Source organism: Paenibacillus senegalimassiliensis (genome assembly GCF_001486585.1).
GTDB classification, from domain to species: Bacteria; Bacillota; Bacilli; order Paenibacillales; family Paenibacillaceae; genus Fontibacillus; species Fontibacillus senegalimassiliensis.
Map to the genome: position 1 here is coordinate 344,869 of NZ_LN909043.1, position 57,671 is coordinate 402,539.

Genomic DNA, 57,671 nt, shown 5'->3' on the forward strand with positions numbered 1-57,671 from the left:
TCCTTTCTCCCGGACTGAACTGGATGCCATGCTGGCGTTGGCTGAGAAGGGCATTCAGGAAATGATCGGGCAGCAGCGTGAAGTCCTGGGGGCAATTGCGCTGCAAATCGGCGGCGGACAGCCTGGATCGGCGGTATAGCATGATTGAAGGACAAATCGTCATTGTTGCCACCGGTAACGCAGGCAAGGTGCGTGAATTTGCCCATGCCTTGTCGGCGCTGAACAAGCAGGTACATAGCATGGCTGACTACCCGGACATTCCCGAGGTCGTGGAGGACGGGGCGACCTTTGCCGATAATGCCCGCAAGAAAGCGAAGACGGTAGGCGATGCACTGGGTAAGCCGGTTCTCGCTGATGACTCCGGTCTGTGCGTCGATCAACTGGACGGAGCTCCAGGCGTGTATTCTGCGCGTTATGCCGGGGAAGGCGCCAGCGATGCCGACAACAACGAGAAGCTACTGGCGGAACTGGAGAAGCACCGGCTGGGCGAGGATACGGAACAGCCGCTGCTAAGTCCGGCTCGCTTTGTCTGCCATCTGGCGCTGTATGATCCGGCCAGCGGCCAGTTTATTGAGGCGACTGGTGAGGCGGAAGGCTGGATTACCTCAGAACCGGCGGGCGGTGGCGGGTTCGGTTATGACCCGCTCTTCTATCTACCGGCCTATGAGAAGACGTTCGCCGAGCTGACGCTGGAGGAGAAGCAGGCGGTCAGTCATCGGGGCTCTGCCTTGCGCAAGCTGATCGACAAGCTGACTGTGTAGTCATCTTACGGGTACAAGAATTAAAAAATAAAGGCTGCTATCCCGAGAGCATCTCAGGATAACAGCCTTTTCTCGTGATATGAAATAAGAAGGACTTGTCTAAAGCCAAGGCAAAATTTCAGTCCAGACGGCATCGAGAATGCCTTGCATATCTTCCTCTTGGCTTTGAATAGCTATGACAGCCTCCCGTTCCGGAAGCACAATGCAGAACTGTCCATACATACCGTCAGCCCGGTAAGCATTGTTTGTGCATATCCAAAATTGCTTGCCATATCCTAGTGCCCAGTCGCCTGATCCAGGCGTATCAATCTGCGCTCTTGTTACGTCGTTAATCCAGTCTTCGGGAATGCAAGAGTTTCCTTGCCAACGACCTTTCTGGAGCAACAGTTGTCCAAAGCGACTTAGTTCCTCACAACTGATCCACAATCCCGTACAGCCAAGTGTGGTGCCAAACGGTGACGCATCCCATCTTACTTCCGTAATGCCCAGCGGCTCAAATAACCTGGGGGTTAAATAGCTCAGGACGGTCTCCCCGACCGCTGCTTGTACCATAGATGAAATCATAAACGTATCGCCACTGCTATAAGTGAAGGTTTGTCCAGGCATCCGATCCAGAGGAAGGGACATGTAATATTGAACCCAGTCCTTATCTTGTAGCCTATCGCGGTCTTCAGCCCAAAGAGGCGGGGAGTCGTGGCCGGAGGCCATTTGCAACAAATGATTGAGGGTTAACTCTTCTGGAGGATAGGGCGAATTTATTGCACTCTTTCCGTAATGAGGAAAAAAGTCATTTAGTTGCGAATCCAGACTCAGTTTGCCGTCGGCTATGGCAAGTCCAGCAGCCATGCAGGTAAAAGATTTGCTAATTGAATGTTGTAGCCTACGTGTGTCGTGATCTAAGTCCCATTGTGCCAGGGGTTGTCCTCCTTGCAGTACGCGGACAGATAAGACATTCAGCTTCCGACTGATTATGCTGTTGACGAAGCCAGCGATTTGAAACGTCATAAAGGTTATCCTCTCTTTTGTTGTTCTTTCATGAACATATTACACCTCCTGATCTTCTGTCAATTTGAAATTGGCGATGAAATGAAAAGGACTGAATGGGGCGGGGATGGCTCCATTCAGCCTTCTGTTCAATTGGACCTAACGAATTGAAACGTTATATTGGGTAAGCCATAAATTAACCTGCGACAGGTAGGCGAATAGCTGCGGTCCTGACATGAGCTGGCCGAACCAGGGCAAGTTGGACGAGGATTCCTTGGAGGCAGCGATCTCACGAATTTTATCTGCGTTAATCAGCGGCAGGATGGGAGAGGTCGGGTCGTCCAGAATAGCCAGCATTTGATCGCGGACGGCGGCAAGATAGTTGGGGTTATGAGTTTTAGGGTAGGGGCTTTTCTTGCGGTAGAGCACATCCTCTGGTAAGACACCTTCAAGCGCCTTGCGCAAAATACCTTTCTCCCGGTTGCCGGTCATCTTGATGGACCACGGAATATTCCACACATATTGCACGAGTCGATGATCGCAGTAAGGGACCCGGACCTCCAAGCCTGCAGCCATGCTCATCCGGTCCTTGCGATCCAGCAGTGTTGGCATGAAGCGCGTGATGTTGAGGTAAGACATGACCCGCATGCGCGCCTCCTCCGGGGTCTCCCCTTCCAGCGTTGGCGTCTCCCCTACCGCTTCCTGATAACGATCCTGGATATATTGCTCCGGCTTGATCCATGCCCGAATCTCCGGCGACAGCAGGTCGGCTCGCAGGTCGGTTGCTATGGACCACGGGAAGGTGCCGGAGTTCAACAACTCCTCACGATGGAACCATGGATAGCCGCCGAATACCTCATCCGCCGCTTCTCCCGAAATGGCCACCGTTGCATTCTTCTTGATCTCCCTGCAGAAGAGCAGCAGGGAAGCATCTACGTCGGCCATGCCGGGCAGATCGCGAGCAATAGTAGAATCCGGCAGTGCGGATACCAGTTCAGGTGTGTCAAAGCTAATGGCGTGATGGGAGGTGTTTAACTCCTCCACCATGCGCTTGATCCAGGGCCCATCGGCGCCAGGTTGATAGCTGTGTGCATGGAAGTGTTTGTCGTTATCTACGTAATCGACAGAATAGGTGTGGACCTGGCCTTGCCCCGTACGCTTATAGTAATCAACCGCGAGCGCCGTCAAGGCACTGGAATCCAGACCCCCGGATAACAAGGTACACACCGGCACGTCCGAAATCAATTGCCGGTCCATGGTATCCTGCAGCAACCGGCGAATGTTGGCGGCTGTCTCGTCGGTATTATCCGCATGAGGCTCTGCCTCCAGCTTCCAGAAGGCATATTTGCGCAAACCGTTGCGGCTGTAAATCATGACGTGGCCGGGGCGGAGCTCCTTCAGGTCCTTGTATACGCCGTGCCCAGGGGTTCGGGCGGGACCCATCACGAAGATTTCGGCAAGTCCCTCTGGTCCGACGGCAGGCTCTACTTTGGGATGGCACAAAATTGATTTGGGCTCGGAGCCGAAGATAAACGTTCCATCCACTTCACTGTAGAATAACGGTTTGACCCCTAGCCGATCCCGAGCGAAAAATACATGCTGCCGAATACTGTCCCAGATGGCAAAGGCGAAAATGCCGTTCAATCGGTATACACAATCAGGTCCCCACTCAATATACGATTGCAGCAGCACCTCAGTATCACATTGGGTCCGGAAGACCCGTCCTCTGCGTTGCAATTCTGCCTTCAATTCGGGAGCATTGTAAATCTCTCCGTTATATACAATTGTAAAAACTGCTTCTTCCTCATAGGCGATCATCGGCTGAGCTCCGTTAGCCGGGTCCATCACGCTGAGACGTTGATGGCCAAAAGCGCAGGGCCCGGAAATCCAGGTTTCCTGGGCATCCGGCCCCCGCTTTTCCAATTGACAGGTCATGTTCAACAATAGATCGGACTGTCCAGTCAAATCCCGGTTCCATTCAATAAATCCAGTTATTCCGCACATTTCTCTAATCTCCTCTCTCCACTGCTTGCATTCACCTTGGCCGACCGGGTGAAAAGTATTAACAAATTATGCCGAACATCGGCATAAAATGTCTGTCCACTATGGAAAACTAGAGGCTAAAGGCTTAGTGGACAAGGAGGAGAGGCAGATGGAAAGAAGACTCTATTATGTATCGGTGCAAGGGCGCTGGCTGCAAGAGAACCCTGCGGCATCCGCTTACGAGTGGGTCGTGAGCGCAACCTGGGAGGAGGCGGAACGGCTCAGACGTTGGCTGAAGCAGATCGGGGAAAAGGAAGAGAATGGCTTCCTTGGATTCACCTATCCATGGCCGGATTCCCCGGAGGCTGAAGTGAACCGTGGCTACCACAGTCACTTGAGTCAGGTATATAAGGAAATCTATACGCTGGGCACCGAAGGAACTCGTGCTCAAATGGAACACTCGGGGCTGATTCAGGCTCTCCATGACGGGAACGATTTTAATACAAGGGGCGAAGAGGATGTACTACATTAAGGACGCAGAATATTTGCGAACTGACGAGCATGAAGGCAAGCCTTGCGCGGTGCTGCGGGTGTATCCCGGTGCGGTGGGCGATCCCGAACTATATGTCTATGTAAGTCGTTCCACCGAGGGGCCTGGATATGAAATCATTCGCATGGTTCGAAGTGAAGCGGCACTTGAGATCGACTGGTTCGATAACAATCTCCACCAGGCCTTCTCTGAACTTGAAGAAGAGCAATTTGGAGACCGGGGGTGGCCAGAGCCGGCCGTTCAGCGTCAGCAATTTCTGGAGAACCTGCTTAGCAAAGAAGAACTTATCTCCAAGCTGGAGGAGCTCCCTTCTGAATAACAGTGGCATTTTTGCTAAAAAGTGCTTTGTAAAAGTATAAGGGATGCGCTATAATGATTAACGCATCCTTTTTTTTGCGCGGAAATACGCATACATAATTGATTGTCATGTCCCAGTAGCTCAGCTGGATAGAGCAACGGCCTTCTAAGCCGTCGGTCAGGGGTTCGAATCCCTTCTGGGACGTAAAGTATAAAGGCTCCTTTTTGAGGAGCCTTTTGTCGTTCCATCGGGATAAGAACCCCTAAGGTTCGTCGAAGTGAGCCAGTCTGAGCCCGGCGGACTGGCGATCGGAGTCTCGCGCGGGAGCGCGAGTACCCCTTCTGGGACGTAAAGTATAAAGGCTCCTTTTTGAGGAGCCTTTTGTCGTTCCATCGGGATGAGAACCCCTAAGGGTTCGTCGAAGTGAGCCAGTCTGCGCCTGGCAGAATGGTGAACGGAGTCTCGCGCGGGAGCGCGAGTACCCCTTCTGGGACGTAAAGTATAAAGGCTCCTTTTTGAGGAGCCTTTTGTCGTTCCATCGGGATAAGAACCCCTAAGGGTTCGTCGAAGTGAGCCAGTCTGCGCCAGGCAGAGTGGTGAACGGAGTCTCGCGCGGGAGCGCGAGTACCGCTAAAGCAATTTGCTCTTTTAAAAAGGATATGTTAAATTGATAGAAATAATCAAACATTTAAACATTTAATCTGAAAGAGTGGTTCATTAACGTGTCAAAACAAGATGTACTTTTAGAAAAGAAACAAGCTCTTCTTCATGAGATTCGCCAGTCTACCGATATTTTCAAAGCACTTGCTGATCCCGTAAGGCAGGATATTCTAATGATGTTTATGATAGCTAAACGAATGAACGTCGCCCAAGTTGTAGAGCAATCTCATTTGTCCAGGCCAGCCATATCTCACCATTTAAAAATACTTAAGCAAGCGGGGATCTTGGACTCTTCAAAAGAGAAGACCGAGGTCTATTACAGCTTAACTCTTGAGAACTCGGTAATAGACCAGCTTAAAGCTATTATTCATGCTGTTGAGAGCATATCAAGTGACCCAGCTAAAGCCTTTGAAGACCAGTTATAACTTTCTTGCATCAAGTGGAGAAAGTTTTCTTTTACACATAATAATCAAATAATTAATCATTTAATCTATTAAAAATCTTAGGAGGTTGTATATGAATTTTGCAAATAAAACAGCATTGGTAACAGGTGCTTCGTCGGGGATAGGGAAAGTGTTTGCTACCGAGCTCGCAAAGAAAGGATGTCATTTAATATTGGTCGCCCGTTCCCAGGATAAGCTAGAACAAATAGCAGAAGAATTGCACTCCGCCTACTCTGTTCAGATAGTCCCCCTCTCCATCGATTTATCTGCAGTTCACGCTGCCGAGAAGTTAGCCAGAGAAGTTGAAGTGCGTGGTCTGACAGTAGATATACTTGTAAACAACGCGGGATTTGGAACTATGGGGGAATTCCATTCCATCACTTCGGCTCGTATTCAGCAAGAGATTCATCTCAATGTATCTTCCTTAACTGAATTAACGCATTTATTCATTAGTCCCATGGCTAAGAGAAAAGAAGGAATAATTATTAACGTGGCTTCCATGACCGCATTTCAACCAGCGCCCTATATGGCTGTATACGGTGCCACTAAAGCTTATGTCCTCTCATTTACAGAAGCGTTATGGGCTGAATATAATGACACGGGCGTTCAAATCATTGCACTGTGCCCGGGAGAAACGCAGAGTTCATTTCATGCTGTATCCGGTACGGATAGCTTGACAAGTAAACGTATGGAGCCAATTGATGTTGTGAATGCTGCCTTTGAAGGACTAGGAAAAAAACGTAGCCACATCATCGTTGGAAGAAAAAATTATATGATGGCTCAACTACCACGCTTATTGCCCCGGAGCACCGTCGTGCAATTTGCTAAGGGTGTGTTTCAGTCAGCTTTAAGCAATAAGTAACTAGCAATAAAAAGGACTGGCGATGGATGCCAGTCCCTTGTTTTTATCGCGATTACAACTGGCTGCCTCCGGTGGCATCAATGTATTGCCCTGTAACCCAGCGCGCTTCCTCAGATGCTACAAACACAACTACATCAGCAACCTCTTCCGTCGTGCCAATTCTTCCAAAAGCAGAAACGGAAGCAGCTTGAGCATAAGCTTCTGGAATTACCAGCCAATCCTTGTTCATTTCCGTATCTGTAGTTCCAGGCCGTACCGCATTAACGGTAATATTTCTTGAAGCAAAATGTGGAGCCAAGGCTAAACTAAGGGTTTCAATGGCTCCCTTTGATGCTGAATAAAGAGTATGCATTGGTCCGGCTACGCGGGTAAAACCAGTAGAAATATTAATGATTCGTCCATTATCTCTAATATGTGGACTAGCTAATTGAGTAAGAAAGTATGGAGCTTTTACATTAACATTAATGACATCTTCAAATGTTTCCAGTGAGGTTTCCTCAAAAGGACTGGATGGGGCAATACCTGCATTATTGATTAAGATGTCCAATTGCACAGCTCCAACCTCTGAACGTACAGCTTCTTCAAACGAAGCCCATAGCTTATTTACAGCAGAAATTCCATCCGTTAATTCTGCTTGCAGAGCGACCGCTTTGGAACCCAAAGCTTGAATTTCATCCACAACTTTCAGAGCTGCATCTCGGTTATTAGCGTAATGAACTCCAATAAATGCTGCTCCTCCAGCGGCTAATTTCTTAGCTATTTCAGCCCCAATACCTCGACTCGCTCCTGTAACCAAAGCAACCTTGCCACTAAATCTTCCTTGATCTGCCGACATATTATCCCTACTCTCTCTATTTTCTATTTGATTCGTACTTCACAATAGTCTATTATGATTGATATTGATAGTACGATATTTTTGTATCGTAAGGATAAAATAGTATATGTAATGGATTTAGAATACAAGAAGAGGTGAAGTTGACGTGATCGAGTTAAATAGCTCTGATCTTACTTGTCCAATTACCACAGCTCAGAAAGTATTGTCTGGTAAATGGGCTCTTAAGATCATTTTTCTTCTAAAGGACGGTCCCATACGTTTTAATGAGCTGTTGCGAAATTTTGATGGCTTAACGCACGCCTCGCTGACTAAACAATTAAAACAGTTGGAAAGCTTCAGACTTGTTCACCGTGAGGCTTATAATCAAGTTCCGCCGAAAGTGGAATACTCTCTGACTGAACTGGGGAAAGGGCTTTACCCAACGATTAATGGACTAACGGATTGGGGAAGGGAGTACATTGAGGATTGTAAAATGAATGGAGCTTATTTGAGGGAGTAGCCTACATATAGTAGCTCTCGAGAATGGTGAAAGGGGCCTCACGCGGGAGCGCGAGTACCCCTGGGCAAACTATCATTTTTTCTTGAAAATTATTTCGTCGTGAGTGACTGTGACAGGTCTTTCATCCTCTACAGGGAAGGTTTGAGAGCCTGCAACTCCTATTGTCCCCTCAGGAACGGTTGCGGTTGTAGCGCCTTTCTTCTTGCTTGCTACATCGTACAGATAATAAGCTTCATCCTCGACCTTCGGTGTGGAGCCGCCTAAGGCTCCCGCAACGACGCTGTAGGCCTTGATTACGGCCACATTATCGTCTATCCAGCCGACTACTTCTATCGCAGAGTTCTTCTTGCCTTGCTCAGCCTGGATAAATCCTAATGGGTGCCCGTCCTGGTCATAGAAGTTTACTTGCTGTGGGGCAATTTGTAAAAAGTCGATATCGATGCCTAGCACACGATAGTTTTCCACCTCCGCCTCTTCCATCCAGGCAATTGTACCGGCAGGATTCCATTTCATTTTCTCGGATGGAACGTAATGGTCCACCGGGAGGGCTATGGTATTGAGCAAGACGCCTTGTTTATTATAGACACTAAGCTTCCCGCTTTCGTCGTCGAATACAAAGCGTTTGAAGGTTGGAGACAGGAACAGGGAGGGCATCCCGGTGGTCGAATGAGGGATAACCCGGTATTTCCAAGAATGGACCTGGTCGTCTCCATCTTGCAGGTCAAAGAACCATACATTTCCTAAATAACTTTGCATGAACAATTGCTGCTTATCGGCGTTCCAGTTGAAGTTATAAATGTAGTCATACTCATCCCCAAGCGGCCAGAAGTCGGACCGCAACCGCTCTACATGGCCTGTCCGCACATCATAGGCGGATAAGTGATATTGTCCCCCTTCCTCCGTTAGGTCCGGTTCCAAAAAGAGCAGGCGATGACTATCTAGTGGAAGCAGAAGCCGATAACTGTCCATAAAAGCATTGTTCCAACGGTTATCAGAGCCGTTAAGTGTTTCGCTCCAGAGGGTTTGCACGGTTTCTGTGGTTGGATCATGAGCAATCAGTGCGTTCATGGCATTGTGGTCACCATAGAACAGATGCACGTTGAGGTAGGTGGTGCCTTGCAATTCAATTGCAGGACCCGAGATGATACTGTATTGATCCTTGGCCAGCCCTAGAGGCACGGCCACCAAATCTCCATGGTCGTTCCGTTCGGTGAGGAAGGTCAAGCCATTGGTAAAGGGCTCGTTCAGGGTATTAGCAGACTGTTCGACGGAAGTCTCTTGCTCAGGATGCTCAGAAATGGCGCCGGATGGTGGCTTCGAGCTGTCTTTCCAAGAGCAACCTGCGATCACCACTACAGCAAGAGTAGCGGCGGCAAGAAGCAAAGGCTTGGTTGGCTTGTTGATTACATCCATATCCATTCGTCCCTCCTTCTTTTCTTCTTACCATAACAACGAAAGACAGAAGATAAAGTTGCTAGTTATTGACTCCGCTGACGGTAAGTTGAGGGAAATTCGCAGTACAGACTGCTAAGAATGAGAACATGGTATGTTTAATTCTTAAGTTTTAAGTGTAAAAATAATAAATGAGCCAAAACAGATTGAAATCATTTAAACAAACGTTTAAACTAAGTATAGATAATACAAAAGGAGCCATGCGCGAACATGACTCCATAGCAATAGCCGCTTTTAAGGGCGATAGACTTAATAGGGATGATTTAGAATTAGACCGAAACCTTTCCCATAGGGCGGTCTATTTCTTTTGGCTAAGGATCGCTAAAACAATTGTAACTACTAGCGTCAGTAGCGCGATAATTAGCGAACTGAAACCGATCATAATTGTTAAAGCGTCTTTAACTTCCATGGCATCACCTCCCTTCCGGGAAACTAGCCGACCGCCCTTTAAAGCCTATTCTACTGCTTGGAATATTATGGAATATTATGCCGTTGGGAAGTAGCAAACTGCTGCTTCTTTTTGCTTTGTATAAATATAAAACTATTTATAGTGATTTCGTATTCTTGCATTTTTTGTCCTGAAGACAGTCCTGTACTGCAAATTTAATTAACACGACAAAAAACACACCTCCTAATAGCTTGTTGGCAATTAGTTAGTGTGTTTGATTTAATAATAGGGTTTCAACGTAAACACAAAACAAAAAAGGCTGAAAAGTCTTGGAAAGCGGGTGAAGGGAATCGAACCCTCGCCTCAAGCTTGGGAAGCTGGCATTCTACCATTGAACTACACCCGCAAAAGCTAAGCAAGAAACATTATAACTCCAAGCGAACGGAAGTTCAAGCGGTTTGGGGAAAATACCGGAGTGTGTACTTGTTTTTTCGGAAAACGCTTGCAGCATATTTGGGGTTGTGATATATAAAAAATAGGAAATCTAAACGATTAGATTTAAATTATGTTCACCAGGCTTCTAGCGAAGCTATGGAAGGAGGTGGGGACAAGCATGAGCATGAGTCATCCAAGCATCAAAGATATTGCAGCGAAAGCGAATGTATCTACCGCTACCGTCTCCTATGTACTGAACGGGACACGCAATGTCCGTCCGAAGACGCGTGAACGGGTGCTGGCCGCCATAGCGGAGATGAACTACAAGCCCAATAATATTGCCAAGAGCCTCAAGCGGCGGCGTACGGATACCATTGGAGTAATTGCCGAGGATGTCACGGTATTTAACACGCCGGAGATTATCGACGGGATCAACGACTATGGAGATCGCCATGATCTCTACATTTTGCTGACTAACCTGCGGCTGGACAAGCGGATCGGCCGGGATTTCAGCCAGGTGGACAGCTATCGGGCTTACGCGGAAAATGCGGTGTCAGAGCTGCTTAGCAAGCAGGTGGATGGAATGATCTATATCGGTGTCCATCCGCGTGATTTGACCGGATTGATTGATCCCGAAGGAAAACCGATTATCTACACCTATGCCTATACACAAGAGGATATTTCGATTCAATACGATGACGAGCAAGCCTCCTATGAAGCCATGTCTCACTTTGTTCAGAAGGGTCATCAGAGAATCGCTGTTATCAGCGGGCTAATGGACTCTACTCCCTCGCGTTTGCGGTTGAATGGATACTATCGAGCCGTGACCGAGTTTGAGCTTCCGTTCGACCCGATCTTGATCAAAATGGGAGATTGGGAGAAGGAATCCGGCTACCGGCTTGCTAAGGAACTTTTGACTATGGAGACGCCACCTACCGCCATTTTGGCGATGAATGACGTGATGGCAGTGGGTGTGCTGGAAGCCGCCAAGGAACTCGGTGTCGATATCCCCGGGAATGTCTCGCTGATTGGGTTCGATAACCGCGAGTTCAGCGGCTATCTGACTCCCAAGATCACAACGATGGATTTACCGCTCCATGAAATGGGCTACCTGGCGATGCAAACGCTGCATGAGCGCATGCAGGGGAAGAGCACGGCCCGTCCGCCAATGCCGGTATGCCGGTTAACAGAACGGGAGTCTGTAGCGCCTCCACGTCAGCAGAAAGAGATGGGCTAAAGCCGGAAGTCTCTTTTTAAACAAAAATCTAAACGTTTAGATTTAGAAAGTGATGACTCCTTTCCGGGGATAATCAAGGGAAATCATGGTTCACCCGGCAAGTTCACATATAGCAATAACCATACATTGAAGGAGGGGTTCGTATTGAAACAGAGCAAGAAATGGGTGGTTTTTACTTTAATCTCTGTATTGTGCATCGGGTTATTGAGCGCTTGTGGCGGCAAAAATGAAAGCGGTGTCAATGTTGGCGAAGACGGAAGCGCCGCTTCCGGTAAGCAGGAGGAAGTAACCCTGCGGTTTATGACCTGGGACTCGGGACAGACGCTTCAACCCTATCAGAACGCGATTAATGCTTTTATGGAGAAATATCCTGAGATTAAAGTGAAGGTAGAATCCGTACCGGACAATTACGACCAGAAGCTGCTTACCTCTCTTGCCTCCGAGACGGCTCCCGACGTATTTATGGCCTGGAATTATCCGCTGTATGTCCCAGGTGGCGCTTTGGAGGATATGCAAACCTGGGTAGACAAGGATAGCTATGACTTGAACATGTATTATCCCATTATTATGGATTATATGAAATATGACGGGAAGCTGTGGGGGTTGCCCACGACGTATTCCACGCGTGCTATCTATTACAACAAGAAGCTATTTGATGATGCCGGGGTTCCGTATCCACAGGATGGGTGGACTTGGGATCAATTTGTTGAGACGGTGCAGAAGCTCACCAAGCCAGGGCAATACGGATTTATTATGACCCCGGATGATGTAATGACGATGCAACCGTACTTCTGGAGTAATGGCGGAGATATGGTTAGCGACGATGGAACAACGATCCAAGGGGTACTGAATAGCGCTGAAAATATTAAAACCATGACGTTCCTCAAGCAATTATACGATGCCTCTTCCAAGATTAATTCGGCTGGCAAATTCAGCACCAACAATGGACTGGAGTCGTTCCAGACCGGACAAATTGCCATGTTCGATAACGGCATGTGGCCGCTCGGCGATATGCTTAAGGACGGTAAGCTTGATATTGGCACCGTGACGCATCCTCTTCCTGAGGGGGGCAGTTTAAAGGGCATTATCCATACGTCGGGTTACTCTATGCCAAAATCCGGGAAGAACAAGGAAGCCGCTTGGGAACTGATCAAATTTATGTCTGGAGAGGAAGGCATCAAGATCATTACAGCGGACAAGTTCGCGTTCTCCCCGGTGATTGCCGTGGACGAGGAGAATGGATATGCTACCGATCCTTATCTCGAAGCCTTTGCGAAGGAATTGGCAGGAACGGATAAGCTGGTCGCCAGCATGCGGCATGAAAGATGGAGCGAAGCCGAGGATTTAATTCGGGCGGCCGTACAAGCGATTTTCTACGGAAATGCGGATATTCCAAAGACGCTCGGCGAGGTGTCAGAGCAGGCGCAGGCTGTCTTGAAGTAAAGTAACACGATTGAGGTGATGCGAGAGATGTTAGCAGAGGCAAAATTGACCAGGACCAAGCCGGATTTAGCCGGGGTGCGTCGTTCACGAAGACGAAAGCAACGGCGCGAGAACTTGGCCGGATTGTTCTTTATTTCCCCCTGGCTAATTGGATTTATGTTGCTTATGTTGTTTCCACTGGTCTTCTCCCTGGTGATCAGCTTTACGGAGTGGAATATGACGGGAAGTCCTCAATTTATCGGCATTGAAAATTATGTTCATATGTTTACGAGTGATCCGTTTTATTTCAAGGCGATGGGGGTCACATTCAAATATGTATTCCTGATGGTGCCACTTCAAGTGGTGTTCGCTATCGTGATTGCTGTATTGCTGAACCGAGCCACTTATGGAATCAAGTTTTTTAGAGCCATCTTCTATTTGCCATCCTTAATTCAGGGTGTGACGTTGGCCTTAATTTTCAGTTGGATGCTGAATGATGATTTTGGGCCGGTCAATTATATGCTCGAACTGGTTGGCTTGCCACGCGTACATTGGCTGACTGACCCGAACGTGGCTTTATATGCGCTGGTGTTCATTGCTCTTTGGGGCGTTGGTTCGCCGATGGTGTTGTACCTGTCGGCATTGCGTTCCGTGTCTTCAGAATATTATGAAGCTGCGGATATCGATGGGGCGGGGCCGGGGCGCAAATTTTTCAATATTACGCTGCCACTGATCACGCCAACCATTTTATTCAACATATTGACCAGTCTGATTTCATCCTTCCAGACCATCGTACTGGCCTTCGTGCTGACGGGCGGTGGACCGGCCAACTCGACTTATTTCTATTCTTTGCATGTCTACCGTAACGCGTTTACTCATTTTAAGATGGGTTATGCATCGGCCATGGCTTGGGTCATGTTCATTCTGGTAGTCTTGCTGACCGGGCTGGTTCTGAAGTCATCCAAATACTGGGTTTACTACGAAGCGGACGGAGGTGGGCGATGATGCAGACGTCTATAGGCAAGAAACGAATACACACCATAATATTTCAAATGCTGATTTGGCTGACAGCAGCGGCCTTCCTGTTCCCGATTGCCTGGATGTTGTCCACGGCGCTTAAGCTGCCGGAGGATATTTTTACGGCAAAGCCGCAGCTTCTGCCAGAATCATTCCAGTGGAGCAACTTTATCAACGCGTGGAATGCCCAGCCATTTGGCCGGTTCTTGCTCAATACACTGATTGTAGTAGGGGTGTCTACGCCGCTGGCCATGCTGTCGGCCACGATGGTTGCCTTCGGGTTCGCGCGAATCAACTTTTGGGGCAGGAACTCGTTATTTTTGCTAGTCATCGGAACGATGGTCATTCCCTGGGATGTGACGGCGATTCCCCTTTATATCGAATATAACAAGCTGGGGCTGATTAATACGCTGTGGCCGATGATTTTGCCCGGAGCTTTTGGTTCCGCCTTCTTCATCTTCCTGGCCAGACAATTTATTATGGGCATCCCCAAGGATTTGGATGAAGCAGCGGAGATTGATGGATGCAACCGCTGGCAAATTTATCAACGTATTATTTTACCTTTGTGCCGACCGATTGTAGTAGTGATTGGCGTATTTCATTTTGTGTGGTGCTGGAACGAGTTCTTGACTCCGCTGATCTTTATTAACGACCAGAGCATGTACACCTTGCCCCTCGGGATTAACTTGTTCAAGAACGCCTTTAATATCGAATACGAAAAGCTGATGGCCATCTCCTGCCTGTCGGTGCTGTTCCCGGCCACACTGTTCTATTTTACACAAAACTTGATTCTGGGGGGCATTTCCCTGAGTGGGGTCAAAAAGTAAATCAGCCGACTGAGGGAGGGTGGAGGAGTCTGATGAACATACTGGAAAATGCAACATTCGCAGTAGAATTTACTTCTCGCGGCGCGGTGAAGAGTCTTCGGTTCAAGGATGACCCCAGCGCTATGAACTGGGTCGTGGACCCGGAATATTTGCTCGAAGCCGGGTATTCGGACACGATTGACAAGTTATTCGGGGAATGGAGTGCTGTGGCCCAGGGGAAGACCATCAACAGCAGTGATTATATTCCAACCAGGATTCAGGCCAGCGAGAATGGCCTGACGGTTGGCTTCCATACGGAAATGCTGGAGGTGGACTTGGTCTATACCTTGGAGGAAGAGCGACTGCGCTGGAATATTACTTGCCGCAACACACTGGACGTGCCGATCAGCCTGGACGGTCTGCATGTATGGTTCCCATTAGCCTATATCATGTTCCGAGACGAGAATGTACTGCGCAATATGCAGCAGTCCTGTGCGCTATTTGCTCATACAGGTGGAGACTTTGCCAAGTTTGCTGCTATCCGGCGCAGCCATGAAGCCCCGCATTTGGGCGTTTACGGGCAAGAGGGCACTACGGCCGCCTTTGGCTCCTTCTGCCGCTATGAGAACCGCTTCCTGGAGCAGGTGTCGCCTTCTTTGGATGGGGTTGTGTTTCATCGTTTGGGGTTGGTGGAGAACGGAGCCTCCATGCCGGAATTGGTGGCTACAGACTGGATTTACAAGGAGAATTACCGTTCGGTGATGCTGGAGGCAGGGCAACAGCTCTGCTGGGAATATGTATTTACAGCCTGTCAGGGGAGAGAGGACTTCTACCGCAGGGCGCTGGAGCTTGGCCATCCTCGCTGGTCTTATACGCCGGTGTTGACGGAAGGCGGGCAATTCGAGGCGGAATTGGAGCTGGCGATGGGACAAAAGGTCAAATCCCTTCGTCTGGTCACGGCTGATCGGCAATCTGCTGGAGAACGCCGTCTGGTTGCGGAAGATATAACAGGACTAGTAACTATGAATGAGCCGCAGGCCGAAGGAACCTATCAAATACGATATCACCCGCATGACCCGGGGGAACGCAGGCTGGAATTAATCATGGAAGATGGACGTAGAGATATCTTGGTCTGGAACGTCCTGGAGCCGATTGATCAAATGTTGGAGAAGCGGGCGGAGTGGTTATGCCAACATAGTTATGATGAGGTGGGGCAGGGGGGAAGGCCTCATGCCTTCTTGCCCCTATCCAATCAAGGGGAGTCTCTGGGCAAGCTAAACTTCCTGCTGATGAAGAACAAACTGGCCGCTCCGGTGGCCGAACAGGTGCACAAGGCAGAGGCTTCAGCGGTGCTTGATTTGAAAAATCACTGGTTTGAAGACGGTGATTTCACCAGACCTCGCGCCTTATACGGATCGTTTTACCGCATTTTTGACCTGGACTATATCGCCCATGTCTTTTACTTGCTCTCGCAAATGGATGATACGCTCTTGAAGCTGAACTCACCACAGACGTATTTGCAGTGGGCCGCCGAGGTGATGAGCATCCGGCTTGATCCGGCTTGTCATGCGGGACAACGGGAGCAGGACGAAACGGGGCTGAGTGGCGTGTTTATCATGTACATCGATGATTTGCTGACAGGCTTGAAGGCGGCAGGGCTGGAACGATGGTACGACAAGCTAAAGGGCCTCTGGGAGAGATTTGGCGAGCGATTGAGCCAGGATACACGTCAGTTCGCCGGGGCCGTAACCGAGCATTTCTATGATAATGCTGGATTTGGCCCAACCTGTGAAACGCTGCTGCATCTTGGCTTGAGCGAAGAAGCCGAGAAGTACGGACAATTAATTTTGGCCAACATCGGCTTCAGCAACGATTATCGGGGACAGAATCCGGATCGATGGTGGGAAGCGTTGTCCTACATGATCCATTCGTTATGGGGTGGATTAGTAGCGGCTTCCTCGCGGGTGGCTTACGAGCATCTGGGGAATCCGGAATATCTTGAAGCCTCCTACCGGGCCACGATGGCGGTATTCAACTGCTATGATTGGAACGTTAGCTCCACGCCCAGACAGTTGCAGCCGGGAGAGGCGGCTTCCACCTTTAGCGTAGTGGCACCTAATTTGAATATGCCGATGTTGTCTCGGAACCGCTTCGGTCAGTCGGTATTCCAGAATGCGGACGATCCCCTCTTTGCCGCCCTGTTCTCCAGTGTAACCGGAGATGATTGGGACATGGGGGAAGAGCTTGTGGCTTACCTACTCGGATTTGGCACGACGGCCTATGTGTACCGAGCAGCCTCCGGCAAGCTGAGATGCGTTAACGGATATTTGAGCGAGGAGCAGGGCGGGATTCGTATCAAGAGCTATGCCGCCTATCCACAAAAAATAGTTATGTTGGAAGAGGGACTTTCTTTGCAAGCCAAGCCAGGAAAACAGCTTCGGGAAGCCTGGTTGCTGGAGGGGGAACTTCGGCTTACGCAGTCTATCGCAAAATGAAATCATACAAAAAAGCCGCAGAGTGTCAGCTCTGCGGCTTCGTGCGGATAAGAGTAGCTTGTTCTATACCAGATCGCAGGCGTCCGCTGGCATCCAGTGAGCATCTTGGCCTTCCCATTTGACATTGCAGCCAATAGGATTTGTTAAGGAAATAGAAACCGGCTTGCCAGAGACCAGCTCGGACAAAGCACGCTCAAGATCATTGGTTGTCATCTTGCTAACCTCACGCGGGTTATCTACCCCGCGGCCGGTATATACCAGCTTACGGTCGGTATCAAATACATAGAAATGGGGTGTCCGTAGAGCGCCGTAGGCTTTCGCGGCCTCTTGTGTACGATCCCGTAAATAGACCCAAGGAAAACGTTGTTCCTCCATCCGTTTGACCATGTGCTCAAAGGAATCATCCGGATGCGTAATTTCGCTATTGGCATTAATGCCGACAAAAGTAACACCATGCTCTTTAAACTTCTCGGCAGTCTGACGTGTGACTTCGTCAGAACCAACGACGTAAGGACAATGATTGCAGGTGAAGAACACGACAAGCACCGGAGATCCGGAGAAACTCTGTAAGGAATAAGTCTGGCCATCCGTAGCCGGCAACAGAAAGTCCGGCGCCTTGGATCCGATTTCCAACGTGAAACTCAAACTGATCACCTTCCCTATGAAATTTTGAAGCGCTTACTAGCATTGTACTCTATGAACCTTATTATCTCAATTATCTCAATTTTTAATTTCTAGTTTAAAGGGAGATTGGAAATTTTTTTATATAAGGAGAGAAATAGAAAAAATTGTATTGTCTCTAACGTAAAAATAATGTAAAGTAACTTAACAAATAAACCAATTCATCCTTCGCGTTAGTATACCTCACACGAAAATTGACCTCAGTTCGATTATCTGTCACATATAGTAGAACTAATGTGATGCATGATATAGCCTCGAACAGCGAGATGATTTTACTCATCACTTTATCCAAATACAGCAAAGAAGCAACAACACACATATGTCCATAGTGGAGAGACATTTAATTTATCCGAATCAAGCGAATTTATAGCGATAATTTGCTGATAAAATATCGTTTTTTCTCTTTCTTTAGTATATTGCAGCAAAGAAGAGTTGATGCACAATTGTCCACAACTAGTGGATGGTTTTGTCTATTTATTTTTGTGAGGAAAAGAGGTTGTGACATGATTCAACCCATTTTGCAGATTGAGGATTTGCACACACACTTTTTTACTGATCGAGGTGAAATCCCTGCGGTTGATGGCGTTAATTTGTATGTTAATCCCGGAGAAGTCTTGGGTGTTGTAGGCGAATCCGGTTGTGGGAAGAGCGTAACCTCCCTGTCCATACTCAAACTTATTCCGCAGCCGCCCGGTAGAATTACCGGAGGCTCGATCTTGTTCAAGGGGCAGGACATCGTTGCGATGAAGGAACGTGAAATGCGCTCTATCCGTGGGAACTCCATTTCCATGATTTTTCAGGAACCCATGACTTCGTTGAACCCGTTGTTCACCGTAGGGCAGCAAATCGGAGAATCGGTTCGACTACATCGTCAGTTCAGCAAGAAGGAAGCGCGGGAGCATACCATCGATATGTTGAGAAGGGTTGGCATCGCGCGGCCAGAAGCTATCATCGACGAATACCCGCATCAATTGTCTGGCGGTATGCGGCAGCGGGTCATGATTGCGATGGCGATTTCCTGTAGCCCTGAATTGTTGATTGCCGACGAACCCACCACCGCGCTGGATGTAACTATTCAGGCACAGATTCTTGATTTGATTCGACGTCTGAACGAAGAGAACGGCACGGCTGTGATGATGATTACCCATGATCTTGGCGTAGTTGCGGAGATGTGTCACCGGGTAGCGGTGATGTATGCAGGGAAGGTAGTGGAGGAAGGCAGCGTGCATGATATTTTCAAAAATCCACTACATCCCTATACGCAAGGCTTGATCAAATCCGTGCCTCGTATGGATGAAGACCGCAGGCGTCTGTTCTCCATTCCCGGTAACGTGCCAATTTTGAACACGGAGCTAACGGGCTGTCGCTTTGCCGAACGATGTGAGAATGTCATGCCCGTATGTCTGGAGAAGCTTCCTGAACTTCAGGAATGCGAATCGGCGCATAGCTGCCGGTGCTGGCTTCATGAAACGCCACAGGAGGAAGTCGTATGAGTGAACCGTTATTGCAAGTCGAACATCTGAAGAAATATTACCCGATCGGTGGAGGATGGTTTGGCAAGTCTCCGCAGTTGGTCAAAGCGGTAGATGATATCTCCTTCACTGTACGCAAAGGGGAAACCTTTGGACTGGTTGGAGAAAGTGGATGCGGCAAATCGACGACAGGCCGCTCCATCCTGCGTCTGATTGAACCCAGCGAGGGAAAGGTGATCTTCGACGGGAAAGAGATTACGGCACTTTCCCCGGAAGAACTGAGACGTACACGTAAGGACATGCAGATCGTGTTCCAGGACCCGTTCTCTTCTCTGGACCCACGTCATACTGTTCAGCGGATTCTGGAAGAGCCACTGATTGTACACGGTATGGGGAATGCGAAAGAACGCCAGGCGATGATCCAGCGGCTCATTGATGTGGTAGGGCTAACACAAAGCCATTTGCAACGTTATCCCCACCAGTTCTCGGGAGGACAACGACAACGGATTGGAATAGCCAGGGCCCTGTCGTTGCAGCCAAAGCTGATTGTGGCCGATGAGCCTGTCTCAGCGCTGGATGTGTCCATTCAGTCTCAAGTCATTAACCTGCTCCAGGATTTACAGGAGGAGTTCGGATTAACCTATATCTTTATTGCGCATGACCTTAGCGTTGTGAAGCACATCTGTGACCGGGTTGCTGTCATGTATCTGGGCCGGATTGTGGAAATTGCTGACAAGCACAAATTATATACTAAGCCGCAGCATCCCTACACTCAAGCCCTGTTATCGGCCGTGCCAGAGCCTGATCCAGACCGTAAGCCGGAGCGGATCATCCTGCAAGGGGAGGTTCCGAGCCCGGCTAATGCGCCCATCGGCTGCGCGTTCCACACGCGATGCCCCCAAGCGATGGAGGTCTGCCACACGCACCGTCCCGAGTTAGCGGAGACGGACCAAGGACATCTGACAGCCTGTCATTTATTCACAGAGATGCGTGCCACGGGCCAGACTCATCTAGCTTGATAACAACAGGGGCATGAACCATGGTTTATAGCTGGGCCTTAGGTCTGGCTTCTTATAAACACCTAAAAATAATCGTGATTCAGAAGGGAGCCACAATATGAGAGTAAAGAGATGGAGTAGTGTCGTTTTAGTTATGATGCTTAGTGCGGCCGTTGCCCTTACGGGTTGCGGGAGCAGTAACAACGGTGCCGCTGGCACCAACGCGGGGACGAATGGGGGAGAGAACACACCGTCAGCATCCGTTCAAGATACGTTAATCATTGGACGCGGCGGAGATTCTGCTTCACTGGATGCTGCAATCGTCACCGATGGGGAGTCGCTCAAGATTGCGCACCAAGTGTATGACTCCTTGGTGGAATATAAAGAAGGAACCACGGAGGTTCAAGGATCCCTTGCCGAAGATTGGGCGGTCTCCGAGGACGGCTTGACGTATACGTTCAACCTGCGCCAAGGCGTGAAGTTCCATGACGGAACTGATTTTAATGCTGATGCTGTGGTGTTCAACTTCACACGTTGGTCCGATCCAGCCAGTGAATACAAGTTTGAAGGCGATTCGTTTGATTACTATGATTCTATGTTTGGTCCGGATGGCAAACGCGTCATCAAAGAGGTTAAGGCTTCGGATGCGAGCACCGTAGAAATCACACTCAATCAGCCTCAGGCTCCATTCCTGCAAAACTTGGCTATGACTTCCTTTGGTATTGCCAGCCCGACGGCAATTCAAGAGAAGAAGGAGAACTTCAAGAATGAGCCGGTAGGAACCGGGCCGTTCGTATTCAAGGAGTGGAAGCGCAACGATTCCATCACCCTTGAGAAGAATGTGGACTATTGGAAGGAAGGACTTCCTAAGCTGAATAAAGTGATTGTCCGCTCTATTCCTGACAACTCCGCCCGCTTCAATGCTTTGCAAAGTGGCGAGATTGATTTGATGGAAGACTTAAGCCCGGACGATCTGGCCACGCTGGAGGCTAATTCAGAGTTGCAAAAGATTGAACGTCCTTCTAACAACGTAGGTTATGTGGGTTTCAACCTGAAGAAAGAACCGTTTAATGATGTGAAGGTCAGACAAGCGCTGAGCCATGCTGTAAATAAACAAGCCATTATTGATGCTTTCTTTGCAGGTCAAGCAGAGCCGGCCAAGAATCCTATGCCTCCGTCTCTGTGGGGTTATAACGACAGCATCACCGATTACGAATATGATTTGGAGAAAGCCAAGTCGTTGTTAGCTGATGCGGGTTACGCTGATGGCTTGCCAGGTGAGTACACTTTCTATGCCATGCCGGTACCCCGTCCTTACATGCCCGATGGCAAGAAGGTCGCTGAGGTAATCCAGGCTGATTTTGAAAAGATTGGCGTGAAAGTGAATATTGAATCTCCGGAATGGGCGACTTATCTGGATGATGCACAAGCCGGGGAGAAGGACGATTTGTTCATGCTTGGCTGGACTGGTGACAATGGTGACCCGGACAACTTCTTGTATGCGCTGCTGGACAAGGACGCGTCCAATAACTACAGCTATTATGCCAATGATGAGCTGCATGAGTTGCTCGTTGCGGCACAAACCGAAACTGAGCAATCCAAGCGGGAAGAGCTTTACAAGCAAGCCCAGGAGATCATTAAGGTGGATGCACCTTGGATTCCACTCGTGCATACAACACCGCTGCTGGCTGCTAAGGCCAACCTGAAAGGGTATGTTCCGGCACCAACGGGAACCGAGTATTACAGCAACATCCATTTTGAATAACAGGCGGTATCTTTACGCCTCTGGCAGGTGAGCCTCAACTTGAAAGCTTATATTTTAAAACGATTATTCATCATGATCCCTGTCTTGATCGGCATGACCATTATCGTATTTTCTATTATTCATGCGATTCCTGGAGACCCGGCCGAGACCATTTTGGGCCAGAAGGCCACGGAGCAGTCCAAGGAGGCGCTCCGTGAGCAACTGGGTCTGAATAACCCTTGGTATCAGCAATACTTCACGTATATGGGGGATTTGCTAAAGGGAGACTTGGGACAATCAATCCGTACGAGGGTTCCGATTGCCCAGGAAATTACGCCTTATTTAGCAGCAACGGCGGAACTGACGATTGCGGCAATGGCATTTGCTATCTTTTTTGGAGTGAATGCAGGCATCATTAGCGCCTGGAAACAAAACTCCTGGTTTGATTACATTTCTATGTTGATTGCCCTGATTGGCGTATCCATGCCAATATTCTGGCTGGGGCTGATGGAACAGTGGATTTTCTCGCTGAAGCTCCACTGGCTTCCCTCCATTGGCCGTATGAATCAGCGAGATCCGGTGGAGGCGGTTACCAATCTGTATCTTATCGACAGTATGATCGCGGGCCGCTGGGATCAGTTATGGACGGTAGTTCGCCATTTAATCTTGCCTAGTGTAGCACTGGGTACCATTCCTATGGCGGTCATCGCCCGAATGACCCGCTCCAGCATGCTTGAGGTGATGAGTTCTGACTTCGTTCGTACTGCTAGGGCGAAGGGCTTGTCCCAATTCATCGTCGTCTATAAGCACGCACTTAAAAATGCGTTCATTCCCGTACTCACGGTGATTGGATTGCAAACAGGGGCTCTGCTCGGTGGCGCAGTGCTAACGGAAACGATATTCGCCTGGCCTGGTGTCGGTAGATATATCTACGAAGCGATTAGCTCTCGAGACTATCCTGTCATTCAATCAGGGATTCTGATTATTGCCTTCTTGTTCGTATTTATTAATTTGATTGTGGATTTGCTGTATGCAGCAGTCGATCCGCGCATTCGCTATCGGTAAAGGAGGGAAACCATGGCACAGGCTACGACGAGCACGAATAACGCACCCGTGATTCAGGCTGAGAAGGTTTCCGGACCTTGGCGCGATGCGTGGAGAGCTTTCCGCAGGAACAAAATTGCAATGGCCGGATTGATCATGATTGTATTCTTTGTCTTGATCGCCTTGCTCGCTCCGGTCATTGCTCCTTATGACTATAAGGCCCAGGAACTGGCTGATCGGCTGAAACCACCGTCTTCTGAGCACTGGTTCGGTACGGATGATTTGGGCCGGGATTTATTCACCCGAGTGCTATATGGGGCGCGCATTTCATTATGGGTAGGTACATTCTCGGTTGTGGGCTCCATTATTTTGGGGACGCTACTTGGCATTTTGGCTGGTTTCTACGGTAAATGGGTAGATATGATCATCTCCCGTATGTTTGATATTTTGTTGGCCTTCCCGAGCATTTTGCTGGCGATTGCTATTGTCGCCATTCTAGGTCCCTCCTTGCAAAATGCCTTGCTAGCCATTGCTATTGTCAACATTCCGACCTATGGGCGGCTAGTGAGGGCCAAGGTGCTTGGCCTGAAGAATGAGGAGTACATTACGGCGGCACGTTCCATCGGTATGAAGGATAGCGGTATCCTACTCCGTCATATATTACCGAATAGCTTGACGCCAATTATTGTGCAAGGGACGCTGGGAATTGCCACGGCGATCATTGAAGCGGCTGCTTTGGGATTTCTGGGGCTGGGCGCGCAGCCGCCTGCTCCTGAATGGGGCAAGATGTTGTCCGACTCACGGCAATTTATTGCTACGGCTCCGTGGACCGTTGTTTTCCCTGGGGTATCAATTATGCTGACGGTGTTGGCTTTCAATCTGATGGGAGATGGCTTGCGCGATGCGTTGGACCCTCGAATGAAGAACTAGCAAAGTTGTTGCACAAGACTGTCTGGGGTGGGTTCCCCCGGCAGTCTTTTTTCGTGTGATTGAAAGGATATGAACTAGTCTGTCAGTGATGTTAGTTAATATGACACATGCCAAAATTTCAGTTATAATCAAATACATAATAGAGCCATCGAACAGGATGGATGGGAGGCGGAGGTATGGCTAGAAAAGCAAGAAAGGTAAGCATCGTTGGTTCTGGTTTGGTAGGGACAGCCTGCGCTTATTCCATGATTAATCAATCAATCAGTGATGAGATTATGATGATTGACCGAACCTATGAGCGAGCGGTAGCAAATGCGCTAGACCTTTCGCATTGCATGGATTTTACCTCAACCCGTACCAAGGTTTCGGCGGGGCGAATGGAGGATTGCAGTGACGTCGATGTGGTTGTGCTTACGGCCGGGGCTAATCCCAAGCCAGGACAAACCAGACTGGACGTATTGGAGGATGCAGAGAAGATCACGCGAGATATCGTACAGCGTATCGTAGGGGGAGGCTTTCAGGGGGTATTCGTGATTGCAGCCAATCCAGTGGATATTGTGACGCATATCGTACGTGATGTGTCAGGTTTTCCGCGTAATCGGGTCATCGGAACAGGGACCTCCATTGACTCTGCCCGATTAAAGACGTTGCTGTCCGAGGTATTTGAGATTGACCCGCGTAGTGTGAATGGTTACGCGATGGGGGAGCATGGTGATTCTCAATTTGTCGCCTGGTCACACGTTACAATTGGCGGAAAGCCATTATTGCATATCCTTGAGCAGCACAAGGAGCGGTTCGCTCATGTGAATCTGGATGATATCGCTCGCAAGACAAGGGATGCAGGCTGGGAAATCTTTACCCGGAAGGGCAATACTCAATTCGGTATCGGGAATGCCTTGGCGTATATTGTACGTTCCATCCTCAATGATGATCATAAAATTATTGCCGTATCGGCGGTTCTCGAAGGGGAATATGGTCAGTCTGGTGTATGCATTGGCGTGCCAGCGATTATTGGAGAGGGTGGTATTGAGGAAGTGCTTGAGCTGCAATTATCTCCGGAGGAGCAGCTACTATTTGAGCGTTCCTGCGGGGTAATTCAATCTGCTATGGCGAGTCTGACGCATTGAAAAATTCAAAAGTGAAAGTTTGGCTCAATCCAAGAATCAGTGCTTGACCAAAGACTTCTATAGAACGGAGGGGCGTAGGGATTCTGGAGAAACGAAGTGGTCGCCTTTGCGAGTGAATTTCTACCTTATAGGAATTTATTGAATCAGGAAATCCAGGAACAATAGCGATCGGAAGAACCCTACGAACCCGTAGGGCCTCATTGCTCACATGTCAAGCACTGATTTCGGTGTTGAGTCGAAAAATTTTACTTTTAATGAAGGAGGCGATTGTCAGTGAATTGGACGGAGATTTGCAAGAGTAAAGACCATGAAGCCATTCGTCAGGCTCTTGCCGAAGGTGGAGATGTGAACTGGCGTGACCCCAGAGGGCGTACTCCGTTAATGCTACTAATTACAAATCGGGCACCTGTCCAGTCTGTGGAGCTGTTAGTGGCTGGCGGTGCGGATTTGGAGATAGAAGATAAAATGAACGAAACTGCATTAATTAAGGCAGTCAAGTTCAACCAACCCGAGGTCATTGACAGGTTGCTGGAAGCAGGAGGTCACCTGGATTCACCGCACGGTATTTTAGGAACGGCCTGGCATGCAGCTCGCAAGCGCAGCAACCAACTTGCCGACAAGCTGCTGCAGACAACGGGCGCGCTCAGGTTGACCTTAACTGATAAGGAGCAAGACGCTATTGACGCTATTATATATGAAGAATCTCTTGATAAGGTCTGCGGTCTGATCGAAGCTCTGGAATCTCCGGTTTTGCTTCAGGCCGTGGTGAGTCAATACAATTGGGATGATGGTCCACAAGCTATGCTGACGGCTTTTTCTAATCCTAATATTGCAGCGATAACCTTAATAGATATGTACCAGTTGTTGGATGGGGATTACTGGGTGGGGATAGCTGCTGAAGAACTGAAATCTCCGGAGGATGTCGCTTGCCGAGAGTTGGCGTTGAAAATCCGCGAGCGGTTAGCGTCTCAGTAAAGCAGCAGGCGCTCACTATAGTTTTAGGAAAAAGGAGAGGGACCTGTCAGCCCAAGGCTGGGGTCCCTTCTGTTCTCCTTAGCTTTACCAGCCGACGCGGATGATCAGACCCTTCGGATCACCAACCTCCAGGTAAGAAGCCTGGCCGTTAACGTCATCATAAGCGAAGCCGTAGGCCAAACCATTAATGCTGTGATCGTGCCAGAACTTGGCATAATAGTTGGCCGGTGCAGCTTGATAGTAGTTGGATACATTATTCCAGTCGCTAGACGTATAGACGTGGCGATTGATGGCTGCGCAGGTTGCCGCATCCGTCAAGGCTCCGTCGCATAGGAAAATATCCTTGGCGCTGTAAGGGGCGTATCCGGCAAAATAGTTGGCATTTGCGCCACCTGGAGCGAATGAACCGTATACGGGGGCCACGATGCGATAAGGAGCGAGAAGCGTGCCGAGAGGCTTGAATTCCGCCGGAACCTCGGCCTGGTATTTAGCGAAGATACCGCTTCGCGTTTCGGATTCGAGCTCGCCTACGGTTTGATCGAAGGAACCGGATTTGTTAATTAGACGATGTTGAATCGGGAAGCCAAATCCATCAACCCGAGTTGTGTTACCATGATAGCCAGTATTGTCGATGGTGAACTCAACAAAATCAAAAATAACGTCAAGATGGGGGTCTGTTGGATTGTTCAGATCCGGTCCGGCAAACCCATCATTAAAAGTTTTGATGAACATGGGCGTGCCTACGCTCAGAAACATCCGGCCCGAAGTGATCTTGGGTAAGGTAATCCAGGAAGTATCACTGACCTTGTGATAGATATTTGCGTAGTTAACACCGTTCTTGGTTAAATGTCCCGGTGCATCATTTAAAGCTGTGGAGATCGGAATCAAATTACCGTTCTGGTCTAGATAGCTCCACTGTTCATTTACCGGATTGATACCGAGCACGCCCCAATAAATTTGATTGTCATTGTATGCTCCTTGTGTTCCATTCATGACTTTTACAGAGACGGCCCCGTCTGGTGGCGTAGGAATTGATGAAGGGTTAACGTCATAGATGGAGTTGGAAGAAGTGGGAGGCGGGGTGGAGCCGGCTGTGTAGGTAAAGATGTTGGTGTCATATGCCGGTGCACCATTATTATAAGTAAATGAATAGGCCAGCACGCTACCAGAGGCAATTCCCGGGACGGTCTGCTCATACCGGGATTGCTGGTTATTGTAAGTCATCCGTAAATTCTGTTGTACCCCATTGTTCACGGAGTAATGGATATCAACCCAACTTGTGTTAACTGTAGACTTGAACCATACGGTAGCCGTGCTTCCCGACAAGTCGACGCCCTGTGCATAATCCGCAGCTTTGGCTTTCGTTCCGAAGATTACCGTAGAAACTAGTAGTAAAGATAAAATCAGCAGGTAAGACATAGTTTTTCGCAACATCAAAAAATCCTCCTTTATAAATGGAATAAAAGCGCTGTCCTAATAGTGGACATACAAATATTATCATTATTTTACAAAATATAGTAGTGAAAAATTTCGGAACAGGTTTGGAAATTCGAAATGTAATCCTTGGAGAAAAAAATTGCTTCATCTAATAGTGGTAATAGACAGATTGGGATTGATTCCTCTTCTATGAACTTGGTTCTTGACGACTACTCTCGAAGTAGGTCGAATGTCTTTTTAGCTATTAGTAATCGGTTGGACAGAGGGGAAATACCAAAAAGACCAAAGAGCATCTAGGTACGGGGTACCTGAACTCCTTGGTCTTTGCAAAATAATATAGAAGAGACTCCGTTTGCCAGTCTGCTGAGCGCAGACTGATTCACTAGGACGAACCCCTTAAGGGGTTCTCATCCCCATGAGACGCAAAAAGAACCGGTTCAAACTGAACCGATTCTTTTTATACGTCCCAGAAGGGATTCGAACCCCTGACCGACGGCTTAGAAGGCCGTTGCTCTATCCAGCTGAGCTACTGGGACATCTCAATATAGAAAATGCAAGCAAAAAATATATTATCATATCAGTAGGAAAGAAGCAATATAAAAAGTTTAATGTTCTGGCGGATATTGCTTTTTTGCCTTCGTCCAAGACTGTGCTATAATCTCAATTAACTGAAATACGGAGATAGGAGGTGCCCTTATCAGCGGTTTACGACCCGAGGAGAAGGATAACGTCGTTTTGTTCCCAAAGACGTTGGATTATTACCAAATTGAATTGACTCGCATGTTGGAGACGGAGCGATATGGAGAAGCGGTGGAACTGCTGCAATTCCTGTTGCAATGCCAGGGTGAAGACCCGCGGCACTATGAGGAATGGCAAGCCCTGCTGGATTGGCTCATCGGCGCGTTTCCTACCTTGAAGAACGGTGCCTCCGGAGCCGTGGCTGACGAAGAGGATGAAGAGACCGAGGAATCACTGGCTCGCCGGCATGTGGAGGCGAAGCTGGCTGAGGATGCTACATATATGGATAAATTGCTGCAAGCTGCCATGGGCCGGCCCTTCTCGGAGCAAACTTTGCTTGCTCTTGATCAATTGGCCTATGTGAATCAGGGAGAAGTTGACGAAGCGCTGACCCACTGGTTGAGTGAGACGGAACTTCATCCTATGCTGCAATATCGAGTGCTGCAAACACTGCGTCGCCGGGGTTATACAGGAACGGTGTCATTTTTTCGCGGCGGTGAGTGGGTTGAGGTGGAGGCCGAGGCGGTACCGCTCAAGCCCGAGGACTTTCCTGCAGCAGTACAAGCTGTGCTGGAGCGCGTGGGACAGCAGACGCAAGTACATGATCCCACTTTGTTCTATTTTGCTCAGGAATTATGGCTGCAATTAGTGATGGCACTATACGGTACGGCGGATTACCGCTCATTGCTGGGCGATGAGGACGCGGTGCTTGATGTTTGGGCTGCTGCCCTGCATCAAATGGTCGCTAATAGCTTGCCTGGTGGGAAGACGGAGGAAGAAATCCGTTCGCTCTATGGCATTACTGATGAATTGCGGCTCCGTTACGAGCAGGTCTGCCGGACGTTTGGTAAGTTTATGTCATCGAGCCAAATCAGGAATTAATAACCCGCATTTAAGCCTGCTCTTGTAAAAAAACTTATTGTTGTTTATAATATAGTGGTTATTCTGAACGTGCTCATAGAGACAGCTATACTGATTCCTGATAGCTGCTTTATTCGCGATTCGGGCTCAGTATTTTAAAGTATATGTGAAATTTGGAGGGGAAGGCATAAAATGAAAGCAACTTGGGAAAAAATAGAGAAGAACCTCGGCGTTCTCGAGGTCGAAGTGGATGCGGAACGTGTATCCGCAGCACTGGATAAAGCTTTTCAAAAAGTAGTTAAAAAAGCAAGCGTACCTGGATTCCGTAAAGGGAAAGTGCCTCGGGCCATCTTTGAAGCTCGTTACGGCGTGGAAAGCTTGTATCAAGATGCAATCGACATTTTGTTGCCTGAAGCTTACAGCGAAGCGATTGATCAAACGGATATCTTCCCTGTGGATCGTCCAGAAGTGGACGTTGAGCAATTTGCTAAAGGACAAGCATTCAAATTCAAAGCTACAATCACTGTAAAGCCTGAAGTGAAGCTTGGCGAATACAAGGGCGTAGAAGTACCCGCTGTTAACGTTGAAGTGAGCGAAGAAGAGCTTGCTGAGGAACTGGAACGCCTGCAACAACGCCATGCTGAACTCGTTGTCATCGATGAGGAAGCTGCTCAAAATGGCGATACAGTTGTTATCGACTTTGACGGTTCTATCGACGGCGTGCCTTTCGAAGGCGGCAAAGCGGAGCGTCACTCTTTGGAACTGGGAAGCAATGCCTTTATTCCTGGCTTCGAAGAACAATTGGTTGGACTGGCTACCGGCGACTTCAAGGACGTAACGGTAACCTTCCCAGAGACCTACCATGCGGAAGAACTGGCTGGCAAAGAAGCAGTGTTCCAAGTGAAATTGCATGAAATCAAACGCAAACAGCTTCCTGAGCTGGATGATGAATTTGCCAAAGATGTTAGCGAATTCGATACCTTGGACGAGTTCAAGGAAGATTTGAAGAGCCAACTGAGCAAACGCAAAGAGCAAGAAGGTAAAGCAACTCGTGAATCCGCTCTGGTAGACAAGATTGGTGAAAGCGTAGAAGTCGAAATTCCTGAAGCCATGATCAAAGGCGAAGTGGACAATATGGTCCGCGATTTCGACAACCGTCTTCGTTCCCAAGGGATGAACATGGACATGTTCCTGGGCTTCTCCGGTCAAACGGTGGATGACCTTAGAACACAAATGCAAGGTGACGCTGAGAAGCGCGTTCGTAATAACCTGGCATTGGAGCAAATTGCCAAAGCCGAGAAGATTGAAGTTACTCAAGATGAAGTTAACAAAGAACTTAACGATATGGCGGAAGCTTACAAGCGTTCCCCAGAAGAAATTCGTAACATCCTTGCAGCCAATGGTTCGCTTAGCGGGTTGAACGAAGAAATTTTGATCCGCAAGACGATCGATTTCTTGCTGGAGAACAGCAAGGAAGTTCCTGCTGAGAAAGAAGAAGCACCTAAGGCAAAGGCAGACAAGGAAGCAAAAGCAGAAAAAGAAGCAAAACCGGCAGCCAAGAAAACGACGAAGAAAACGGCCAAGGCGGCAGATGCTGACAAAAAAGAAGCGGAAGCAGCCGAAGATAAAGAATAATGAGTCATTATCCTTTCAACGGGAGCTTCGCCTGAATACATCATTACAGTTAGGGCACGTATACTCAAATGCGTGCCTTAATTTTTCACCTTTTAGCGATACATATATTTCCATTTAGCGAGTACAAGCCTTCGGTTATATAATATGTGGAGGCAAACATAAACTGTATGGTGTGAAAAATGACATGACGCTTTGAACATGGTAGAATGTTTCTGTAAGCGCAAGGGAAACTGAAAAGGAAAAGAGGTTGGTCGCATGAGTCTGGTACCTATGGTCGTAGAACAGACGAGTCGTGGAGAGCGTTCTTACGACATCTATTCGAGACTCCTTAAAGATCGCATTATTTTTCTCAGTAACGCAATTGATGATGAAGTTGCCAATCTCGTGATTGCTCAACTGTTGTTCTTGGCAGCGGAGGACCCTGAGAAAGACATTCACCTGTACATCAATTCTCCGGGTGGTTCCGTGACTGCGGGGATGGGTATATATGATACAATGCAATTCATCAAGCCCGATGTGTCCACCATTTGTGTGGGAATGGCGGCGAGTATGGGATCTTTGCTGCTAACAGCGGGGGCTCCAGGAAAACGCTTCGCACTTCCTAACAGCGAAGTTATGATCCATCAACCGCTTGGCGGGGTGCGCGGTCAGGCTGCGGATATCAAAATCCATGCCGACTGGATCATTAAGACGAAGGAAAAATTAAACCAAATCTATGTGGATCGTACGGGTCAACCCCTTGAAAAGATCGAGCGCGACACGGACCGCGACTTTTTCATGAGCGCGGAAGAGGCTGCTGCTTACGGGATTATCGACCGGGTCATCAACAAGCCCACTAATTTGTAAAGGGGTGTTTACATGTTTAAGTTTAACGACGAAAAAGGTCAACTCAAATGCTCATTCTGCGGCAAATCGCAGGAGCAGGTTCGCAAGCTTGTAGCAGGACCGGGCGTTTATATATGTGATGAATGCATCGAGTTGTGCACCGAAATTGTGGAGGAAGAACTTGGCCATGAGGAAGAGCTGGACCTCAAGGAAATTCCAAAACCAAAGGAAATTCGTGACATTCTGGACCAATATGTTATCGGTCAAGAACAAGCCAAGAAATCGTTGTCCGTTGCTGTATATAACCACTACAAACGGGTAAATACGCAAAGCAAGATTGAAGACGTCGAGCTGCAGAAGAGTAACATTCTGTTGCTTGGGCCAACAGGTTCCGGTAAGACGTTGCTGGCCCAAACCATGGCCAAAATTTTGAATGTACCGTTCGCCATCGCTGACGCTACCTCTTTGACGGAGGCTGGTTATGTCGGTGAGGACGTAGAGAATATTTTGCTCAAGCTGATTCAAGCCGCCGATTACGATGTAGAGAAGGCGGAACGCGGCATCATTTATATCGATGAAATCGATAAGGTTGCGCGCAAGTCAGAGAACCCTTCAATTACTCGTGATGTATCCGGGGAAGGGGTTCAGCAGGCCCTGCTGAAAATTCTGGAGGGGACGGTTGCTTCTGTACCGCCACAAGGTGGACGTAAGCATCCTCATCAAGAATTTATCCAAATCGATACGACCAACATCTTGTTCATTTGCGGCGGTGCCTTTGATGGTCTGGAGCAAATGATCAAACGCCGGATCGGTAAGAAGGTTATCGGCTTTAACGCAGTCAGTGATGGACAAAAAGAGCTCAAACCGGGTGAATACTTGTCCATGGTGTTGCCAGAGGACTTGCTCAAATTCGGCTTGATTCCCGAATTCGTAGGCCGTCTGCCAGTCATTTCGACCTTGGAGCCGCTTGATGAGTTGACGCTGGTTCGTATTCTGTCCGAGCCGAAGAATGCGCTAGTCAAGCAGTATCAGAAGCTGCTTGAGCTGGATAACGTTAGTCTGCAATTCGAACCGAAGGCGCTTGAGGCAATCGCTCAAGAAGCGATCAAGCGGAATACGGGTGCGCGTGGACTTCGTGCCATCATCGAAGGCATTATGCTGGACGTGATGTATGAAGTACCATCCCGCGACGATGTGACGGACTGCGTGATTACTGAACAAGTCGTGCAGGAGAAGGCGATACCTGAATTAAGCGCCACGACCAAGAAGAACAAAAAACAAGAAGAAAGCGCGTAAGCTAGTCGCGTAAAATAAAGACCGGGGTCTCCACCTTTGCGCTTGATGTGCCTGCCAAGGCTCTTCGCAGGGGTGGAGCTTGGTCGTTATGGGAGAGACCGAAGAATGACATTCTTGAGACAAGATACGCGGCCGGTCAAGGTTGGTAATCTGACGATTGGCGGCAGCAACGAAGTGATCATCCAGAGTATGTGTACGACGAAGACGGCCGATGTGGCTGCTACGGTCGCGGAAATCCTCCGCTTGGAGGAGGCCGGCTGCCAATTGGTACGCGTGACGGTGAACAATGAAGAAGCGGCTGCGGCGATCAAGGAAATCAAGAAACAAATTCATATCCCCCTTGTTGCCGATATTCATTTTAATTATAAGCTGGCGTTGTTAGCTATTGAGAACGGCATCGATAAGGTACGGATTAATCCTGGGAATATTGGGCGCCGTGAGAAGGTCGAGGCTGTGGTTAAGGCCTGTAAGGAGCGGGGAATTCCGATTCGTATCGGTGTAAATGCCGGCTCCCTTGAGAACCATTTGTTAGAGAAATACGGATTCCCTACTCCTGAAGCTATGGTGGAAAGCGCTTTGTTCCATATCGGGATTTTGGAGGAACTGGACTTCCACGACATCATTGTCTCCTTGAAGGCTTCTGATGTGCCCATGGCTATCGCAGCTTATTCCAAGGCGGCAGAGGTTATTCCTTATCCGCTTCATCTGGGTATTACAGAAGCTGGCACTCTCTTCTCAGGCACGGTGAAGAGCGCTGCGGGTATCGGAGCATTGCTATCTCAAGGTATTGGCTCGACGCTACGGATATCCTTAAGCGCTGACCCTGTTGAGGAGGTCAAGGTTGCTCGTGAGATGCTTAAGACCTTTGGGCTTATTACGAACGCGGCGACATTAGTATCTTGCCCCACCTGTGGGCGGCTGGATATTGACCTGTTCTCCATCGCCAATGAGGTGGAGGATTACATCGCCAATTTGAAGGTGCCAATTAAGGTGTCTGTCCTGGGATGCGCCGTAAATGGTCCGGGCGAAGCGCGCGAAGCTGACATTGGAATTGCCGGCGCTCGTGGGGAAGGGTTACTATTCCGGTATGGGCAGATGATTCGTAAGGTGCCTGAAGAAGAACTGTTGAATGAATTGAAGAAGGAAATTGATCATATTGTGGAGGTCTTCGAGGCGACGGGAGAAATTCCTGGACGCAAAGAACACCGTACCCACGCCAATCCGTAATCATTCAATATCTACCGTCTGTGGCCTTTCCAAAGGCTATAGACGGTTTTTTTGTATCTTGTTTGATGATGGAGGGAAAAGGCTATACTACCAAGTAACAGTCAAAGTGTGGGAGGCCTAACGAATATGGAGCTAAATGTCATTCTGATCGCCGTTCAGATGTTTTTTGCGGTTGTCATTGGTATGTATTTCTGGAATCAATTGCGTAGCCAGAAAGGGAACCGTGTGGCGATAGATAGGGAGTCGCGTAAAGAAATGGAGAAGCTGCGCAAGCTGCGGGCTGTATCGCTGACCAAACCGCTCGCAGAACGTACGCGTCCAGCTACGATGGATGATATCGTTGGGCAAAAGGATGGATTACGAGCTTTGAAGGCGGCCTTATGCAGTGCCAATCCCCAGCATGTGATTATTTATGGACCACCTGGCGTGGGGAAGACCGCGGCTGCCCGAGTGGTGATGGAGGAAGCGAAGAAGAATCCCGTGTCTCCGTTCAAGTCTAACGCCAAGTTCACAGAAATTGATGCCACGATTGCCCGGTTTGATGAACGGGGGATTGCTGACCCGCTCATTGGGTCGGTGCATGATCCCATCTATCAAGGCGCAGGTGCCATGGGGATTGCGGGCGTTCCGCAGCCCAAACCCGGGGCGGTTACTAAGGCGCATGGCGGCATTTTATTTATTGATGAGATCGGTGAGCTGCATACGACTCAGATGAATAAGCTGCTTAAAGTGCTGGAGGACCGCAAGGTGTATTTAGAGAGTGCTTATTATAACTCGGAGGATACGGGGACACCTGCCTATATTCATGATATCTTCCAGAATGGCTTGCCTGCGGACTTTCGTCTGGTTGGAGCAACAACACGTTCTCCGCAGGAGATTCCTGCGGCTTTGCGCTCTCGTTGCATGGAAATATACTTCCGACCTTTGTTGCCGGAGGAGATTGCTCAAATTGCCGAAGATGCCGTTGGACGAATTGGCTTTCAGCCTTGTCCGGAGGCCGTGGAGGTTATTAAGAAATATGCCACCAATGGTCGTGAAGCCGTGAACATGGTGCAGTTGGCTGCTGGACTTGCCTTGACGGAGTCAAGAGATCACTTGTTGTCCTCAGACCTGGAATGGGTGGCGACGAGCAGCCAGTTGGCCCCTCGTCCAGACCGCAAGATTCCGGCCAGCCCAGCCGTGGGTGTCGTGAATGGACTGGCGGTATACGGGGCCAATATGGGGACCTTGCTGGAGATTGAGGCTACGGCCGTACCTGTTGACAAAGGCAAGGGCGTTTATCATATTACGGGCGTTGTGGATGAAGAGGAGATTGGGGGAGGAACTCGGACGCTGCGCCGGAAAAGTATGGCCAAGGGCTCGGTGGAGAATGTGCTTACGGTATTGCAGCGTATCGGTCTGAACCCTTCCAATTATGATTTGCATATCAACTTCCCGGGGGGAACTCCGATTGATGGTCCTTCGGCTGGCCTCGCGATTGCTACGGCAGTGGCATCGGCGATCAAGCAGATACCCGTGAACCATCAGATTGCTATGACCGGGGAACTCGGTATTCATGGCAAGGTCAAGCCAGTCGGAGGTGTCGTATCCAAGGTAGAGGCGGCGCTTCAGGCGGGAGCCTTGACTGTGCTGATTCCTAAGGACAACTGGCAGTCCTTGTTCGAAGGCTTGGAAGGCCTGCGTGTCATTCCGGTCGAGACGCTGGCAGAAGTGTTCCAGCACGTATTTGGCCCTGAGGTAGAGAAGAGCCTGGAGGTGTCTATGGGCGGAGAGCATTTTGCTCCGGCAACGACCCCAGCATCCTTCCTGCATGCGGAGTCACCCTCGCAAGGTGGAGTGATCTAGTCCAAGTCGATGAACGATAAGCTGCATCAAAGTGAGATAACGGGGAGGGGTTGCCTTGGGCAGCCGCTCCTCGTTGGTGTTTTTATGGAACATTTGCTAAAATAGCAATGATATCTACTGAGAACGTTTGGGAGGTGCATAAGTGGTGGGACCCTATAAATCGAAGGGCCGGCGCTTTCCGCTCTTGCCACTGCGGGGCCTTCTCGTCTACCCGAGTATGGTGCTGCACTTGGACGTAGGACGGGAAAAGTCCGTAAAGGCTTTGGAAAAGGCCATGGTCGAAGATAATCTGATTCTCCTCTGTTCTCAATCCGAAGTGAACATAGAAGAACCAAGCCAGGAAGATATATTCCGCATCGGAACCGTTGCGAAGGTGCGGCAAATGCTGAAACTGCCTAACGGCACCATCCGTGTGCTGGTCGAAGGCATGGAACGCGCTGAAATCATGGAATATTTGGATAATGAAGAATATTACGAGGTTATGGCCAAAGAGCGTCCGGAAGAGGAGAACGATGATCCGGAGGTCGATGCGCTGATGCGCACGGTGCTAACCCAGTTTGAACATTATATTAACTTGTCCAAGAAGGTGACGCCAGAGACGTTGGCAGCCGTATCCGATATTGAGGAGGCAGGCCGTCTTGCTGATGTCATTACCAGCCACCTTTCCCTCAAGATCAAGGATAAGCAAGAAATTCTGGAGACTGTCGATGTTCGTAACCGGCTGGAGAAGCTGCTCGACATCCTGAATAACGAGCGTGAAGTGCTTGAACTGGAACGCAAGATCAATCAACGTGTCAAGAAGCAAATGGAGAAAACCCAGAAGGAATACTATTTGCGTGAACAGATGAAGGCGATCCAGAAGGAGCTTGGTGAGAAGGAAGGACGGGCTGGTGAGGCGGAGGAACTTCGAACGCAATTGGAGGAGAAGGGCCTTCCGGATAAGGTTCGGGAGAAAGTAGAGAAGGAAATTGATCGTCTGGAGAAAATGCCAGCCAGTTCTGCCGAAGGGGGCGTCATCCGCAATTACGTAGATTGGCTGCTCAGCTTGCCGTGGAGTGAGCGAACGGAAGATGATCTGGACCTGGCGAAGGCAGAGCAGGTACTTAATGAAGATCATTACGGCTTGGAGAAGCCGAAGGAACGCGTGCTGGAATATCTGGCGGTACAGAAGCTGGTCAAGAAATTGAAGGGGCCAATTCTTTGTCTGGTGGGTCCTCCAGGGGTTGGTAAAACCTCGTTGGCTCGTTCCATTGCTCGCTCGCTTGGCCGTGAGTTCGTGCGTATCTCGCTAGGCGGAGTACGTGATGAAGCCGAGATTCGCGGGCATCGCCGGACTTACGTCGGTGCCATGCCAGGACGAATTATTCAGGGCATGAAGACGGCCGGAACTTTGAATCCGGTATTCCTGTTGGACGAGATAGATAAGATGGCCTCTGATTTCCGTGGCGATCCTTCATCGGCCTTGCTTGAAGTGTTGGATCCGGAGCAAAATAATACGTTCAGCGATCACTTCGTTGAAGTGCCGTTTGACTTATCCAACGTCATGTTTGTCACCACGGCTAATGCCGTGCACAATATTCCCCGGCCATTACTTGACCGGATGGAAATGCTGTTCATTCCCGGCTATACGGAACTGGAGAAGCTGGAAATTGCGGATCGCTATCTGTTGCCCAAGCAGAAGAAGGAGCATGGACTTGCGCCCGAGCAGCTTGAGATTGGTCAAGATGTCTTGTTGAAGGTGATTCGCGAGTATACGCGGGAATCAGGTGTGCGCAGTCTGGAGCAGCAGGTGGCAGCCCTTTGTCGTAAGGCGGCCAAGCAAATTGTATCGGCGCAGGAGAAGGAACAAATTGCTATTGCACCCGATGACGTCAAGGATTACCTGGGTACGGCCAAATTCCGTTACGGCATGGCCGAGATGGAAGATCAGATTGGTACCGTCACTGGACTTGCCTGGACGGAAGTAGGGGGAGAGACCTTGGTCATCGAGGTGACGGTCGTTCCGGGAACAGGCAAGCTGACGTTGACCGGGAAGCTCGGCGACGTCATGAAGGAGTCGGCACAGGCGGCATTCAGCTATACCCGCTCCAAGGCAGGAGAGCTTGGCATTGCACCAGACTTCCATGAGAAGAACGATGTGCATATCCATATCCCCGAGGGGGCCATTCCTAAGGATGGTCCATCCGCAGGGATTACGATTGCTACAGCTTTGATCTCTGCGCTTACTCATCGGCATGTCTCCAAGGAGGTTGCGATGACCGGTGAGATTACGCTGCGGGGTCGAGTGTTACCCATCGGCGGGCTTAAGGAGAAATCCCTGGCTGCTCACCGTGCGGGATACCGCAAGGTACTGTTGCCGAAGGACAACGAACGGGACCTGGGAGACATTCCGGAGAGCGTGAGGGAAGATATGGTGTTCATACCTGTGTCCCACATGGATCAGGTGTTGGAACATGCGTTAGTCGAACAGCCCAAGGTGCATTGACGCACAACGCTAGAGGTTGTTTGCACGCAAGGAGAGAGGATTGAATTGATGAAAGTAACAAATGCAGAATTTGTAATCAGCGCGGTAGGTGCCAATCAATATCCCGAGGACGGCTTACCAGAGGTTGCTCTGGCGGGGCGGTCCAACGTAGGCAAGTCATCGCTGATTAATCGGATGATTCAGCGCAAAAATTTGGCCAGAACCAGCTCCACCCCGGGGAAGACCCAGCATCTCAATTACTACCGTATCAATGAGGAACTGTACTTCGTGGATGTTCCCGGATATGGGTATGCGAAGGTATCCAAGACGCAGCGGGAGCAGTGGGGGAAGATGATCGAACAATACCTGCAGGAGCGTGAGACGCTCCGGCTGGTGCTGCAAATCATTGACCTCCGGCACCCGCCGACCAAGGATGATGAACTGATGTATGACTGGCTGAAGGCGTTTGATCTTCCAGTTTGCGTCGTGGCAACCAAGGCTGACAAGATTCCGAAGTCACGCTGGCAGAAGCACTTGAAGATTGTCCGTGAAGGGCTGGCGCTTCGGGCCGGAGATCCGATCGTACTCTTCTCTTCGGAGGAAGGCATCGGCAAGGACGAGCTGTGGGCCCTGATTAGCCAACATGTCAAGTCGGAGGAATCAGGCAGTGAAGCGCGAGCGGATACCTCTGAAGGCAATGTGCGGAATTCAGTGGAAAGCGATGGATAGCGAAGGGATTTAGAGCAGTTCAGGTAGGAAAGTGAGCATGTAGCGGGAATGTTACGGTTAAAAACGGCTTAATCCTGTTTTTTCTGGAAAATGGCAGAAATTCACGTTTTGGTTGCTGAGCAAAGGCTTTGGATCGTGGTGTATAATGTTGATAAAGCGAAACAATAAGAATTGAGGAGATTTTTATGGCTCAGCGGTTAGCCACAGAATATGTTAATGCCAGTATGCGTTTGTCGGAAGAACAGATGTCCCAATTTATTCATAAGGTATATGACCCTCATGTACGCCAGCGCGTCAAGGTGCTTGATCACGGTGGACAGGAGGTTGTGCTGGAGGATGATGGCGGGGAGGAAGTTCATCTGCCCTTCGACCGCAGAGACGGACATTACGTCTGTGAGCTGTCCTTCCGTTTGGAGGCACCTCATTTGACCAATGTCATGAGATTGCTGTTTGCCGCATTCAAGGGCACCGGCATGGTGACAAGAATTTATAACGGATTCATGATGATGTATTATTATCAGGAGGGTCGGGTTCGCAAAATTGTGGAGTATTCCCGTGATTCCTACAAACTTGTCTTTGAACAGAAGGATGCAACTGCGAATTTGCAGCAGGTGTATCGCAACAATGATATAGAAACGGAAATTTCCGGTATTCAGAAGCGGATTAACGCGTTGCTTGATAGCCGTTTTGTTAGCAGGGACGCCCTGGAAACGGATCGCATCGATGATGAGTTACGTAATTGCTCACGCCGGCTCTTTGCGCTTGAAGCTTAACAAATTCTCTGTTCAAGAGAATAAATATTTTCGGGCTCAGCCTTCTACATTCACCAATTCGTGAATGGAGGAGGCTGTTGTTTGTTTAGTTGATTTGGAATGCAGTAAGGTCGACCGGTGGGGGGAACCGGGTTTGACGGATATAGTCTCGATAACCTACAATAATTTGGAAAGATGTTTCAGAAACATGTTGGAAAATGAAAGCGCATACCTGGGCGGATGATAGGAATGGAGGCGGACGATGAGTCGATGGTGGTTCAAAAAACAAATGCTTTCTTATCTTCCGCTGTTACTATTGATTATCTTTGTCCTGTTAGGTGCAACCTTCCTGTCCATTGTCCAGCAATCCAAACAAGATGTTGTTCGTGCCAATGGGGTATTTGCAGAACATGTTCAGCAGATTGTTGATTTCAATCTCAAGGCAGTGGAGACGCAGGTTCTGAATGCGGCACTGCAAAATGAGAAGCTTGTCACTTATTTTTATGAGCAGGAACTGGGCAAACGTTATTTTTATAAATACGAAATCTCTAAAGAGCTGGATAAAATCAAGCTGTCATTGCCATTCATTGAATCAATCTATCTGTATCGCGCTGCGGACGAGACGGTGTTGTCGAATGCGATGTTTCTGCCATTGGACAAGCACAGCGATCAGGCGTTCATTCGAAGCTGGCTGGAACATAGCGAGCGTGATCACAAATGGTCGAATGCACGATCACTTCGTAACAAATATGCAGAGCAGACCGGAGATGTTGTCTCGTTGGTGAGCGCTTACCCTCCTCCGAAGGGGGAGAGTGGACTTATTGTTGTTAATGTGAAGGTGTCCGAGCTGCAGCAACTGGTTGCGGAAATGAATCAGGCAGCGGACATTAGCAGCGCAAGGTTAATTGGCAGTAACGGTCTGGATATCTTCAATTCCTCGTTCCCGAGCGACATGGAGGAACTACATCACATTGTATCGGACTATACAGGCTGGACGATTGCCACTGGCATACAGGACGATTCGGCCTATACCTTCACCTCCGGGCTGTTCACCGTGATGCTTGGGATTTCCTTGGTTATGTTAATACTGGGCATTGCCTGGATTGTTTACACAGCACGCAGTCAATACAAGCCAATCCATACCATCATGCAGCGTATTGTTTACTTTCGCTCGGCTCAACACGAGATTTTCCAGCCGCAGTCTCAGCCGACGAAGGATGAACTGAAATATATCGAAGAGGCCTTTCAGCATCTTACTAAACAGGTAATTGAATATGAGCGTGAGCAGGAAGAAAGCCTGATGTTCAAGCGTCGGCACAAGCTGCGTGAGTTAGTTGCAGGTAGTGAAATCTGGAATCGGGATGAATGGAAGAAGGCAGCCATTAAACTGAGGATATGCAATTTCTCTACGCAGTTGTCCGTTGGGATTGTTGAAATCGATCATTACGCGGAATTTGCCAATCGTTACGCTACACGTGACCAGTATTTATTTCAGTTTGTTATGAACAGTGTATCTAAAGAGCTCGCAGGTCAGCATGCCGTGAATATATGGGCAGAGTGGCTGGAGGGATCAAGGATGACAATCTTGCTGGTCGACACCAATGGAACAAAACAGCTTGCTGAAGAGGATTCTTTGAATAGAAATGAACGGGGGCTTCAGGAGAGGGTTCATGTGATTGCCACCAGGCTGTCTGATTGGGTCAGGAACAATCTTGATTTCACAATTTCGATGGGACTCAGCAGGGCAATCTCAGATCCGGAGCAGCTATATCTGATTCATGCAGAAGCTCAGGAGGCTTTGAATGACAAGTTTATTCAGGGCAGCGGACGTGTGATTGCTTATGAAGAACTACATGTTGAGAGTCAGCGAGAAGTTTACAGACTGATCCCAAGGATTCGTTCCCTCACCCATGCCTATCGGATTGGGGAAGAGCGCTGGAAGGACGAGATGCATCTCCTATTCGAGGAACTGACTACAGGAGGGTTCGCCAAGAGTGATGTATACTATTTAATTAATCAAATTGTCCATATGCTCCGCAGAGAATTGATGGAGTTCTCTGAGGAAGGGCAGTCGCTTTGGAAGCAAGATTTATATCCGTCTCTGGAGCGTATGCTACAAGGAATGGAGACGATTGAAGAAACCAGGCAGCAACTTATGGCACTATTTACCGAGATGGAGGGCCGACTTGCAAAATATCGAGAGTCACGCAAGCATCATAGTCGGATGCAAGAGGTGCGACAATATATTGAGCAGCACTATGCAAGTCCGCATCTGTCACTGAATATGCTGGAGGAGCAATTTGGCATCAGCGGAAAATACATGAGCACCTTATTTCGCGAAGAAATCGGCGATAAGTTTGTTGACTTCCTGGCCAAGATTCGCTTGAGTCATGCAGAGCGTCTGTTGCTGGAGACCAATGAGGAGATTCAGCAAATTGCGCTTCAAGTTGGGTATACGAATCCGATGACTTTTATTCGCAGCTTCAAGAAGCATTACGGCATGACACCTGGAGATTATCGCAAACAGGAGAAACAGGAAATTTCATGACTTTAAGCCTGTTCAGGAATCCGTTTTGGATGGCTGATGCAGGTTTTTTTTCTGCCTGGGGTAGCGCTTTTTGTAAAAACGTCAATCACCTGGATTTAACGCAATTGCGAATAAGATCAACATTCTACCAAATGGAGATAAGTGGAATCTTGACGATTGCTTATCCAAGGGCAACCCGCCTATAGTCGATGTGTGGGTGGTACCACATCATAACATAGAGATGAAGGAGGTTGCATGTGGCAGACTCAACTGGCGGTGTACTGAAGTTAAGTAATCAGGATCAGCGCCGACGTGAGGCCAAGCGGAGATTTAGAGAAAACCTGCCGTTGCTCTCATTATTTGTGCCAGTATTGCTGTTCTACTTGATCTTCAAGTATGTACCGATGTTCGGCGCCATTATGGCGTTCAAAACCTACAACTTTACAGATGGCATTCTTCATAGTCCATGGATCGGGTTGGGCAACTTCGAAATCCTGTTCAATAACCCGCAGACGCTTAACATTATTCGTAATACACTGGTGCTTAGCGTATTGAATATTGTTGTTGGCTTCCCAATTCCGATTTTGCTCGCTATTCTGCTCAATGAAGTACGCACACAATGGTTTAAGAAATGGGTGCAGACGCTCGTTTATCTACCGCATTTCTTCTCCTGGGTTATTGTTGGCGGGATCGTAGTGACGATGTTTGCTGAGCAGAACGGGATTGTGAATGCCCTTCTGGAAGGGATGACAGGCCAGACCTTTCCCTTTCTCTACGACGAGGGATCATGGATTGCAATTTTCCTCGGAGCTGGTATCTGGAAGGAAGCTGGCTTTAGCACGATTATCTTCCTGGCTGCCATCACAGGCATCGATCCTTCTCTCTATGAGGCGGCGAGCATGGATGGCGCTAGCAAATGGCGGCAGATTATCAGTATAACTCTGCCGGGAATTAGTGCTACCATCGTCCTGCTCCTGATTTTGCAGATGGGCAGTGTGATGAGTGTGGGCTTTGATCCAGTGTATGTCCTGCAGAATTCCGGGGTGTACAACGTATCAGAGGTTATCAGTACTTATATCTACAAGGTCGGTATTCAAGGTGGCCAGTTCAGCTTGACCTCCGCTATGGGCTTGTTCGAATCAATCGTGGGTTTCGTGCTGGTGTTCAGCGCCAATGTGGTCGCTCGGAGATTTGGCAATGGCCTGTGGTAAACAAGACTATATGCAATCAGCGGGCTGCTGATACACAGGGAGGACGAGAGAGAACATGAGAACAACACAAGGTGAAAGATGGTTTTATGCCTTTAATTACGGAGTACTGACATTGGCTGGACTCAGTTGCTTGCTGCCGCTTATTCACCTGCTGGCGGTATCCTTGAGTGATAACCATGCGATTCTGTCCGGGACGGTTACGCTGTGGCCGGTGGGCTGGAGCTTTGAGACTTATCGCTCGCTGTTTGAAGGCACCCGGATCGTGGAAGCTTTTAAGAATAGTGTCATCCTCACCGTTGTTGGGGTAGGTCTGAGTATGCTCTTCACGGTGATGGCGGCCTATCCACTATCCAAGCGGCATTTCTATGCACGGAGAACATTTACGTTGATCATTGTCTTCACTATGCTATTTGGCGGCGGAACGATCCCGACTTTCCTTGTGCTGAAGGCATTGGGGCTAATTAATAGCTATTGGGCATTATGGTTGACCGGATTGGTCAGCACGTACAATATGCTGGTCATGCGAACCTTCTTTGAGGGGATACCTGAAGAGGTAATTGAGTCGGCCAAAATAGATGGCTGCGGAGAGTACAGACAGTTGCTGCGAATTGTATTGCCTTTATCTATGCCGGTCATTGCAACCTTGACGCTGTTCTATGCGGTCGGTTATTGGAATTCCTTCTACAGTGTGATGATTTTTATTCATGATACGACCAAATACAATCTTGCCGTGATGGTTCAACAGATGGTGCAGAGTCAGACGATGCTGCAGGAGATGAATAATCTTCAATCGGAGAGTGTGCAGCAGATGACCCCGGAATCGATCAAGGCAGCTGCATTGTTCGTGATGCTCATTCCGATGCTGGTGGTCTATCCTTTTCTGCAGAAATATTTTGTAAAGGGTGTCATGATTGGTGCGGTCAAGGGATAGGTATGACATATTCATAAAATGGGGGTTATAGGATGATAGGCAGAAATTCAAGCAAGATTGCGCTGCTAATTGCAACGACTATGTTGGTTATGCTGGTGCTCGCTGCATGCGGAACAGGGAATAATGAGTCAACTGCAGGCGACAAGTCTGTCAATGGGGATAAGTCGGCAGCAGACCGCAGTACAATTACCGTTACCTTGTATGATCGCGGCAATGTGCCGCCAGCAGCAGGAACGGTGGACGACAACATCTGGTCCCAGTGGATTAATGAACATAGTCCTGTAGGCGTTGATTTTATTCCCTTCCCGCGCTCAGAGCAAGTGCAGAAGCTGAATCTGCTGTTTGCTTCGGGGGATGCTCCGGATTTGATACTGGAGTATGACGGTAACTTCCTTAATCAGTTGTATGGGCAGAAGCAACTGTTGAAGCTTGATGACCTTATTACTGAACACAGCACCACCTATAAGAAAATGACGGAGGAATATCCACAACTACGTACCCTGGGACAGATGGATGACGGCGGTACCTATCTGGTTGGTCGAATACTAGGCATGAAGACCAACGACTACATGCTGATTCGTAAGGACTGGCTGGATAAGCTGAAGCTCGATATGCCGACTACAACTGAAGAACTCTTTGAGGTGGCCAAGGCGTTCCGTGAGCAAGATCCCGATGAGAATGGGGAGCGAGATACATTCGGTATGAACATGGGCGGCAATAATGCAGAGTCTGTTATCAATGCCATGTTCAATAATGGCAGTCGTTTTGTACAGGATGGTAAGCTCGTTAATCCAACGGTAGGCGAGCAGGCCAAGGCGGCAGCCGATTTCCAGAAACGTTTGTTTGAGGCAGGCATCGTGGATAAGGATTTCCTGACAGATAAGACGGGGGAAGTGGCCAAGCAGAGCTGGATCAGCGGCAAACTGGGTATTTATCTGTCGAGTAGCGGGATTGACAATGCATTATTGCTGGAAGCACACAAATCCTTGTTGCAGAATAATCCGGAAGCGGTGATTGAACCAGTTCCATTGCCAGAAAGCCCATATGGCGCCTTTAATCCCAAATATAAATCACCGATTCAAATGACTGGTGCAATCAATGCCAATGCCAAGGATCCGCAAGCCGTTATGCAATATATTGACTTTCTGGTAGAGCAGGACACCATCATGACGCTAAAGAATGGGATTGAGGGTGTCCATTATAACAAGGATACAGATGGTGTTGCAGTCCCGATTGATGTGGAGAAGAATAAGACTGAACTGGTGGGCATGTTGGATTACAATATGCTGAGCTTCATTGGCACATTGCCAGAGAAGGAGCAGGCTGAGGTCAAGCTCAACATGGATGTTCCCGCAGAGAAGGCGTTTAGTGAGCTGATTGACTCTGCACACGCAGCATTTCTGAATCCCGATCGGCCATACGCTCATCCGATTATCAACTGGCCAGGCTTGCCGTCTGATCTGCAAGTGATATCCAAGAATACGGAAACCATTGGTGATATCTGGAGAAAGTCGATTGTTAGCGGTGATAAATATACAACCGATCAGGCGATGGCTGATGTACAGGCGCTATGGAACAGTGCTGGTGGAACCAAAATTGATGAATACTTCAGCAATTGGCTGGAAGAGAAAGCAGACAATGTATTGTATATCAGTGATTTTCAACAGTAATATGACCAGAAATGAAAGCCCTTACCAGGAAGAAGGAGAGAGACCGATGCAAGCGAATCTTGGTTTTCCAATCCAATCGAGTAAGCATATCTATCGCCATCCGGCCAACCCTGTGCTTGCCCCCAAGGATGTTTCCTATGGCCCGGCCATGGTCTTTAATGCGGGAGTCGCTAAATTTCAGGGCAAGTATGTGATGGTATTCCGCAATGACTACGGCAATGAGCAGGGGGAACAAGTATACCCAAGTCATACTACGAACCTGGGGTTAGCCTTCAGTGAGGACGGGGTGGCGTGGACGGTCGCGCCGACCCCATGCTGGAGCTGGCATGATGAGGAGGTTCAGAGAGTCTACGATCCGCGGCTTACCGTGATTGAGGGTCGCTGCTATCTCTGCTTTGCAGTAGATACCAAGCATGGCATACGCGGAGGAATTGCCGTTACGGATGATTTCCAATCGTTCGAGGTGCTTAGTCTGTCCGTGCCGGATAACCGGAATATGGTACTGTTTCCCAAGAAGATAGGTGGTCAGTATGTACGTCTGGAGCGCCCATTCACAGTATATAGCCGAGGGGGCAGAGATCGATTTGATATGTGGCTGAGCCGCTCGCCTGATCTGTGTCATTGGGGGAACTCAGAGCTGTTGTTGACCGTGGAGCAGGTGCCTTATGCTAATGATAAGATCGGACCGGGAGCACCTCCGATTAAGACGGAGCAAGGCTGGCTCACTACATTTCATGCGGTTGACCTCGACCCAGCGCGTGGCAAGAACGGCTGGGAGCCTACGTGGAACAAGCGTTACACAGCAGGAATTATGCTGCTGGACCTCGACAATCCGAGTCGCGTGATAGGGATGTACAAATCTCCGCTTCTCGTACCTGAGGCAGACTATGAGATCGCAGGCGGCTTCCGAAATAATGTTATCTTCCCGGGTGGTATGCTACTTGAAGATTCCGGCGAAGTAAAGATTTATTACGGTGCTGCTGACACGGTGGAATGTTTGGCTACAGCAGACGTCCATGAACTGATACGCCTCTGTTTGGAGCCTCAAAGCAGAGAGTAGAGTTAAAAACTCCCATCAGGGTAGATGTAGAATTTTTGTTTCTTCTACTGTCTACGATGATGGGAGCCTATCATTCAGGCTAAGAACTGCTTTACTCCTTGCCGTTGTACAGCCTTTACTTCATACGATTACGATGCTTTTTGGGACGTTGCTTGCGCGGCTTGTTCGTCAACTGCTCATAACGTGGAACTCTTATCATAAGTAGTCCTGCGATAACCAGCATAAGCAGCAAGCTTGAGAGTGCGATAGGAAGCTGATAGACAGCCTCTTCCTGACCAGTATACCCCAAGAGGCCAAGTGCTGCTGTGACGGGATAATAATCGGTCAGTTGCCTTCCTGCGACGAAGATTCCGCAAAATCCGTAGACGAAGGCCAGACTGACACCGGTGAAAAAGGCATTTCGTTTCCGGGAAAAATAGACGATGATAGGGAGGACGGCGATATAATTGCCCACGCTCACCCCTATGATTTGATACATCGATTTTATAATAAATGCCCAGGACAGGTCTTTATATTGAAACATCATGGCCAACAAGAAGGTGCTTAAGAAGCTGAGCACGGCGAACAGGGTCGTAAGTAATCCGATGGTTATCATCTTTGCGAGCAACAATCTTCGGAAAGAGACGGGCAAGGTCAGCACGGTTTTCAACGTATTGTCCGTAAATTCGCGGTTAATCAGGTACCCTCCGATTAATACGATCAGGAATGGGAAGGCCAGGCTGTAATTATTCCAGATGACGTTATTATATAAATGTTCATATCTAATATCCCCGGTTCCACCGCTACTCGACTGAAAAGCGGCCAGCAGCACAGAGCAAAATACGGTGACAACGCCGATCCATAGAATGCTATATCGCTTAAGCTTGATGAACTCGCCAGTAACAAGATTATACATAAGCTTCATACCTAGACCTCCTTCCTACGGTAGATAACAACCGTTAGGGAGACTGACACCAGGGCATAGACGGCTAGTAGGCCGAAGCAAGCGGGGGTGGTTATTAAGTAAGGATCGATATAGGTTAGAGCTTCTTCCCGGGGGAATAAGGACAGATACCACTTCATAATAACCGGAACAGGCATAACGGAGGCGACCGGGTTCACGGAAGCCGGGTTTGCCGAGAAGATCATCGTAATGATAAGGCCGGCAACCGCATAAATAAATGAAACGATAATGGAAAAAATATAACTTTTGTTAAAGTGTACGATAACGATAACAACCGGAAATACGGCTATAGAAATCAGAACACCAAGCACGATGCTGATGCCCAGCCTGTAAAGAATGCCTTCCACCCCGCCTATGATAAGTCCGCCAACCACCGTAGCTCCCAAGGCCGCCACCGAGTAAAGAACAGACAGGAGCGTCATGAGCATAAGCTTGGCTAATATCATTTTGGTCTTGGAGACGGGAATCGTGACCAGGTTCTTTAAAGTGTCGTGATCTCTTTCCATAAAAAATAGGATAGATATAATCACGCCAAGGATGCAGGGTAAGAGCAACAGTTCGCCAAAGATCACATTTCCCCGAAATAATTGATCGAAGGACATCCGGTCCTTGGCCATTAAAATAGTCAATGGAATAGGGAAGAGAAAGGCTCCAAGCAAAGAAAGCTGAATGAACTTCTGTCTCTTTATTTTGGACAGTTCACAAATCAGCAAATCAAGCAATCCCCTCACCCCCGGTAACGCGCTTGAAGTAATCCTCTAACGTATCATTTTGGGTATGTGCTTCCGATACATCAATCCCGGACTCAATGAACTTGCGGGTAATGGCGGCAACATCAATATTTGTATCATGTAGCCGCAGGCTGTAATCATCATCGATATGGAAGTGAGACGTGTGAAAGTCAAGCTCTAGGATGCGTGCTGCTTGTCCAGCAGAGGAAACAATAAAATGGACATACCTGCTATTTTTCTTCTCCAGCATCTCCAGACTCGACTCTTCCAGCAATACACCGTGATCGATGATACCGATATCGTCGGCCAGCAAGGCAATTTCGGATAGAATATGACTTGAGATGAGAATTGTTTTACCTTGCTCCACGCTCAATCGCTTAATAAATTCACGTACCTCTGCAATACCGATGGGGTCCAGACCGTTGATGGGCTCGTCCAAAATCAGCAACTCAGGATCATGCATGATGGCATTGGCAATGCCCAGCCGTTGCTTCATGCCAAGGGAATACTGGGCCAATAGCTTCTTGTCGTTATAAGGCAGGCCCACCACTTCCAGGGCGCGTTTTACTGCATTCTGATGGGGCACTCCCCGAAGTCGAGCCAATATTTTCAGATTCTCACTGCCTGTTAAGTTTGGGTAAAAGCCGGGCGTCTCAATAAGGTTACCGATTCGGGGGTAAATCTTGCCCTCGGCCCCTTGGATATCTGAGCCGAAGATACTGATTTCTCCTTCGGTGGGTTTGGTTAGACCGAGCAGCATTTTCATCGTGGTAGTTTTGCCTGCTCCGTTTCTACCCAATAAGCCGTAAATTCGTCCCTTTCTTACATGTAAGTTCAAGTTGCTAACGCTTTTCTGTTCCCCATATATCTTGGTTAGCTGCTTGGTTTGGATGATGAGATCATTCATCAGGCGAGTCCTCCTTAGTATCTGTAAGACTGATTATAGACGTTGGACCTTGAATAAACCTTGGATGAACCTTGAACTAACCTTGAACTTACAGCGGGCAGCAAAAAGCCCCTGTATTTTGGACAGGGACTGCGTGATTACTGAATGGGGAAGTACACGGTGAAGACGGTTTGTTCATGTGGAGTGCTTGCAGCCGTAATCCTTCCGCCTATCCCGGTGAGAAGTTGTTGTACAATAGCCAGTCCTAATCCGCTTCCTTTTCCCGATCGGGCCTTGTCTGATTTGTAAAGCCGTTCAAATATACGGGGCAAGTCTCGGGCGTCAATGCCTACACCATTATCGCAAATCGTCAGCACGGCGGATTGCTCATCCTTGTGGAGAAGGATGGACACCTGAGTCGCTTGGCTATGGGATAAAACATTTTGAAGCAGGTTGTTCAGAATACGTAAGTAGGCATCGCTATCCAGCTCCACCTCAATCCGCTCGTCGGGGATATCGATGTGGAAGTCGAGAGCGTGGACCTCAAATAAGGGAATCCAGTCCTTAAGCATATTTCGGGTGAGTTCCGCCAGCTCGACTTGTTGTAGGGTATAGATCTGGTCATTGGAATTCAGCTTAAACCACTCGAACAAAAGATCAACATAGTCCTTCAAGTCATGCGCCCGCAACCGGGCTGTTTCGGTGTATTCTTCACGTTCCCGCCCCTTGACCATTCCCTTCTGAATCGCATCCAGATACCCGATCAGGGTGGTCAGAGGCGTACGTACATCGTGGGAGAGGCTGGTCATAAGTTGCTTGTTCGCCTCTTCTGTCCTTTTAAACTCGGTGCTTTGTGTCCGAAAGGAGTCGGTGATTTCATTGATTCGATAGCATAGGAAGGCAAAAGGGTCACCAGGCTTGGCCAATAATTTGCGGCTGATGTTCCCCTGGGCAATATCGTCCAGAGCATCGGAAATATCTTGGAGCTTTACCTTGTTGCGGCTTAGCTTATGCAGCAACACCAGCGTAGATACCAAGGAGGCAATAGCCAGGGTAACCAAGGCCAGGAACAATTCATAGTTAATGTGCATATCATACCTCACGATTGAAGCGATAACCGACCCCTTTGACGGTTTGAATGTACAGTGGCTGGTTCGGGTCGGCTTCAATATATTTTCGCAGCTTGCTAATGTAACCCATAATATTATTGTCATCGTAAGCATAAGGCTCTTGCCAGACTTCCTCATAAATCTGCTGCTTGGTGAGAATTGTCCCCGGGTTGCTGGCCAAATAAAAAAGGATGTTGAACTCCTTGGCATGGAGCTCTATAGGCTCGTCCCTTACATGGACAATTCGTGTATCTCTATCAATCACAAGTCCTTTAAAGGAAAGGCGGCTGCCAGAGGACTGCGGTTGCCCGTTCAAGGTAGTATATCTGCGAATTAGCGAAAAGACGCGGGCCATCAATTCCTCGACATCAAAGGGCTTGGTTAAATAGTCATCGGCTCCTGCTCTTAGGCCATTTACCTTGTCTGTACTCTCGGTCTTGGCTGTAAGCATAAGGACGGGCACGGCGCTTATCTTCCGAACTTCTTCAAGGACAAGGAAGCCATCAAGTCCCGGAAGCATGACGTCAAGAATAATCAAATCGTAAGCTTCCTTGCGGGCCAAGGCTACCCCTTGATGGCCATCATGCGTTACTTCAACGACAAAATGTTCATTTTCCAAGTATCTTATTAGTAAATGACATAGATCTGTATCATCATCAATTAACAGAATGCGGCTGCTCATTGTATCATCCTTCTTTCTCTGATCAACTGGAGGCCATCGTAAGACTATATTCCATTATATACACAATACAATGGAAGCCGTATAAGCTGTTAATATGGGCAAATGAATCAGTTCTTGGCGGATATCCTGAAAAAAGGTTGCATTTGCCCGTAATAGATGTTATTTTTAATCACGTTGAAAAGAATATAGGAACCAGGATTCACTCAGGACATGGAGATGTTGCGAGAGAGTTTTCCCTCGGGAAGTGAATGACGTAGGTCCTAGCGGATGAAATTTTGTGACATATTTTATTCCTAGGAAGGGGGACCGAAAGATGGAACATTCAACTTTCGGAAGACACGTTGCTGTTGATGCTTGGGGGATCGACCCTGAGGTGCTGAACAACGCGGGGCTGTTGGAAGCTCATCTGGTGGAGGCCGCAGAAGCTTGCGGAGCCACGATATTGTCCATGCAATCCAGACAGTTTGAGGCGCAAGAAGGGGCCGCTGTACTGGTGATGCTGTCGGAGAGCCATCTCTCGATTCACACGTACCCTGAGAGAGGGTTTGCTGCTATTGATTGCTATACCTGCGGTGAAATGGTTGATCCGCAAGTAGCGGTCGAGTACCTGGTGTCCGTATTAGAACCGGAGAAGACGTATGCGAAGAAGTTGATTCGCGGAATGGGCGAGTTGGAAGTAGTCGAGACAACGATTCAAGCTGCTGAATTCGCATAAATAAATAGAATTTAAGGATAACCATGGAGATAATCCATGGTTATTTATGTTAAATGAATACGATTTCATAAATTAGTCATAAAATACTCACGGATAGCTGGGGGATCAAATAATTACTGTGATATAATTAACACAGTTTGTTTTCGGTTCATGTTAGAGATATAAGATATTTCATTTGAGGCAGGTGAACTTTGCAATGCACATTGTCGTGGTCGGACTAAACTACCGAACAGCGCCTGTGGAGGTCAGAGAACGCTTCTCTTTTGCTGATAAGGATATGCCGCAAGCGCTGCAGGAACTTATGCGCACCAAGAGTGTATTGGAAGGCGTTATTATCGCCACCTGCAACCGCACGGAAATTTATGTTGTTGTAGATCGCCTGCACATGTGCGGATACTTTATCCGAAGCTTCATGGAACGCTGGTTCGGAGTTCCACGCGAGGAGTTTACACGTCATTTATATATGTACGAGGAAGAGCAAGCTGTTCGCCATCTGTTTCGCGTGGCTTGTGGACTGGATTCCATGGTACTGGGTGAGACGCAAATTCTCGGACAGGTGAGAAATGCCTTCTTGTTGTCACAACAGGAGAAAGGCACCGGGACTTGGTTCAACCGGCTGTTTAAACAGGCCGTGACACTTGGCAAGCGGGCTCACTCAGAGACATCCATCGGGGAGAGCGCTGTATCCATCAGCTATGCGGCTGTGGAACTGGGCAAGCGGATATTCGGCAGCTTCCATGGTAAGCGCGTCTTAATTCTCGGTGCCGGGAAAATGAGTGAACTTACCGCCAAGCACTTAAGTGGTGCAGGTGCGGAAGAAGTGCTGGTAGCGAACCGTACTTTTGCCCGGGCTCAGGAACTTGCCGCCAAGTTCGGCGGGGCTGCCTGTACGATGCAGGAGGCATTGCAACGCCTTGAAGAGGTTGACATTCTTATCAGCTCAACTGGGGCGGAAGGTTATGTGATTACTTCGGCACAGGTTGCCCGTAGTATGAAGCAGCGTCCGGAACGCCCGTTGTTTATGATCGATATTGCCGTTCCCCGGGACATTGATCCGGCTATTGGAGAGCTGGAGCAGGTATTTCTTTATGATATCGACGATCTGGAAGGGATTGTGGAGAACAATATGGAAATGCGCCGTGCCGAAGCCATCAAGATTGAAGCCATGATTGAGGAAGATATGGAGGCTTTTGCCGGTTGGCTGCAAACGCTCGGGGTCAAGCCGGTCATTCGGGCGCTTCAGGAGAAGGGCTCCGATATTCATTCAGCTACACTTGATAGCCTCTTTAATAAGTTGCCGGAATTGGATGAACGTCAGCGTAAAGTCATTCGGCGCCTCACCAAGAGCATTGTGAACCAGATGCTTCACGATCCGATTAATCGGGTCAAGGAGTTGGCGGGTGCGCAGCAGGGACCGGAGGCACTGGAGATGTTTTCCCATATCTTTGCTTTGGAAGACCGTCTGACGGAAGAACAGGTTCCTGCCTTGATTGAAGAGGAGGCATCACCTCGGGAATTGCCTGAGCTTCCGATCTCTGTGGATAACACAGAGTTTGCGGATACCCAAAATGTGACCCCAAGCCCGGTCACCTATGAACCTGAACCTTCATTGCCCATGGTGAAGATATCTGTGTAGCAGCATGCAACATAGGACACAATTGATGCTCCCCGCTCTTGCTCCCTCCTTCGAATTGACAGTGTAATTCGGGACGGAAGGGCGGGGCTTTTTTTTTGCAGATAGGCCAGGAAGTTTCCTATTGTTGTAAGAAGACGGCGTGGAAATATACGGCAGGGTAAGGTATGCTATAAGCGATGCAACAAAGCGACGGCGCGCAGCCGGGGAAGGAGCTTGGCATGCCTTATTACGTACCTGTAATGCTGAACCTGGAAGGCCAGAAATGCATGGTAATTGGCGGAGGCAAGGTGGCCGAGCGTAAAGCTGCGATGTTAATTGAGGCGGGAGCGCAGACGATTATCATTAGTCCGAAAATTACAGCCTCTTTACTAGAGCAGAGGGATGAGCAGAAAATTCACTGGGTTGAGCGTGAGTATTTACCGGGCGATTTGGGTGGTGCTTTTCTCGCTTTTGCGGCAACGGACCAACATACGGTGAACAGTGCCGTGGTGGCCGAAGGTGAAATGCTGGGGATTCCAGTAAACGATGTTAGTGAGGGTTCGCAAGGCAGCTTTATAACGCCCGCAGCGATTCGCCGAGGGGGTCTTGTTATTGCCGTATCCACATCAGGGGCTGGACCAAGAGCAGCTCTTGAACTGTGCCGCGAGATTGACGATCATATCGGGGATGATTATGAGCGCTATATTGAAGTGTTAAGCTCAGCTCGCTCCTGGATAAAGGCGAACATACCGGAGTCAGAATATAGAAAGCGGTTATTTCGAAAACTCGCTGAGGCGGATATATTGACCTTGATTCGGGCAGGAACCTTCCCTTCGCAGAACGGCGAGGAAGTAGTGGCCTGGATTGAGAAGCAAACGGAGGAATAGGGAATGACGAAGCGTACAATAGTGGTGGGAACAAGACAAAGCCAGTTGGCCTTGACCCAAACAGGGCAAGTTATAGATGAATTGGCCGCATTATGTGAAACACATCGTATTCCCTTTCAATTTGAAATTCGCAAAATAATTACGAAAGGAGACCGGATTCTGGACGTTACCTTGTCCAAGGTGGGCGGCAAAGGGCTATTTGTCAAGGAAATCGAGCAAGCCATGCTGAATGGTGAGATCGATCTTGCGGTGCACAGCATGAAGGATATGCCATCGGTGCTGCCGGACGGCTTGGTCAACGGAGCGGTGCCCAAACGGGTTGATCCTCGGGATGCCTTCATCTCCAGAACCGGGCTGCGCCTGGAAGAATTACCGGAGGGGGCCAAGGTAGGCACGAGTAGCTTGCGGAGGGCCAGCCAGCTTCAGGCTTATCGTCCCGACTTGGTGTTAGAACCTGTTCGGGGCAACATTGATTCCCGGCTGCGCAAGCTTGAGGACGGCAACTTTGATGCCATTATCCTGGCGGCTGCCGGATTGTACCGAATGGGCTGGGAAGGACGCATCACGGAGTATCTGCCGGTAGACGTATGCCTTCCTGCGGTTGGGCAAGGTGCGCTGGGCATTGAATGTCGCGAAGGTGATGCCGAACTGCGTCATTTGCTGTCACTTTATAACGATGAAGAGACGGCATTGACGGTGGCAGCGGAACGTCGTTTCCTGGGTGTGCTGAACGGTGGCTGCCAGGTGCCGATTGGTGCTTATGCCACGCTGGAGCCTTCCTCCCGGCGTATTTCGTTGACCGGCATGGTTGGATCGGCTGATGGGGTGACCATTCTTAAGGAGAATGCCGAAGGCGAGAGCCCACTGGAACTGGGTGAAGAAGTGGCGGAGCGGCTGATCTCACTCGGGGCCGCGGATTTGCTAAAGGAAGCCGGGGTGTGATGGAGGATGGCAGGCAAAGTCTATCTGGTTGGAGCGGGTCCCGGTGATGCGCGGCTGATCACGTTAAAAGGTTTGGATTGCCTGGAGAAGGGCGATGTCATCGTCTATGACCGCTTGGCTAATCCAAGCCTACTGCGGAGAACCAAACCCGGTGCAGAGAAGATATATGTAGGCAAACGAACGGAACGGCACACGATGAAGCAGGATGATATCAATCAATTATTGGTTGATTTGGCACTGACGGGCAAGACAGTCGTACGTCTCAAAGGTGGTGACCCGACCATATTTGGACGAGTAGGAGAGGAGGCCGAGTTACTAAGGCGTCACGGCATTCCTTACGAGATTGTTCCAGGGATTACAGCGGCGATTGCGGTGCCCGCCTATGCAGGAATTCCCGTGACTCATCGCGATATAGCTTCCTCGGTGTCGATTATTACAGGCCATGAGCACCCGGATAAGCTGGATTTGGCCATTGATTGGGAGAAGGTAACCCATGCCACGGGGACGCTGGTTTTTATGATGGGGGTGGCCAATATCGGTTATATTACGAAGCAACTGATACATTACGGCCGCCCGTCTGTTACGCCTGTAGCATTGATACGGTGGGGCACCCGGGCAGAGCAGGAGACGTTGACCGGTACGCTTGAGGATATTGAAGAGAAGGTGCTGACGGCTGGCTTCAAACCTCCGGCTGTAATTGTTGTTGGCGAGGTCGTCAGTCAGCGGGAGCAGCTTCAATGGGCGGAGGCACTTCCGCTGTTCGGCAAGCGAATTCTGGTCACTCGTGCCCGTTCTCAGGCAAGTGATCTGGTGCGGAGCATAGAAGATCTGGGCGGCGAGGCTTACGAGCTTCCGGTAATTGATGTGGTCATGCCGGAACATGATCAAGTGCAAGCGACTGACCAGGCGCTTGCGGCTTTGGAACACTATGATTGGGTATTCTTCACCAGCGTTAACGGAGTCGAGTATTTCTTCCGGCACCTGGAGAGACTGGGGAAAGATATTAGAGCACTTTATGGTGCGCGCATAGCTGCGGTTGGTCCAGCCACGCAGGCGGCATTACGGGCACACGGCATCGCCGCTGAGGGCTTGCCTGGGCGATTTCAAGCCGAAGGGCTGATCGACGTCTATGGACACGAGCTGCTAGCTGGACAGCATGTGCTGCTGCCGCGGGGCGACTTGGCAAGAGCCTGGCTGCCTGAGGTAATGCGAAAGAAGGGACTTGAGGTCACAGAAGCCATCATGTATCAGACGGTGCCGGCGAATGAGAGCGACGAAGAATTGGTAAAGCTGCTAGAACTCGGGCGTATCCATGCCGCTACCTTTACCAGCTCTTCTACGGTAACTAACTTGCTTCGCGCGTTGCAGGTCAGCGGCGCAACTGATCCGGTAGAGGCGCTCAAGGGAGTGGAGATTGCCTGCATTGGTCCGCTTACAGCCAAGACGGCTGAGGCTGCGGGACTGAAGGTGTCGATTCTTGCCGAGGAGGCCACGATCTCCAGTCTGATTGAGGCATTGTGCGCCTGGAAGATGCGGACTACAACTTAGAATAAAGCTATTATAGGCGGGGATACCCGTTACAGTTAATTATAGGAGGCCCATGATATGAATTTTCCAGTAGTAAGACATCGCCGTTTGCGGCAATCGGCCGCCATTCGGGGCATGGTGCGTGAAACGGTCCTGACGGTAGACGATTTTGTTCAACCGATCTTCGTCACTTATGGAAGTGGCGTAAAACATGAAATCTCCTCAATGCCCGGCGTTTTTCATTTTTCGCTAGATACGTTGGAAGAAGAGGTTCAATCTATCGCGGAATTGGGAATACCCGCTGTGCTCTTGTTCGGCGTTCCTGATA

General features: G+C 49.0%; 52 protein-coding genes, 3 tRNA genes and 1 pseudogene (2 of these 56 only partly in view). 40 read left to right on the forward strand and 16 right to left on the reverse strand.

From position 1 onward, the window contains the following. Positions 1 to 139, forward strand: partial view of a ribonuclease PH gene (rph, locus tag BN3279_RS05370; RefSeq protein WP_059049595.1) — the 3' end only. Its footprint begins 620 nt before the window's first position; the window shows 139 of its 759 coding nt (coding positions 621–759); its start codon lies off the left edge, out of view; the stop codon is at positions 137 to 139. Between the two features lies 1 nt (position 140). Continuing rightward, the gene (locus tag BN3279_RS05375) at positions 141 to 761 is read left to right on the forward strand and encodes an XTP/dITP diphosphatase (protein ID WP_059049596.1); all 621 of its coding nucleotides are present in this window, start codon (positions 141 to 143) and stop codon (positions 759 to 761) included. 99 nt (positions 762 to 860) lie between these two features. On the opposite strand, the gene BN3279_RS05380 is transcribed toward BN3279_RS05375, so the two are convergent. Together BN3279_RS05380 and asnB are read right to left on the reverse strand one after the other, a co-directional pair. Next, a complete protein-coding gene (locus tag BN3279_RS05380) occupies positions 861 to 1,766 on the reverse strand; it encodes a serine hydrolase domain-containing protein (RefSeq protein ID WP_059049597.1) in 906 nt (301 codons plus the stop codon). 138 nt (positions 1,767 to 1,904) lie between these two features. After that, positions 1,905 to 3,749, reverse strand: a complete 1,845-nt coding sequence (asnB, locus tag BN3279_RS05385; protein WP_059049598.1) for an asparagine synthase (glutamine-hydrolyzing) — start codon at positions 3,747 to 3,749, stop codon at positions 1,905 to 1,907. Positions 3,750 to 3,897: 148 nt separating this feature from the next. Between asnB and BN3279_RS05390 the strand changes: the two genes are divergently transcribed. The 3 genes from BN3279_RS05390 (at position 3,898) to BN3279_RS05400 (ending at position 4,780) form a co-directional block, all read left to right on the forward strand. Then, positions 3,898 to 4,260, forward strand: coding sequence for a hypothetical protein (locus BN3279_RS05390; RefSeq protein WP_187377739.1), 363 nt, complete (start codon positions 3,898 to 3,900; stop codon positions 4,258 to 4,260). Next, positions 4,247 to 4,597 carry a hypothetical protein gene (locus BN3279_RS05395; protein WP_059049599.1) on the forward strand — a complete coding sequence of 117 codons (351 nt, stop codon included), beginning with the start codon at positions 4,247 to 4,249 and terminating at the stop codon, positions 4,595 to 4,597. The genes BN3279_RS05390 and BN3279_RS05395 overlap by 14 nt, the downstream gene beginning before the upstream one ends. A gap of 109 nt (positions 4,598 to 4,706) precedes the next feature. After that, positions 4,707 to 4,780, forward strand: a tRNA-Arg gene (locus BN3279_RS05400). Positions 4,781 to 4,983: 203 nt separating this feature from the next. Here BN3279_RS05400 and BN3279_RS24335 read toward each other — a convergent pair. Beyond that, entirely contained in the window at positions 4,984 to 5,115 is a 132-nt protein-coding gene (locus BN3279_RS24335) for a hypothetical protein (RefSeq protein WP_262362518.1), read from the reverse strand. Positions 5,116 to 5,298: 183 nt separating this feature from the next. On the opposite strand from BN3279_RS24335, the gene BN3279_RS05405 reads away from it, so the two are divergent. After that, on the forward strand, positions 5,299 to 5,661 hold the full coding sequence (locus BN3279_RS05405) for an ArsR/SmtB family transcription factor (RefSeq protein WP_232436763.1): 363 nt from the start codon (positions 5,299 to 5,301) through the stop codon (positions 5,659 to 5,661). Positions 5,662 to 5,752: 91 nt separating this feature from the next. Further along, positions 5,753 to 6,541, forward strand: coding sequence for an SDR family NAD(P)-dependent oxidoreductase (locus BN3279_RS05410; protein ID WP_059049601.1), 789 nt, complete (start codon positions 5,753 to 5,755; stop codon positions 6,539 to 6,541). A 52-nt stretch (positions 6,542 to 6,593) separates the two neighbouring features. Here BN3279_RS05410 and BN3279_RS05415 read toward each other — a convergent pair whose 3' ends face one another. Next, positions 6,594 to 7,376, reverse strand: coding sequence for an SDR family oxidoreductase (locus tag BN3279_RS05415; protein ID WP_059049602.1), 783 nt, complete (start codon positions 7,374 to 7,376; stop codon positions 6,594 to 6,596). Between the two features lie 145 nt (positions 7,377 to 7,521). Here BN3279_RS05415 and BN3279_RS05420 point away from each other — a divergent pair, with 145 nt between their 5' ends. Next, complete coding sequence (locus tag BN3279_RS05420) at positions 7,522 to 7,875, forward strand: winged helix-turn-helix transcriptional regulator (protein ID WP_082672947.1); 354 nt, start codon at positions 7,522 to 7,524, stop codon at positions 7,873 to 7,875. A gap of 72 nt (positions 7,876 to 7,947) precedes the next feature. On the opposite strand, the gene BN3279_RS05425 is transcribed toward BN3279_RS05420, so the two are convergent. The 3 genes from BN3279_RS05425 to BN3279_RS05430 all read right to left on the reverse strand — a co-directional run bounded on the left by BN3279_RS05425 (position 7,948) and on the right by BN3279_RS05430 (position 10,121). Continuing rightward, positions 7,948 to 9,294 carry a hypothetical protein gene (locus BN3279_RS05425; RefSeq protein ID WP_059049603.1) on the reverse strand — a complete coding sequence of 449 codons (1,347 nt, stop codon included), beginning with the start codon at positions 9,292 to 9,294 and terminating at the stop codon, positions 7,948 to 7,950. 331 nt (positions 9,295 to 9,625) lie between these two features. Then, positions 9,626 to 9,736: a putative holin-like toxin gene (locus BN3279_RS23940; protein ID WP_187377740.1), complete on the reverse strand. Its 111-nt coding sequence runs from the start codon at positions 9,734 to 9,736 to the stop codon at positions 9,626 to 9,628. Between the two features lie 314 nt (positions 9,737 to 10,050). Then, positions 10,051 to 10,121, reverse strand: a tRNA-Gly gene (locus tag BN3279_RS05430). A 213-nt stretch (positions 10,122 to 10,334) separates the two neighbouring features. On the opposite strand from BN3279_RS05430, the gene BN3279_RS05435 reads away from it, so the two are divergent. The 5 genes from BN3279_RS05435 to BN3279_RS05455 all read left to right on the forward strand — a co-directional run bounded on the left by BN3279_RS05435 (position 10,335) and on the right by BN3279_RS05455 (position 17,127). Further along, positions 10,335 to 11,387 (forward strand): LacI family DNA-binding transcriptional regulator, encoded by a 1,053-nt coding sequence (locus BN3279_RS05435; RefSeq protein WP_059049700.1) that lies wholly within the window; start codon positions 10,335 to 10,337, stop codon positions 11,385 to 11,387. A gap of 144 nt (positions 11,388 to 11,531) precedes the next feature. Next, a complete protein-coding gene (locus tag BN3279_RS05440) occupies positions 11,532 to 12,830 on the forward strand; it encodes an ABC transporter substrate-binding protein (RefSeq protein ID WP_059049604.1) in 1,299 nt (432 codons plus the stop codon). A gap of 27 nt (positions 12,831 to 12,857) precedes the next feature. Next, a complete protein-coding gene (locus BN3279_RS05445) occupies positions 12,858 to 13,814 on the forward strand; it encodes a carbohydrate ABC transporter permease (protein WP_059049605.1) in 957 nt (318 codons plus the stop codon). Beyond that, positions 13,814 to 14,653, forward strand: coding sequence for a carbohydrate ABC transporter permease (locus BN3279_RS05450; protein ID WP_059049701.1), 840 nt, complete (start codon positions 13,814 to 13,816; stop codon positions 14,651 to 14,653). Before BN3279_RS05445 ends, BN3279_RS05450 begins: the two co-directional genes overlap by 1 nt. A 32-nt stretch (positions 14,654 to 14,685) precedes the next feature. Next, on the forward strand, positions 14,686 to 17,127 hold the full coding sequence (locus tag BN3279_RS05455) for a hypothetical protein (protein WP_059049606.1): 2,442 nt from the start codon (positions 14,686 to 14,688) through the stop codon (positions 17,125 to 17,127). A gap of 63 nt (positions 17,128 to 17,190) precedes the next feature. Here the strand turns inward: BN3279_RS05455 and BN3279_RS05460 are convergent, their stop codons facing one another. Further along, positions 17,191 to 17,772: a thioredoxin family protein gene (locus BN3279_RS05460; RefSeq protein ID WP_059049607.1), complete on the reverse strand. Its 582-nt coding sequence runs from the start codon at positions 17,770 to 17,772 to the stop codon at positions 17,191 to 17,193. 539 nt (positions 17,773 to 18,311) lie between these two features. On the opposite strand from BN3279_RS05460, the gene BN3279_RS05465 reads away from it, so the two are divergent. The 7 genes from BN3279_RS05465 (at position 18,312) to BN3279_RS05495 (ending at position 26,098) form a co-directional block, all read left to right on the forward strand. Then, positions 18,312 to 19,301 carry an ABC transporter ATP-binding protein gene (locus BN3279_RS05465; RefSeq protein ID WP_059049608.1) on the forward strand — a complete coding sequence of 330 codons (990 nt, stop codon included), beginning with the start codon at positions 18,312 to 18,314 and terminating at the stop codon, positions 19,299 to 19,301. Further along, positions 19,298 to 20,299: an ABC transporter ATP-binding protein gene (locus BN3279_RS05470; RefSeq protein WP_059049609.1), complete on the forward strand. Its 1,002-nt coding sequence runs from the start codon at positions 19,298 to 19,300 to the stop codon at positions 20,297 to 20,299. Before BN3279_RS05465 ends, BN3279_RS05470 begins: the two co-directional genes overlap by 4 nt. A gap of 97 nt (positions 20,300 to 20,396) precedes the next feature. After that, the gene (locus tag BN3279_RS05475) at positions 20,397 to 22,043 is read left to right on the forward strand and encodes an ABC transporter substrate-binding protein (protein WP_059049610.1); all 1,647 of its coding nucleotides are present in this window, start codon (positions 20,397 to 20,399) and stop codon (positions 22,041 to 22,043) included. Positions 22,044 to 22,082: 39 nt separating this feature from the next. Further along, the gene (locus BN3279_RS05480; RefSeq protein ID WP_059049611.1) at positions 22,083 to 23,087 is read left to right on the forward strand and encodes an ABC transporter permease; all 1,005 of its coding nucleotides are present in this window, start codon (positions 22,083 to 22,085) and stop codon (positions 23,085 to 23,087) included. Between the two features lie 12 nt (positions 23,088 to 23,099). Beyond that, positions 23,100 to 23,996 (forward strand): nickel transporter permease, encoded by an 897-nt coding sequence (nikC, locus tag BN3279_RS05485; RefSeq protein ID WP_059049612.1) that lies wholly within the window; start codon positions 23,100 to 23,102, stop codon positions 23,994 to 23,996. A 176-nt stretch (positions 23,997 to 24,172) separates the two neighbouring features. Beyond that, a complete protein-coding gene (locus BN3279_RS05490; protein WP_059049613.1) occupies positions 24,173 to 25,123 on the forward strand; it encodes an L-lactate dehydrogenase in 951 nt (316 codons plus the stop codon). 273 nt (positions 25,124 to 25,396) lie between these two features. Further along, positions 25,397 to 26,098 carry a DUF4274 domain-containing protein gene (locus tag BN3279_RS05495; RefSeq protein ID WP_059049614.1) on the forward strand — a complete coding sequence of 234 codons (702 nt, stop codon included), beginning with the start codon at positions 25,397 to 25,399 and terminating at the stop codon, positions 26,096 to 26,098. Positions 26,099 to 26,182: 84 nt separating this feature from the next. Here BN3279_RS05495 and BN3279_RS05500 read toward each other — a convergent pair whose 3' ends face one another. Next, positions 26,183 to 27,532, reverse strand: coding sequence for a glycoside hydrolase family 64 protein (locus BN3279_RS05500; RefSeq protein ID WP_187377742.1), 1,350 nt, complete (start codon positions 27,530 to 27,532; stop codon positions 26,183 to 26,185). Positions 27,533 to 27,997: 465 nt separating this feature from the next. After that, positions 27,998 to 28,071, reverse strand: a tRNA-Arg gene (locus tag BN3279_RS05505). Positions 28,072 to 28,270: 199 nt separating this feature from the next. Here BN3279_RS05505 and BN3279_RS05510 point away from each other — a divergent pair. The 14 genes from BN3279_RS05510 (at position 28,271) to BN3279_RS05580 (ending at position 47,306) form a co-directional block, all read left to right on the forward strand. Next, positions 28,271 to 29,155 carry a hypothetical protein gene (locus tag BN3279_RS05510; RefSeq protein WP_082672948.1) on the forward strand — a complete coding sequence of 295 codons (885 nt, stop codon included), beginning with the start codon at positions 28,271 to 28,273 and terminating at the stop codon, positions 29,153 to 29,155. Positions 29,156 to 29,326: 171 nt separating this feature from the next. Then, the gene (gene tig / locus BN3279_RS05515) at positions 29,327 to 30,769 is read left to right on the forward strand and encodes a trigger factor (RefSeq protein ID WP_059049616.1); all 1,443 of its coding nucleotides are present in this window, start codon (positions 29,327 to 29,329) and stop codon (positions 30,767 to 30,769) included. A gap of 255 nt (positions 30,770 to 31,024) precedes the next feature. Next, on the forward strand, positions 31,025 to 31,615 hold the full coding sequence (gene clpP, locus BN3279_RS05520) for an ATP-dependent Clp endopeptidase proteolytic subunit ClpP (RefSeq protein WP_059049617.1): 591 nt from the start codon (positions 31,025 to 31,027) through the stop codon (positions 31,613 to 31,615). A 12-nt stretch (positions 31,616 to 31,627) separates the two neighbouring features. Further along, entirely contained in the window at positions 31,628 to 32,890 is a 1,263-nt protein-coding gene (clpX, locus tag BN3279_RS05525) for an ATP-dependent protease ATP-binding subunit ClpX (RefSeq protein ID WP_059049618.1), read from the forward strand. Between the two features lie 105 nt (positions 32,891 to 32,995). After that, the gene (ispG, locus tag BN3279_RS05530; protein WP_059049619.1) at positions 32,996 to 34,117 is read left to right on the forward strand and encodes a flavodoxin-dependent (E)-4-hydroxy-3-methylbut-2-enyl-diphosphate synthase; all 1,122 of its coding nucleotides are present in this window, start codon (positions 32,996 to 32,998) and stop codon (positions 34,115 to 34,117) included. Positions 34,118 to 34,243: 126 nt separating this feature from the next. Further along, positions 34,244 to 35,962 (forward strand): ATP-dependent protease LonB, encoded by a 1,719-nt coding sequence (lonB, locus tag BN3279_RS05535; RefSeq protein ID WP_059049620.1) that lies wholly within the window; start codon positions 34,244 to 34,246, stop codon positions 35,960 to 35,962. A 145-nt stretch (positions 35,963 to 36,107) separates the two neighbouring features. Then, complete coding sequence (gene lon / locus BN3279_RS05540) at positions 36,108 to 38,447, forward strand: endopeptidase La (protein WP_059049703.1); 2,340 nt, start codon at positions 36,108 to 36,110, stop codon at positions 38,445 to 38,447. A 48-nt stretch (positions 38,448 to 38,495) separates the two neighbouring features. Further along, positions 38,496 to 39,155 carry a ribosome biogenesis GTP-binding protein YihA/YsxC gene (yihA, locus tag BN3279_RS05545; protein ID WP_059049621.1) on the forward strand — a complete coding sequence of 220 codons (660 nt, stop codon included), beginning with the start codon at positions 38,496 to 38,498 and terminating at the stop codon, positions 39,153 to 39,155. 185 nt (positions 39,156 to 39,340) lie between these two features. After that, the gene (locus tag BN3279_RS05550; RefSeq protein ID WP_059049622.1) at positions 39,341 to 39,928 is read left to right on the forward strand and encodes a hypothetical protein; all 588 of its coding nucleotides are present in this window, start codon (positions 39,341 to 39,343) and stop codon (positions 39,926 to 39,928) included. 241 nt (positions 39,929 to 40,169) lie between these two features. After that, entirely contained in the window at positions 40,170 to 42,455 is a 2,286-nt protein-coding gene (locus BN3279_RS05555; RefSeq protein ID WP_059049623.1) for a helix-turn-helix transcriptional regulator, read from the forward strand. A 236-nt stretch (positions 42,456 to 42,691) separates the two neighbouring features. Further along, entirely contained in the window at positions 42,692 to 43,645 is a 954-nt protein-coding gene (locus BN3279_RS05565; RefSeq protein ID WP_082672949.1) for an ABC transporter permease, read from the forward strand. A gap of 55 nt (positions 43,646 to 43,700) precedes the next feature. Further along, complete coding sequence (locus BN3279_RS05570) at positions 43,701 to 44,576, forward strand: carbohydrate ABC transporter permease (RefSeq protein ID WP_059049625.1); 876 nt, start codon at positions 43,701 to 43,703, stop codon at positions 44,574 to 44,576. Between the two features lie 32 nt (positions 44,577 to 44,608). Further along, entirely contained in the window at positions 44,609 to 46,246 is a 1,638-nt protein-coding gene (locus BN3279_RS05575; protein WP_059049626.1) for an extracellular solute-binding protein, read from the forward strand. Positions 46,247 to 46,292: 46 nt separating this feature from the next. After that, positions 46,293 to 47,306 (forward strand): glycoside hydrolase family 130 protein, encoded by a 1,014-nt coding sequence (locus tag BN3279_RS05580; protein WP_059049627.1) that lies wholly within the window; start codon positions 46,293 to 46,295, stop codon positions 47,304 to 47,306. A 115-nt stretch (positions 47,307 to 47,421) separates the two neighbouring features. Here BN3279_RS05580 and BN3279_RS05585 read toward each other — a convergent pair whose 3' ends face one another. The 6 genes and pseudogenes from BN3279_RS05585 to BN3279_RS05605 all read right to left on the reverse strand — a co-directional run bounded on the left by BN3279_RS05585 (position 47,422) and on the right by BN3279_RS05605 (position 51,657). Next, complete coding sequence (locus tag BN3279_RS05585; protein WP_198343568.1) at positions 47,422 to 48,210, reverse strand: ABC transporter permease; 789 nt, start codon at positions 48,208 to 48,210, stop codon at positions 47,422 to 47,424. A gap of 2 nt (positions 48,211 to 48,212) precedes the next feature. Then, positions 48,213 to 48,962: an ABC transporter permease gene (locus BN3279_RS05590; RefSeq protein ID WP_198343569.1), complete on the reverse strand. Its 750-nt coding sequence runs from the start codon at positions 48,960 to 48,962 to the stop codon at positions 48,213 to 48,215. A 1-nt stretch (position 48,963) separates the two neighbouring features. Beyond that, positions 48,964 to 49,887: an ABC transporter ATP-binding protein gene (locus tag BN3279_RS05595; protein WP_059049629.1), complete on the reverse strand. Its 924-nt coding sequence runs from the start codon at positions 49,885 to 49,887 to the stop codon at positions 48,964 to 48,966. Positions 49,888 to 50,024: 137 nt separating this feature from the next. Beyond that, complete coding sequence (locus tag BN3279_RS24510; RefSeq protein WP_455325158.1) at positions 50,025 to 50,438, reverse strand: sensor histidine kinase; 414 nt, start codon at positions 50,436 to 50,438, stop codon at positions 50,025 to 50,027. A 75-nt stretch (positions 50,439 to 50,513) separates the two neighbouring features. Further along, positions 50,514 to 50,957: pseudogene (locus tag BN3279_RS24515) on the reverse strand (histidine kinase dimerization/phospho-acceptor domain-containing protein); the annotation flags it as partial. A gap of 1 nt (position 50,958) precedes the next feature. Continuing rightward, the gene (locus tag BN3279_RS05605; protein ID WP_059049631.1) at positions 50,959 to 51,657 is read right to left on the reverse strand and encodes a response regulator transcription factor; all 699 of its coding nucleotides are present in this window, start codon (positions 51,655 to 51,657) and stop codon (positions 50,959 to 50,961) included. Between the two features lie 313 nt (positions 51,658 to 51,970). Between BN3279_RS05605 and speD the strand changes: the two genes are divergently transcribed. The 6 genes from speD to hemB all read left to right on the forward strand — a co-directional run. Continuing rightward, positions 51,971 to 52,372 (forward strand): adenosylmethionine decarboxylase, encoded by a 402-nt coding sequence (gene speD, locus BN3279_RS05610; protein ID WP_059049632.1) that lies wholly within the window; start codon positions 51,971 to 51,973, stop codon positions 52,370 to 52,372. Positions 52,373 to 52,568: 196 nt separating this feature from the next. After that, on the forward strand, positions 52,569 to 54,008 hold the full coding sequence (gene hemA / locus BN3279_RS05615) for a glutamyl-tRNA reductase (RefSeq protein WP_059049633.1): 1,440 nt from the start codon (positions 52,569 to 52,571) through the stop codon (positions 54,006 to 54,008). Between the two features lie 176 nt (positions 54,009 to 54,184). After that, positions 54,185 to 54,874 (forward strand): precorrin-2 dehydrogenase/sirohydrochlorin ferrochelatase family protein, encoded by a 690-nt coding sequence (locus BN3279_RS05620; RefSeq protein WP_232436764.1) that lies wholly within the window; start codon positions 54,185 to 54,187, stop codon positions 54,872 to 54,874. A gap of 3 nt (positions 54,875 to 54,877) precedes the next feature. After that, positions 54,878 to 55,816, forward strand: coding sequence for a hydroxymethylbilane synthase (hemC, locus tag BN3279_RS05625; protein WP_059049634.1), 939 nt, complete (start codon positions 54,878 to 54,880; stop codon positions 55,814 to 55,816). Positions 55,817 to 55,822: 6 nt separating this feature from the next. Continuing rightward, positions 55,823 to 57,364: a uroporphyrinogen-III C-methyltransferase gene (gene cobA / locus BN3279_RS05630; RefSeq protein WP_059049635.1), complete on the forward strand. Its 1,542-nt coding sequence runs from the start codon at positions 55,823 to 55,825 to the stop codon at positions 57,362 to 57,364. A 57-nt stretch (positions 57,365 to 57,421) separates the two neighbouring features. Next, a protein-coding gene (gene hemB, locus BN3279_RS05635; RefSeq protein WP_059049636.1) for a porphobilinogen synthase crosses the window boundary here: on the forward strand, positions 57,422 to 57,671 show its 5' end (the start). It continues 755 nt past the right edge of the window; the window shows 250 of its 1,005 coding nt (coding positions 1–250); it begins with the start codon at positions 57,422 to 57,424; its stop codon lies beyond the right edge, outside the window.

Coding starts and splice junctions, on each gene's coding strand:
- BN3279_RS05375 (WP_059049596.1), top strand. CDS start 141: ATGATTGAAGGACAAATCGTCATTGTTGCCACCGGTAACGCAGGCAAG.
- BN3279_RS05380 (WP_059049597.1), bottom strand. CDS start 1,766: ATGACGTTTCAAATCGCTGGCTTCGTCAACAGCATAATCAGTCGGAAG.
- asnB (WP_059049598.1), bottom strand. CDS start 3,749: ATGTGCGGAATAACTGGATTTATTGAATGGAACCGGGATTTGACTGGA.
- BN3279_RS05390 (WP_187377739.1), top strand. CDS start 3,898: ATGGAAAGAAGACTCTATTATGTATCGGTGCAAGGGCGCTGGCTGCAA.
- BN3279_RS05395 (WP_059049599.1), top strand. CDS start 4,247: ATGTACTACATTAAGGACGCAGAATATTTGCGAACTGACGAGCATGAA.
- BN3279_RS24335 (WP_262362518.1), bottom strand. CDS start 5,115: ATGGAACGACAAAAGGCTCCTCAAAAAGGAGCCTTTATACTTTACGTC.
- BN3279_RS05410 (WP_059049601.1), top strand. CDS start 5,753: ATGAATTTTGCAAATAAAACAGCATTGGTAACAGGTGCTTCGTCGGGG.
- BN3279_RS05415 (WP_059049602.1), bottom strand. CDS start 7,376: ATGTCGGCAGATCAAGGAAGATTTAGTGGCAAGGTTGCTTTGGTTACA.
- BN3279_RS05425 (WP_059049603.1), bottom strand. CDS start 9,294: ATGGATATGGATGTAATCAACAAGCCAACCAAGCCTTTGCTTCTTGCC.
- BN3279_RS23940 (WP_187377740.1), bottom strand. CDS start 9,736: ATGGAAGTTAAAGACGCTTTAACAATTATGATCGGTTTCAGTTCGCTA.
- BN3279_RS05435 (WP_059049700.1), top strand. CDS start 10,335: ATGAGTCATCCAAGCATCAAAGATATTGCAGCGAAAGCGAATGTATCT.
- BN3279_RS05445 (WP_059049605.1), top strand. CDS start 12,858: ATGTTAGCAGAGGCAAAATTGACCAGGACCAAGCCGGATTTAGCCGGG.
- BN3279_RS05450 (WP_059049701.1), top strand. CDS start 13,814: ATGCAGACGTCTATAGGCAAGAAACGAATACACACCATAATATTTCAA.
- BN3279_RS05455 (WP_059049606.1), top strand. CDS start 14,686: ATGAACATACTGGAAAATGCAACATTCGCAGTAGAATTTACTTCTCGC.
- BN3279_RS05465 (WP_059049608.1), top strand. CDS start 18,312: ATGATTCAACCCATTTTGCAGATTGAGGATTTGCACACACACTTTTTT.
- BN3279_RS05470 (WP_059049609.1), top strand. CDS start 19,298: ATGAGTGAACCGTTATTGCAAGTCGAACATCTGAAGAAATATTACCCG.
- BN3279_RS05475 (WP_059049610.1), top strand. CDS start 20,397: ATGAGAGTAAAGAGATGGAGTAGTGTCGTTTTAGTTATGATGCTTAGT.
- nikC (WP_059049612.1), top strand. CDS start 23,100: ATGGCACAGGCTACGACGAGCACGAATAACGCACCCGTGATTCAGGCT.
- BN3279_RS05490 (WP_059049613.1), top strand. CDS start 24,173: ATGGCTAGAAAAGCAAGAAAGGTAAGCATCGTTGGTTCTGGTTTGGTA.
- BN3279_RS05500 (WP_187377742.1), bottom strand. CDS start 27,532: ATGTTGCGAAAAACTATGTCTTACCTGCTGATTTTATCTTTACTACTA.
- tig (WP_059049616.1), top strand. CDS start 29,327: ATGAAAGCAACTTGGGAAAAAATAGAGAAGAACCTCGGCGTTCTCGAG.
- clpP (WP_059049617.1), top strand. CDS start 31,025: ATGAGTCTGGTACCTATGGTCGTAGAACAGACGAGTCGTGGAGAGCGT.
- clpX (WP_059049618.1), top strand. CDS start 31,628: ATGTTTAAGTTTAACGACGAAAAAGGTCAACTCAAATGCTCATTCTGC.
- ispG (WP_059049619.1), top strand. CDS start 32,996: ATGACATTCTTGAGACAAGATACGCGGCCGGTCAAGGTTGGTAATCTG.
- lonB (WP_059049620.1), top strand. CDS start 34,244: ATGGAGCTAAATGTCATTCTGATCGCCGTTCAGATGTTTTTTGCGGTT.
- yihA (WP_059049621.1), top strand. CDS start 38,496: ATGAAAGTAACAAATGCAGAATTTGTAATCAGCGCGGTAGGTGCCAAT.
- BN3279_RS05550 (WP_059049622.1), top strand. CDS start 39,341: ATGGCTCAGCGGTTAGCCACAGAATATGTTAATGCCAGTATGCGTTTG.
- BN3279_RS05555 (WP_059049623.1), top strand. CDS start 40,170: ATGAGTCGATGGTGGTTCAAAAAACAAATGCTTTCTTATCTTCCGCTG.
- BN3279_RS05570 (WP_059049625.1), top strand. CDS start 43,701: ATGAGAACAACACAAGGTGAAAGATGGTTTTATGCCTTTAATTACGGA.
- BN3279_RS05575 (WP_059049626.1), top strand. CDS start 44,609: ATGATAGGCAGAAATTCAAGCAAGATTGCGCTGCTAATTGCAACGACT.
- BN3279_RS05580 (WP_059049627.1), top strand. CDS start 46,293: ATGCAAGCGAATCTTGGTTTTCCAATCCAATCGAGTAAGCATATCTAT.
- BN3279_RS05585 (WP_198343568.1), bottom strand. CDS start 48,210: ATGAAGCTTATGTATAATCTTGTTACTGGCGAGTTCATCAAGCTTAAG.
- BN3279_RS05595 (WP_059049629.1), bottom strand. CDS start 49,887: ATGAATGATCTCATCATCCAAACCAAGCAGCTAACCAAGATATATGGG.
- BN3279_RS24510 (WP_455325158.1), bottom strand. CDS start 50,438: ATGCTTAAGGACTGGATTCCCTTATTTGAGGTCCACGCTCTCGACTTC.
- BN3279_RS05605 (WP_059049631.1), bottom strand. CDS start 51,657: ATGAGCAGCCGCATTCTGTTAATTGATGATGATACAGATCTATGTCAT.
- speD (WP_059049632.1), top strand. CDS start 51,971: ATGGAACATTCAACTTTCGGAAGACACGTTGCTGTTGATGCTTGGGGG.
- hemA (WP_059049633.1), top strand. CDS start 52,569: ATGCACATTGTCGTGGTCGGACTAAACTACCGAACAGCGCCTGTGGAG.
- BN3279_RS05620 (WP_232436764.1), top strand. CDS start 54,185: ATGCAACAAAGCGACGGCGCGCAGCCGGGGAAGGAGCTTGGCATGCCT.
- hemC (WP_059049634.1), top strand. CDS start 54,878: ATGACGAAGCGTACAATAGTGGTGGGAACAAGACAAAGCCAGTTGGCC.
- cobA (WP_059049635.1), top strand. CDS start 55,823: ATGGCAGGCAAAGTCTATCTGGTTGGAGCGGGTCCCGGTGATGCGCGG.